This window comes from Pseudoalteromonas sp. SA25 (assembly GCF_011378705.1).
GTDB classification, from domain to species: domain Bacteria; phylum Pseudomonadota; class Gammaproteobacteria; order Enterobacterales; family Alteromonadaceae; genus Pseudoalteromonas; species Pseudoalteromonas arctica.
This window is the reverse complement of record NZ_WTKV01000031.1, coordinates 1-57,671: the sequence shown is the minus strand read 5'-3', so window position 1 is coordinate 57,671 and position 57,671 is coordinate 1. Positions and strand designations below refer to the sequence as shown.

Below are 57,671 nucleotides of genomic sequence, written 5' to 3'. Positions count from 1 at the left end.
CTTGAGATAGTGTCGGGCTGGTACATACCATAGAGCCCTGGGTATGATTTAAAATTCACGCCGCCGTCTTTATCTGAGGCATCAAGTTGTAAGCTTGACCAATCTTTAAAGCCTAAGCCCTTTAGCTCAAGACTGTTGTCTTGTAGGTTAACTATTGCAAGTGCATTGTTTTCTTGAATAGATATATAAGCATATTTGTTATCTTTAGAAATGCTAACGTACTCGGGCTCTAAATCCATAGCTACTGTAGTATTTATTAGATTACCGTTAATAGTACGACCATTTGGGTTTGCAAAAACTACCCCTTGCGCTTCTAGTTCGGTTTGTTTGTTGTTATAGGCTTTAAAATCAATATTTATTGCTGTATCGGCTATTACATTATTTGTTATATCGATAATACTAATAGAACCTTCAGGATCTACGCTGTAGTCGCCACTTGGTTCACCTTCGTTAGCAACCACTGCCTTTGCGCCATCATGGGTGAACGTCACCATGTCTGGTAAAAATCCGACTGTAACATTTTTAATAAATACAGGTGAGTCGCCGCTTATATCGTAAAAAGCAATTTGACCTGCATCACCCGTGCTTTCAGCAGCCATTGCCACTGCAAGTAGATTGTTATTTTCATCAATAGCAATGCTGTTTGCATCGCCTTGGGTAAACTCGTTTAAAAGCAACGTAATAACGGATGTTAAATTTGTGGCGTTTATAACCCCTTCGTTATCTTTAACGAGTGCGGCAGTATCAAAGGTGTCGGCGGGTAAAATATTAACAACAGCGTCATCACCTGAACTGTTAATAGCGTAAATCCATTTTTTAGATGCTTGATATGCAACTATTTCAGCTGCACCTTCTGGGCTTTGTGCATTTAATACACCTCTACCCACAAGGTTAATATTTAATGCTGAATTGGCATTTATACCATTTAACCCATTAGTCCCACCTGTGCCTTGTTCTCCCTGTAATCCTTGAGAGCCGTTTTGACCATCGTCACCATCAAGTGAGCAACCAGTAAGAACAGATATAAGTGACAGCGCAATAATTGATTTTTTAAACATGTAATTTTCCTTAGTATTGTATTTGCTAAATATCAACACACAGGCATGACAAGATTATGGCAGTTTTAATACAGTCCCTCAGCCTAAGTAATTAGCTTATACGCTAGCGGAGTTATTAAAATTAAAGCAGCCGTATAACCAAGAATTTTTACAGTAGGGGAATAATCTCGTTTAATTGCAACCCCTAGCAAAGGTCTAAGTACATCAATACGTGTAATACCCCATGTAATAACACCGCAAAAAGACCAAGTCCCTGTAATAATGATGAATGGTTCAGCAACAGGCCCTAAACTTAAAGGCTGTAGTAAAAAACACAAAATAATCAAAATGCTTTGATGCAATAAATAAAAGGGAAACACCCATACATTGAGCTGTTTTAAATAGTAAGTATTAAAATTTAAAAATCGGTGAGCGAACGCGAGTACAAAAAATACACCTACAACACGTTGAATATTGTAGCTAGCGCTTAAAATAAAATGAGGAAGAGTAAACACCTTCTGATAACTTAATATTATAAGTACAAACAAAACCGCAAAACTCAAAGCTAGTAATACCAAGTTTTTATTTAAGCAGTTCCAAAAGTAAGTGTTTTTGGCAAGTATGTATCCTGCGAGTAGCAGTATTAAGCCGTTAGTCTCTCTGATTGAATCGCCAGTTAAGTAATGGCTTGTAAATAGTACGGCAATAGTGAGCAAGGTAATTAAAAGCCCAAATGACATATCCCCTTTAACAAATGTTTTTAAAGGCGTAAGAAAAGGCAAGCGTGCAAAAAGAGTTAAAACGATAATGATCAGCATAAATTGCCACAACGAGCGCAAATACCATAAGTGATTTACATCCACATTCGGCCACACTCCAGACTGATAATTAATAAAAAGCGTATTGTTCGTCTCTATAAAAGCTAAATAAAATTGCCAATAGCTAATATCAATAACACCGTGCTGTGACATTTCTGCAAACAGCTGTAAAGGCACTATTAGCCATAGTCCCACCAGCAAGGGTAATAGTAAAAAAATAGAACGGTATAAGGTGAAATGTAACCAAGATTTAAAGCTGCTTACTTTATCAATCATAAAACGCAGTGCTACGCCCGAAATAAACCAAATGAGCAACATGCGCCAAGGTGAAAACACCAACATTAAATATTCAACATACTGTGATGTATAATTACTTTTAAAATGAAATCCCCAGTTTTCGCTATACAACATGCCAATGTGATAAAAAATTAGCGACGCAAATGCGATTACCCTAAGCCAATCAAGATAATATTTACGCGAATTAACTAATGAAGGTTGTTGTACTTGAGTGCTCATGCTTTTACTACTTTATGTATGTTATGCGTTATTCATACCTAAAGCTCTCGCTAAAACTATCTATAAGTGCTTATATTACAAGCAATAGTGATAAAAGGTGGTATACAGGGATAAGCGTGCCACGTCAGCAATAAGCATACATTTATGAACCTACAGCACTTTCAACGTTTTCAAAGCATTTACGCATCAGTATTACTGTGTGCTTACGTATTAATTAATAATACAGTAAACGCTACAACCCAAATAATGGAAGCCCAAAGAGAAGGGGCTTTAACTTTTTTAATGTGGGAGCCATTTGTTTGGGAGTATTCAAGTGCCTTGAGTACTTTGCTTATATTCCCTATTTTAATTTGGTTTTTAAGACACTTATCTTTTAATTGGCAAAATATTACGGCCTCATTAGGTATGTACTTTGGTGCCTCTATTATATTTAGCGTGTTACACGTTGGTATTATGGTAGGGGTTCGTAAATTCATATATTTGTTGAATGATGGGTCTTACAACTTTGGACTTAGCTGGTTTGAGCTTATTTATGAATACCAGAAAGACGCTATAAGCTTTGTGTTTTTCATCGTACTTATCAAAGTATATCAATATGTGGTGCAGCAGTTACTAGGTGAAGCCTCTTCAATTGAAGAAAGTGAGCAGCAAACAACATCGACCATAAACCGCCTATTAGTTAAAAAGCTCGGAAAAGAATTCATTATAAAAATAGAGGATGTTGATTGGCTTGAATCGTCGGGTAATTATGTAAACCTACATATAGGCTCACGTATATATCCGTTAAGGGCAACGCTTACAGCATTAAGTAAACAACTTGAAGTGCAGGGGTTTTGTAGAATTCACCGCAGCCATGGCGTAAAACTCGATAAAGTGGAGTCTATTACACCACTCCCCAGTGGCGACAGTGAAATAAAACTAACAACAGGTAAAGTACTTAACTTGTCTAGACGTTATAAAGAGCAATTTAAACTTCAGCTAAAATAAAAAAGGCTACCTAAGTAGCCTCTATTGTTATTTTTTAACTGGGCGTTTCCAACCTGTTAAATTACGCTGTTTAGAGCGTGCAATTGCTAATTGGTCATCTTCAACGGTACTGGTGATCACAGAGCCTGCACCAATTGTTGCAGTTGCACCTATATTTACTGGGGCAACGAGTGATGAATTAGAACCAATAAAGGCATTATCGCCAATAATAGTTTTTGCTTTGTTAACACCATCGTAGTTACAGGTAATAGTGCCCGCGCCAATATTCACTTTTTCGCCAATTTCAGCATCACCTAAATAACTTAAGTGGTTGGCTTTAGAGCCTTTACCTAGTCGGGTTTTTTTCATCTCAACAAAGTTACCAATGTGTGAGTCTTCTTCCATTACAGCGCCTGGGCGAAGGCGAGCATAAGGACCAAGCGTACACTTATCTGCAACTGTGGCATCTTCAATCAGCGTATTAGCTTTAATAATAACGTTATCACCAATACTACAATTTTTAAGGACACAGTTAGGACCTATTTGTACATTATTACCAAGCGTGACCGTGCCTTCAAAAATAACGTTTACGTCGATAAGTACATCTTCACCGGTGGTAACTGTTCCTCGCACATCAATACGCGCAGGGTCAGCAAGTGTTGCGCCATTTAACATTAACTCTTCTGCTTGCCATGCTTGGTAAGCGCGCTCTAAGCCTGCAAGTTGTACGCGGTTATTTGCGCCCTCAACTTCCATTGCATGATCTGGCTGAGCTGAAGTGATTTCTATGCCTTCACTGTGAGCCATTGCAACGATATCTGTTAAGTAGTACTCGCCTTGTGCATTATTGTTAGATAAGTTACCTAACCATGTTTTTAATAGCTTACCGTTAACAGCCATAATGCCTGTATTTACTTCGTTAATAAGTAACTGCTCTGGACTTGAATCTTTTTGCTCAACAATACCAACTAACTTACCACCGGCACGAAGCATTCGACCATAGCCATTTGGGTTTACCAAATTTACCGTTAATACAGCTAAACCATTTTTAGGTGTTGCGGCTAATAAACGCTCTAGTGTTGATTGTTTTGTTAGTGGTACATCACCGTATAAAATTAATACTGTGTCTTCATCATAAACATAAGAGTTGGCTTGCGCTACTGCGTGGCCAGTACCAAGTTGTTCAGCTTGAAGTACCCAATTTACATTGTTATCGGCAAGTTGTTGTTGTAATAGTTCGCCGCCGTGTCCGTAAACTAGGTTTGTAGTCGTTGCACCTAATGCCATCGCATTATCAATAACGTGCTGCACCATTGGTTTACCTGCAACTTTGTGCAAAACTTTAGGTAGAGCAGAGCGCATACGAGTACCTTTACCCGCAGCAAGAATAATAGTTGTTAGAGCCATTAAAACAATTTCCTTTTTTCGTTGTTTTAGCTAAATAAGTCTTATGTTTGATCAGAAGATTACGTAAATCACTTCTTGTGCAAATACTCAGTAGGTTAGTTTATTAGTACTGAATCTTGACTGAAAAAACACACTTAATTGGATAACGTTATTGTAGCGAGGATTGGTGAAGGATATAAGTGAAAATTATCGTTATAGTGCTTTCATTCTTATTAAATTAAAAAGTAAAAAACTCAATAAAGCTTACTTAGGCACTTCTATAGCTTTTACTAGCTTATTATTGTTAATAGTAATAGTGGTAAAGGCTAGAGTACCAAGCTCTTTTGCATAGCTTAGCTGTGTTATCAAACCAACCTTTAATGTGTAAATAAGCTCAGCATTCGCTTTAAAGCCTAAATTCAAATCATATAAATAGATATTAGAGCCATCAGAATGAAAAAGTTTATTATCATTAAGTGCAAATGAATGCTTGTATAGAACAGAGTTTAATTCAAATTCATGGGTTATCAAATTATTCCAACTATCAAAAATCTGTAACTTATTTTGCGCAGAAAGGAATATAAACTTTGAGGTTGAAAGTTGCTCAAACCAAACTGGATTGCTAATTGGTAGCAACATACTTTTTTTGGTAGCCCTATCATATAGGTAAGCCGTGTTACTGGTAGCTGTATCACCCCGCAAAATGTAGCCTATATTTTTGTTATTCAAATACTCTACATTTACAATATTACCATCAACTGTAATAGTATCTTTTAAACTTAACTCAGCAGTGTCGCGGATATCAATTACATTGCTCTTTAATGCTAATAGCTCTTCCCCATCACTTGAAACTTTCATTATTGAAAAATCAATAATGTTTGATTTAATACTCACAGTACCCGTAGCAGTATCTAAAACAGCTAACCTTTTTATTTGTGCATCATTAAGTAAATAATAAATATATCCATTATTAGTGTTCTGAGCGTTGAATGTATTTATATTTTCCGGTGCAATATCTTCTAAATTAAGGGCATCTAAACTGAGTTGATAAATGTGGCGGGTGTACGGGTATTGTGTCGCTAGCATTTCACTTGGGCTCAAAGGTAACGTAGTTGAATAACCTGAAACTCCCTGCATAGATACTTTTTGAAGTAATTTTTGACTAACGAGGGAGTACTGATAAAGAATATTATCAACATTATCGTACCAAAGTAATGAGTTCGATTTTTGATCGTAGTTTAATGACCAGATACGATTTTTGGTCGTATAAAGGTGAGTTTGAGCTCCGCCTTCAGTATCTGCAATGTACAATTCACTAAAACCAAATTGATGGCGCTCGAAAACCACCTTATTTTTATCTTCTATATGAGCCAGAAATTTATCACCGTAAGAATTTAAATTGGGAGAGCTTATTTGATACTCTTCACCCGTTATGAGGTTACGATTCATCAATACAGCAAGCTCATCCCGATTACGGTAACCAAGTTTGGAATATACAAAATTCGTATTATTAACCCCTTCACCAAAAAAAGGTAAATTATTACAATCAAACAAATGCTTTGCTTCACCTATAAAATTACTATCAATAATAAACACTTGGCAGTCTTTCTTGCCACTATTCTGTCTATAAATAATATCACTATTATTATATGACCAACCAACTGGAGTTAATTCATATCCTATTTTAAATAATACCTTTTCTCTGCCTGTAATAAGATCTTTATTGATTAAATAAGACTCTAGCCCTTCATTTTTTGAAACAATAAACGCTAAGTTCTTTTCATTAGGTGAAAGTACAAGAAAACTATGGGTTCCATCTTTCATTGATAAAACCTCTTCTTGGTAGTCTTTGTAAGTTGTTTTTACTTCACGATTTTTGACTGGCCAAATAAAAGAAATTAACAGGATACTAACTAATAAAAGTAGTAGTAACGCCCTTAAGCGAGTTTTATTTATTACAGGTTTTGCTTTTTTTATTACATCTGGTTTATTAAGGTTATCTATGGGGAGGTTTTGGTATTCGCTTTCAATAAATTCAACGCTAGGAACAAAACTATATCCTTTACGATAATGGGTTTTTACTACTAGCTCGCTTTGTTGCGGCGATTTTAATATTTTGCGAAGTTCTGAAATAGCTCGATTAATGGCGTTATCGTCAACATAAGTCTGACACCAAACATCTTCAATTAGATTTTCGCGGGTAATAATCATGTTTTGATTTAAGATAAGGTAACTTAAAATTTTGTACAGTAGTGGCTCTAACTCTTTTTCTACAGTGCCATCACTAATTATTTGCCGCTTTATATTTAAACACCAAGCACCAAATTTGACTTCTACTACTGAATCAGAAAACTCTGCTTGTTTCATTTTTTCACTTACTTTATATCCTTATAGCAGTCTATTCGTTGCTTGATTTTCACAATAAACCACCACACTCCATTAACTGAAGGTTAACAGTTTAGTGTTTCAGTGTCATCTCTTCAGGCACAAAAAAGCCCACTTAAAGTGGGCTTTTTACAAACCGGATAGGCTTACTTGTGACGTAATTGCTGAATTACGCGTAACTGAGCAACTGCTTCTGCCAGTCGCGTAGCCGCTTGCTGATAATCAAACTCAACAGCTGACGAATTCGCCATATGTTCTTCAGCTTCACGTTTAGCCTTTTGTACAGAATCTTCATCTAAATCTTCACCACGAACCGCAGTATCTGCAAGAATCGTGATGTGATTTGGTTGAACTTCTAATGTACCGCCAGCAACATATATCACATCTTCGTGACCAAATTGCTTAACTAAACGTACCATACCAGGTTTAAGGGCAGTTAGTAGTGGAGCATGGCCTAGGTTTACACCCAGCTCGCCTTCACTACCAGATACTTGAATCGATTCAACAAGACCAGAGAACAAACTCTGCTCAGCGCTTACTACGTCAAGATGTACAGTCATAGCTGTCATACTACCCTCCTAGTTACATGCCTTTGGCTTTTTCTTGAGCTTCTTCGATAGAGCCAACCATGTAGAACGCTTGCTCTGGCATATCATCAAATTCACCGTTTAAGATGCCTTTAAAGCCAGAAATTGTATCTTTTAGTGATACGTACTTACCAGACGCGCCTGTAAACACCTCTGCCACGAAGAATGGCTGAGATAGGAAACGTTGGATTTTACGTGCACGAGATACAAGTTGCTTATCTTCGTCAGAAAGCTCGTCCATACCTAGGATTGCAATGATGTCTTTAAGTTCTTTATAACGCTGAAGAACTGTTTGAACGCCACGTGCTGTATCGTAGTGCTCTTGACCAATTACTTGTGGGTCAAGTTGACGTGAAGATGAATCAAGTGGGTCTACCGCTGGGTAGATACCAAGTGACGCGATATCACGTGAAAGTACTACTGTTGCGTCTAAGTGAGCAAAGGTAGTTGCTGGAGATGGATCCGTTAAATCATCCGCAGGTACGTATACCGCTTGGATTGATGTAATTGAACCCGTCTTAGTAGAAGCGATACGCTCTTGAAGCACACCCATTTCTTCAGCAAGTGTAGGCTGGTAACCTACCGCTGATGGCATACGACCAAGTAGTGCAGATACTTCTGTACCAGCAAGAGTATAACGGTAGATGTTATCTACGAAGAAAAGTACATCGCGACCTTCATCACGGAACTTTTCAGCCATAGTAAGACCAGTTAACGCTACGCGTAAACGGTTACCAGGAGGCTCGTTCATCTGACCGTATACAAGCGATACTTTATCAAGTACGTTTGAATCGTTCATCTCATGGTAGAAATCGTTACCCTCACGTGTACGCTCACCAACACCTGCGAATACTGAGTAGCCGCTGTGCTCGATTGCGATGTTACGGATAAGTTCCATCATGTTTACAGTTTTACCAACACCGGCACCACCGAATAAACCAACTTTACCACCTTTAGCAAACGGACATACAAGGTCGATAACCTTGATACCAGTTTCTAAAAGTTCAACTGAACTTGATTGCTCTTCGTATGAAGGTGCTGCACGGTGAATAGACATACGGTCTTCTTCGCCGATTGGACCCGCTTCATCGATTGGCTCACCAAGTACGTTCATGATACGACCAAGTGTTGCTTTACCAACTGGAACTTGAATCGATTCACCTGTATTCATAACTAAAGCACTACGACGTAAACCATCAGTAGTACCCATAGCGATAGTACGCACTACACCGCCACCTAGCTGTTGTTGAACTTCTAGAGTCAAACCAGCTAAATCGCCATCTGTTACTCTTAGTGCGTGGTATACCGCTGGCACGCTATCTTGTGGAAATTCAATATCCACAACGGCGCCGATAATTTGGACGACCTTACCTAAACTCATGTCTATTCCTCTCGTTAATCTTTACCCGAAGCATTAAACTGCTGCTGAGCCAGAACAAATCTCACTAATTTCTTGTGTGATTGCTGCTTGGCGAGCCTTGTTATAAACAAGCTGTAGCTCGTCCATAAGGTCACCTGCGTTATCAGTTGCAGCTTTCATTGCAACCATACGAGCAGCCTGTTCAGAGGCAGCATTTTCTACCACACCTTGGTATGCTTGAGACTCAATAAAGCGTACTAACAAAGACTCTAAAATAGCCTCTGGATTTGGCTCGTATAAGTAATCCCATGTGTGAGCAGATACTTCTTCTTCAGCTTTTGGCAAAGGAAGTAACTGATCTATAATTGGCTCTTGCCTCATGGTATTAACGAATTTGTTATATACCAAGAATAAACGGTCTATTTTGCCTTCAGAAAATGCATCAAGCATAACTTTTACAGGACCAATAACGTCTTGTACTGAAGGTTTATCTCCTAGGCCCGCTTTTTTAGCGAGTAGTTGACCACCAAAACGTTGAAAGAAGCCAGCTGCTTTACTACCTAAAGTAGCAAATTCAGCATCAACACCTTTTTCTTTCCACGCTTTAACATCAAGTGCAACTTTCTTAAACTCGTTTGAGTTTAGACCGCCACACAGACCACGGTCTGTAGAGATAACAATATAACCAACTCGTTTCACTTCACGATCTTTTAAGAACGGGTGAGTAAAATCAAGATTTGCTTGAGCAACACGACCAATTACTTCACGTAATTTGTCAGCGTATGGACGGCTTGAAGCAACGCGTTCTTGCGCCCTTTTCATTTTAGACGCAGCAACCATTTCCATTGCGCTAGTGATCTTTTGAGTATTTTTAATACTCCCGATCTTGCTTTTAATCTCTTTTCCGCTGGCCATGACTCTCTCTCCGAATCAAGGTGTGCTTTAGTTTCCTAAAGCGCACCATTAATAACTAAATTACCAAGTTTGCGTAGACTTGAACTTCGTTAGAAGTTCTTTAAGCTGCGCTTCGATCTCGGCATTTAAGTTACCAGTTTCATTGATTTGAGCCACAAGCTCTGCGTATGTGCTATTTGCATACGAAAGTAAAGCTGCTTCAAAGTCACCGATTTTCGCGATTTCGATGTCTTGAAGGAAGCCTTTTTCAGCAGCAAATAACGACAAAGACATATCAGCAACAGACATTGGCGCGTACTGTTTCTGCTTCATTAGCTCTGTTACACGCTCACCATGCTCAAGTTGAGCACGAGTTGCATCATCAAGGTCAGACGCGAACTGCGAAAACGCAGCTAATTCACGGTACTGAGCTAGGGCTAGACGGATACCGCCACCTAGTTTCTTAACGATTTTAGTTTGTGCAGCACCACCAACACGCGATACCGAGATACCAGCATTTACTGCCGGACGGATACCTGAGTTGAATAAGTCAGTTTCTAAGAAGATCTGACCATCGGTGATAGAGATAACGTTAGTCGGTACGAACGCAGAAACGTCGCCGCCTTGAGTTTCAATGATTGGCAATGCCGTCAATGAACCAGTTTTACCTTTCACTTCACCATTAGTGAACTTTTCAACGTAATCTGCGTTTACACGCGATGCACGCTCTAAAAGACGAGAGTGAAGGTAGAATACGTCACCTGGATATGCTTCACGGCCTGGTGGACGCTTAAGTAGTAATGAAATTTGACGGTAAGCAACTGCTTGCTTAGACAAATCATCATATACGATTAATGCGTTTTCACCACGGTCACGGAAGTATTCACCCATAGTACAGCCCGCGAACGGTGCTAAGTACTGAAGTGCCGCAGATTCAGAAGCAGATGCAACAACTACGATAGTATTTGCTAGTGCACCATGCTCTTCTAATTTACGAACTACGTTTGCAATAGTAGATGCTTTTTGACCAATCGCAACGTACACACACTTAACGCCTGTGTCTTTTTGATTGATGATTGCATCGATTGCTAGTGCAGTTTTACCTGTTTGGCGGTCACCAATGATAAGTTCACGTTGACCACGACCAACTGGAATCATCGCATCAATAGATTTGTAACCAGTTTGAACTGGCTCATCTACAGATTTACGCTCGATTACACCTGGTGCAATTTTTTCTACAGGTTCAAACCCGTCGTTATCTAGAGCGCCTTTACCATCGATTGGAGCACCTAGTGTGTTTACAACACGACCAAGTAAACCAGGACCAACAGGAACTTCTAAAATACGACCAGTTGTATATACTTTTACGCCTTCAGTAAGGTCAGCGTACGGACCCATTACTACTGCACCAATTGAGTCGCGCTCAAGGTTTAGTGCGATAGCATAACGGCTGCCAGGAAGCTCAATCATTTCACCTTGCATACAGTCAGCAAGACCGTGGATGCGGATGATACCGTCAGTAACAGATACAATAGTACCTTCGTTACGAGCTTCACTTACAACTTCGAACTTCTCAATACGTTGTTTGATCAGATCTGAAATTTCAGTGGAATTAAGTTGCATGCTCTTTTTCCCAATTACGATTGTAGTGTTGTAGCTAAGCGGTTTAATTTACCGCGAATAGTACCGTCGATTACAGTGTCGCCAGACCTAATAATAAGTCCACCAACCACTGACGCGTCTTCACTACAATTCAGCTTAACTTTGCGTGCGAAACGTTTTTCAAGTGCCGCTACCAATGACTCTTGTTGCGCAGCAACAAGAGGAGTTGCAGAAATCACATCTACTTCGATTTCTTTATCGTATTCTGCTTTAAATTCAGCAAATAACTGTGCAACTTCAGGTAGAGCTGTCAAACGTCCATTTTCAGCCATCACCTTAACTAGGTTCTGACCTTGTTCGTTGAGCTGCTCAGCACAAAGTTGAATAAATAATTCAGCTTGTGCAGTAGCTGTAGGCATACTCGCTAAAACAGACGATGCTTGCTCATTGCTGGCTACATGGCCTGCAAAGAACAACATATCATTCCAGCTTTCTAGAGTGCCTTTCTCAACGGCAAGTTCAAAAGCCGCTTTAGCGTATGGGCGAGCGATAGTAGTCAAATTAGACATGCTCATACCCTCCTAATTACAGCTCAGCGACAAGTTTTTCAACGATGTCACTATGTGCGGCTTGATTAATTTCACGCTCTAAAATACGTTCTGCGCCAATCACTGCCAGAGTTGCTACTTGCTTACGTAGTTCTTCTGTTATGCGATTACGTTCAGACTCAACTTCAGAGTGCCCTTGAGCAATGATACTTTCACGCTCTTGTTGACCACGAAGTGTTTCTTCGTCAACAATTAGCACTGCACGCTTTTTAGCTTGATCAATGATATCAGCCGCTTGAGCTTTTGCATCTTTAAGCTGTTCAGCAGCTTTCTTTTGCGCAAGTTCTAAGTCTTTTTCGGCTCTATCAGAGGCAGCTAAACCATCTTCGATTTTTTTCTGGCGAGCTTCAATTGCACCGTTTAGTGGTGGCCATACGTATTTCATACAAAATAATACGAACACCGTAAACGCAATCAATTCACCGATAAGAGTGGCGTTTAAATTCACAACCGCTCCTCCTTAAATAGTAAGCTGTTCAAAGAATAAAATTAAAGTACGAACAACAATACCATAGCGATACCAACACCAATCATTGCTACAGCATCGATTAGACCAGCAAGAATAAACATCTTAACTTGTAGCGAAGGTGCAAGCTCAGGTTGACGCGCACATGCTTCAAGGAATTTACCGCCCATGTTACCAAAACCGATTGCTGTGCCGATTGCACCAAAACCGATTAGTAAAGCTACTGCGATGTATTTTAAGCCTGTTAATAATTCTAAAGCTTCCATTTATTTCTCCAAAGTTTCAATTGTAAAGTTAAAAGTAAAAGTAAAATTGTAAATCTAAAAATTAGTGATTATCTGAACTTGCCATGCTTAGGTATACAATTGTAAGCATCATGAATAAGAATGCTTGTAATGTAATAACTAGAATATGGAATACAGCCCAAACAAAGTGCAACGGTAGTTGCATAAAACCGATAGCGCCGATCAAGATGAAAATCAACTCACCAGCATATAAGTTACCAAACAAACGTAGTGCTAATGAAAACGGTTTAGAAACGAGTGCAATCAGTTCAAGTAATAAGTTAAATGGTATCAAAATAATTTGAACAAACATGTTATTTGAGCTGAACGGATGAAGCGTTAACTCTTTAATAAACCCGCCAATACCTTTTATTTTGATTGAAAAGCCAACCATTAGTATAAATACACCCAGCGCTAGCGCTGAAGTCATATTAATGTCAGTCGTTGGTACAATTTTCATGTACACATCGTGTGAATCCATACCAAATGCAGTCTCACCAACGAAACCTGCAAATGCTGGAAGGAAATCAACAGGTATTAAATCCATTAAGTTCATTAAGAACACCCAAACGAAAATCGTTAAGGCTAATGGTGCAATAAGCTTGCTTTTACCATGGAAAGTATCGCGTACGTTGTCACCAACGAATTCTACGATTATTTCAATAAAACACTGAAATTTCCCAGGTACACCTAGTGTTGATTTTTTAGCGGCACTACGAAAGATCCATAAAAATATAAGACCTAAACCGATAGACCATGCAAGGGTATCTATATGCCATGTCCAGAATCCACTGTCCGTACATGCTTTATTGAAGGCGAGACCTGTATCGGTCGAACACATCTTAGCATTGGTCAAATGGTGCTGGATATGGCCAGATAGAGTAACTTCTTCTGCTGCCATGTTATATCCCAAAAGTTAATGTTTAAAAAAAACGGGTGCGAACAATCCAGTAAAGAGCGCCAGTATATAAGTACTAAAAAAGGGTAATAAAATTACCGGGAAATGCTTCAGTACTAGCGCAAACAATACAATTGTTAGCATAAACTTTAATCCGTTGCCGCGTTTCAACGAGGCATACGCTTGATTTGCTCGACTTGCACCCATATATCTGAATGCATAAAGTGCAAATACAAAGTGCGGAAGTACTGCTACAGCTCCACCAGCGAGTGATGAAAGCGAGGCATTGACTCCCGAACTAAAAAAAATAATTACAGCAGCAACTAATGCTACAACACCCTGAAGGCAAATTAACTTTAATACGGCAAGTCGATATGGACTCGCTAACTTATCAGTCACGTTTAGTTAACCTTTATTGCGTTCTAATTGTTAGGGTGTGAAAACTGGCGAAATTATACTTAATCCTGCCAGTTTTGCAACTTGAGTAGATGCTTTGTAACACGAAATAGCTACAAATGTCCCTTTTTAGACATGTAGAAAACTAATGGTGGGTATTGTCGTGATTGATACGATTTAAAATGCCGTCAAGTTCATCTAGGTTAGTATACGAAATAACCAGTTTACCTTTGCCTTTTTTATTGTAGTTAATCTCTACTTTAGCACCTAGATTTTCAGCGAGTTGTTGTTCTAACTGCTTAACATCTGGATCTTTTTCGGTTATTTCTTTAGCAGGTAAAGGTTCTAAAATTGAACGTACGAGCTTTTCAGTTTCTCGAACTGTTAATGCTTTAGCGACAGCTAAACGAGCAGCATCTGACTGCGCTTCACCTTCAAGGGCTAACAGGCAACGAGCATGGCCCATTTCAATATCGCCATGCTCTAACAGAATTTTTACATCACTATTTAAGTTATTTAAACGCAGTAAATTAGTTACAGTCGTACGTGATTTACCCACCGCATCTGCTACTTGCTGATGTGTTAATTCAAATTCTATTAGTAAACGATTAAGTGCAACTGCTTCTTCCATGGCATTTAAATCTTCACGCTGAATATTTTCTATCAGTGCAATCGCAACGGCAGCTTCATCAGGTACATCTTTAATAATACAAGGTACTGTTTCAAGCTTAGCTATTTGCGCTGCGCGCCAACGACGCTCACCAGCAATAATTTCAAAGCTATTGTGTGCAATAGGGCGCACAACAATGGGTTGAATAATACCTTGTGAGCGAATAGAACTAGCAAGCTCTTCTAGCGCCTCTTCAGACATGTCTTTACGAGGTTGGTATTTACCAGAGTGTAAAAACTCTATTGGAAGTTTTTGTAATTCACTATTATTAGCCGCGGCATTTTGCACAGCGTCAGTCACGTTTGATGTGTCTTGTTCCTTGCTTGGGCTTGGTGCAGGCTTTGACGAACTTAAAAGTGCATCGAGTCCTCGGCCTAAACCTCGTTTTTTAGCAGACATGTTATTTTTTTACCTCAAAGTTAGGCGACAACGGACGCTGTTTTTTCTTTTCTGCGTAACATTTCACCAGCGAGTGCTAAATATGCTTTAGCGCCACTTGATGCCCTGTCATAGTACATAGCAGGAGTACCAAAACTAGGTGCTTCAGCTAAACGAACATTACGCGGGATCACCGTACGGTATACTTTATCGCCAAAATGTTGTTTTAATTGTTCTGATACATCATTTGCCAAACGGTTACGCGGGTCGTACATAGTACGAAGTATGCCTTCAATTTGTAAGCTAGGATTCACTAACTTAGCAAGCTGCGTAATCGTATCCATTAATGCGGTTAACCCTTCAAGTGCATAATACTCACACTGCATTGGCACTAAAATAGAATCAGCTGCGGCCATTGCATTAACAGTTAACATATTTAGAGAGGGTGGACAGTCGATAAAAATAAATTCGTACTGGTCCTGAATTTTTTCAAGTGCATTACGTAAACGCACTTCACGGGCAAATAATTCCATCAATTTAACTTCTGCAGCGGTTACATCACCGTTTGCAGCAATCATATGGTATTCACCAGACGTTTCTTTAATGATAACGTCTTCTATAGGTTTATCTTCAATAAGTAGGTCGTAAATAGTTGGCACGTCGCCATATTTATCTACGCCACTCCCCATAGTCGCATTACCTTGCGGATCGAGATCAATTAACAGCACTTTACGTTTCGTTGCAGCCATAGACGCAGCGAGGTTAACAGCGGTTGTAGTTTTACCCACTCCACCTTTTTGATTTGCTAATGCGATGACTTTTGCCACGGTGTCTCTGATCCCTAGTCTTTAGAAAGAATAATTAAATGTCGTTGTGCATCTAAATTAGGTACTTCTAATGCAATTTTTTGCTCAAACTTAACGCCTGCAGGTAGTGACTCTAGCTCTTCGCTAGGGAACACGCCTTTAAGTGCTATAAATTTACCCGAATGATCGATTAAGTGCGAACACCAGTCAACCATATCTTGTAATGAAGCAAAAGCACGACTTAGTACGCCGTCTAATTTAACACTTGGTTGATATTCTTCAACTCTTGACTGAACCGGGGTTACATTATCAAGACCAAGCTCATGTTTAACATGCATTAAAAATCGTACACGTTTACCTAAGCTATCTAATAACACAAAATGTGTATTAGGTAATGCAATTGCTAATACGATACCCGGTAATCCAGGACCCGTTCCAACATCAATATAATGATGACCGGGTAAGTGAGGCGCAACAACTAAGCTATCCATAATATGCTTAATCATCATTTCTTCAGGTAAGCGTACTGAGGTTAAGTTATAAGCCTTATTCCACTTATTCAATAACTCGACGTAACGAACTAGCTGTTGCTGTTGTTTTTCTGTTAGCGCAATATCAGTTTGCGCTAACAATGTAGTTAATTGTTGCTGTAACACTATGTACCCTTACCGTTACGCGGATTTGCGTAATAAGCCTTGCTTCTTCAGATACACTAATAATAGCGAAATCGCCGCTGGGGTGATACCAGAAATACGCGATGCTTGACCAATAGTGTCAGGACGCGACTCAATAAGCTTGGCAACTACCTCATTTGACAAACCAGATACGGTTTTATAATCAAACTCTTTTGGTAAAATTGTTTGCTCATGACGAAGCTGTTTGTTGATCTCATCCTGTTGACGCGCAATATAACCTGCGTACTTAGTATGGATCTCAACTTGTTCAAGTGCCGCTTTGTTTGTAAATTCAGATCCTAATCCTTCTATAGCCATAAGATCGTTATAACGAATCTCTGGGCGACGAAGTAATTCTTCTAAACTTGCTTCACGTGTAAGCGGTGTTTTCAGTAATGCATTTACTTGTTCTACAACGGCGTGATCTTTGTGAATCCACGTATCTTTGATGCGTTGCTTCTCTTTTTCGATTACTTCCATTTTTTCGTTAAATGCCTGCCAGCGTTCGTCATTAACTAAACCTAGCTCACGGCCTTTTTCAGTTAAACGAATATCAGCATTATCTTCACGAAGTAATAAACGGTATTCGGCACGACTGGTAAACATGCGGTATGGTTCTTTTGTACCCAGTGTTGCTAAGTCGTCGATTAATACACCAACGTAAGCTTCATCACGACGTGGTGTCCAAGAATCTTTGCCTTGTACTTTTAGTGCAGCATTCATACCTGCAATTAAGCCTTGTGCACCCGCTTCTTCATAGCCGGTAGTACCGTTAATTTGACCCGCAAAAAATAAACCTTCAATAAATTTAGTTTCTAAAGATTGTTTTAAATCACGTGGATCAAAGTAATCATATTCAATTGCGTAGCCAGGTCGACAAATATGTGCATTTTCAAAACCTGTAATCGATTGCACAATTTCAAGTTGTACATCAAACGGTAAACTAGTCGAAATACCATTTGGGTATAATTCGTATGATGTTAAACCTTCAGGCTCAACAAATATTTGATGTTTATCTTTATCTGCAAAACGAACAATTTTATCTTCAATTGAAGGGCAGTATCGTGGACCAATACCTTCAATAACACCTGAGTACATAGGTGAGCGATGTAAGTTTTTACGAATAACATCATGTGTTTTTTCGTTTGTGTAAGTTATGTAACACGGTATCTGTTGTGGGTGATCTGATTGTTTACCCATAAACGAAAACACAGGAGTTGGTGTATCACCAGGCTGTGCTTCCATTTTTGTAAAATCAACAGTACGTGCATCAATACGTGGAGGTGTACCTGTTTTTAAACGATCAACTCTAAATGGATGTTCACGTAAGCGATCAGCTAAAGCGATTGAAGGAGGATCGCCTGCACGACCGCCTTTATAATTTTCTAAACCAATATGAATTAAGCCGCCTAAAAAAGTACCCACGGTTAAAACAACACTTGGTGCACTAAAACGTAAACCCATTTGAGTTACTACGCCAGTAACACGATCGTTTTCAACAATAAGATCATCACATGATTGTTGAAAAATTTTAAGGTTATCTTGGTTTTGTAATGTTGTTTGAATAGCCGCTTTGTACAAAGCGCGATCTGCTTGTGCTCGAGTAGCACGAACAGCAGGTCCTTTTGAAGAATTTAGTGTACGAAATTGGATCCCGCCTTTATCAATGGCCTGTGCCATTGCACCACCAAGAGCGTCGATCTCTTTTACCAAATGACCTTTGCCAATCCCACCAATTGCTGGGTTGCAAGACATTTGACCAAGGGTATCCATATTGTGAGTCAGTAGCAGGGTATTCATCCCCATACGGGCAGCTGCTAATGCGGCTTCAGTGCCAGCATGTCCACCACCTACTACGATAACGTCAAAATTTTCGTGAAAAATCATTAATGGGATCCTACTTAAATCAAACCGGTAAACTTCAAAAGGGAGCGTATTCTACCTAGAAATTGGCAGAAGATAAATGATTAAACAAAGGGCAAGATCTAAGTATGTGATCTCTAATAATATAAAGGATCTTTTAAAGAGATCTTTTATTACTATTACTACTACTGATCAACTTTTCTGTTGATAAGGTTTAGATCTTCATTTAAAACATGAAATTAGATCAGATCTAAAGGTGTTAATATGATCGGATCATCCAGCAAATAAGCTCTGATCAAAAAGGCACTTTATGCACAGGGTTGAATCAGTTGGATCTTATCCAATGGATAAGCATGCTTTAAAACGCAGTTTATTCAATCTTTATCCACAAAACCTATTAAATTATTAGTAAATTGTGGGTAACTTTATATATAACTTTTTACTTGATCTATCTATTTTATGCCTGTTTGAGCTATCCAAGAGTCTAACCATGTTAATGCAGTGTCTTCTGGTAGTGCTTCATCGAGAATATTAAGCTCTAAACGTTCTGCTACTTTTATAGCGCCTTTTTGAGTTAATAAGGCATCTATATTACGTCCTGCTAGGTTATAAGTGTCATAACTAGTGTCGCCTAAAGCGATTACTGAATATTTTAATTCAGATAAATCATCTGCTTGAGTTACATCTTCAACAAAACTAATAAGATTTTCAGGGTAATCACCTGCACCATAAGTTGATGTGCAGATTAACCAAATGGTATTTTGCTGATCAATATCGCTAAATTCAGGTTGATCATGTAGTTGCGTAGTAATACCAAGGTTATTAAGCGCGTCGCTTAATTGCTCTGCAACATACTCGGCTGATCCCATTTGGCTGCCGACAATAAGATTTACTGAACTCATGAATATTAGTGATCACATTGGTTTTAATTGCCGCCTATGATAACTGAGTGAGGATGACAGTAAAGTTAAGAGTGCTTTTTTGTATAACTATTTTTGCGGTAATTTTACACTCATTCAAAATTGTGTCTTTAAGTTGTTGATAATATAGTGTTTAACAAATTATCTTTAAATGTAATCTTCTGATCAAGTTGTTGATAACAGTGGGGAAAGCTCTGCTTAAACTATTTTTTAGGTTGTTTTATATTCGCTAAGTTATTGATATTACTTGTCAGTAAAAAATTAAATTGTAAATATCTCAATTAAAAATACATGTTGATCATAATGTGGATATAAAGCCTGTTGATAACCTTAAATTTAGATCGAAAATAATTTTTTAAAATGATCTAATAAAGCAGATCTAATGAAATTAATTAAAAATAAGTTCATAAATAGATAAATTACAATTGATCATGAGGTTTTTGCGACTGATTTACCTAGTTTTGGTATTTATTTGAGCTGAAAATTAGGTATTGTGGATAAGTGATCTCGGTATTTTTAATTTTATGCGAATTAAGAGCTGCTATTTTTATTAATTTTGCTGGTGGAGTTAGCAGATCAAAAGTTTTGAATACTTAGCAGTTGAGTTATTTTATTTAAAAATCACAGTGATTATCAAATTATATGTTGTCAAAAGTAAGCTTTTTAGAGTACTAATCAGTGTTTTTTAGCTCTTTAATTGAGCGAATAGCATCATTTATTGCGTGTATCAGGTGTGTTTTAGTGCATTTTTGTGCGCTAAAGTAAGTATAAGGAAGCCATTTATAACTACTTTTTGTATGACATATAACGCTATTAAAGCGTGCGGTTGTTTAAAAATGTATCGATTTTAACCTTAATAATAGGTGTGATTTGTGCTATTAATTCCTCAATAAGCACTCTCAGTATTGTCTACTCTATATAATATGACCTCTCTTAGCACGTAATAAAGATAGTTTTGGATATGATTTTATTGGCAGTAATTTGCAGACATCAGGTGTATAAATACATATTTTACAGCAGAATATTTTACATAAAAAAAGAGCACCTAAGTGCTCTTATAATAAAAATATATCTGTAATAGGGTGTTTATTTACCAATACAAAACGAGCTAAATATTTTGCCAAGTAAGTCGTCTGAGGTAAATTCACCGGTTATTTCATTCAAATACTGCTGTGTTAAACGCAGTTCTTCAGCGAGTATTTCACCAGCAATGTGCATTTCTAACTGTGTTTTACCCGTTTCTAAATGATACGCAGCACTTTCTAATGCATCTAAATGACGACGGCGCGCCATAAAGCCACCTTCTGTTGCGCCTTGAAAGCCTATACAAGCTTTTAAATGCTCGCGAACAAGTTCAATACCGTCAGCATTTTTAGCACTTAAGCTGATGACCGGGTATTGTTGCTCTTGCTCCATTCCGACTATGTCGCCCGATAAATCAGCTTTATTTCTGATGACCGTAACCCCCATACCTTCTGGTAATTTTGCCATAAATTCAGGCCAAATTTTGTGCGGGTCAGTATCTATAGTATCAGTGCCATCAAGCATAAATAAAACGCGATCGGCTTGGTTTATTTCATCCCATGCACGCTCAATACCTATTTGTTCTACTCTGTCTGGGCTTTCGCGTAGGCCTGCTGTATCTATAATATGCAGTGGCATACCATCTATATGTATATGCTCTCGTAGTACGTCGCGAGTGGTACCGGCTATTTCTGTTACGATTGCGGCTTCACGACCGGCTAGAGCGTTAAGCAGGCTTGATTTACCCGCATTAGGGCGACCTGCAATAACAACACGCATACCTTCGCGCATGATGCTGCCCTGCTTGGCTTGGTTGGTTACAGTGTTAAGCTGAGTAATAATCGCGTCTAAGTCGCCTGACACTTTACCATCTGATAAAAAATCAATTTCTTCATCAGGAAAATCTATTGCCGCTTCTACATACATACGTAGGTGAATTACTTTTTCTACGAGTGTTTCTATGTGCTTAGAAAATTCACCTTGGAGAGACTGTAGGGCGCTTTTAGCGGCTTGCTCGCTAGTGGCATTAATTAAGTCGGCGATGGCTTCTGCTTGTGTTAAATCAAGCTTGTCATTCATAAATGCGCGCTCAGAAAACTCACCAGGCTTTGCTAAACGAACGCCCTCTATTTTACTAATTTCTTTAAGTAACATATCCAGTACTACAGGACCGCCGTGGCCTTGTAATTCAAGTACGTCTTCACCAGTAAATGAGTTAGGACCTGCAAAGTAAATGGCAATACCTTGATCAAGTTGCTCGCCAGCAAGGCTTTTAAATGGCACATAATCGGCGTAGCGAACTTTAGGTATTTTACCTACTACTTTTTCGGCGACACTTTTAGCAAGGCTACCTGAAACGCGAATAATACCAACACCACCACGTCCAGGTGCTGTTGCTTGTGCTGCAATTGTATCTTGATTGATCATGCTATTAATTTGCCAACGATGAGTAACTTTATGCCCGTATTGTAACCTATCGATTTATTTGTAGCGAATAGCTGTGGTGAAAAACAGGCAATAAAAAAGGCGACCGAAGTCGCCTTTATATAAGTAGGAGCTTAGTTAGCCTCTTACTTTAATTCCTTTCTTTTCCATGCCACGGTAGATGATTAACATCTGGACAATAGAAATAAGGTTAGACACTAACCAGTAAAGAACTAAACCAGATGGGAACCATAAGAAGAATACAGAGAAGATAACCGGCATAAAGGTCATCATTTTTTGCTGCATTGGATCAGTAACCGTCATAGGTTGTAGCTTTTGCGTTACAAACATACTCGCACCAAATAATATTGGCAATACGTAGTACGGGTCTTTCGCAGAAAGGTCAGTTAACCAAAAAATGAATTCAGCATGGCGAAGTTCAGTAGACTCTAAGAATACGTAGAACAAGGCTAAGAAAATTGGCATTTGTAGCAAAATAGGGAAACAGCCACCCATTGGGTTAACTTTTTCTTTTTTGTACATTTCCATAGTTGCTTGGCCGAACTTTTGACGGTCATCACCAAACTTTTCTTTAAGGGCTGCCATTTTAGGCTGTAGGGCACGCATTTTTGCCATTGAAGTGTATTGCGCTTTAGTAAGTGGGTACATTAACGATTTAACGATAATAGTGATGGCAATAATTGCTACACCCCAGTTACCTAAAATGCTGTGTAGCCATTTTAGCAATACAAATAAAGGTTGCGAGATAAAAAATAACCAACCGTAATCTACGGTTAGGTCTAGGTCTGGGTGAATAGCTTCAAGAATATCTGACTCTTTCGGGCCCATATAATAAGTAGCAGTTAGTATTTGCTCACTACCAGCTTGAATATTTACAGCGGGATCTTTAGCACCAATAATAGCGGCATTACTTTTTGTAATTAAGCTATAAAGTGTATTTGATTGATCCTGCATTGGAACCCAAGCACTTACAAAGTAATGTTGAATAAAGGCAACGTAACCACCTTGTGTGCTTTTATTTAGGTTTTTATCAGCCATATCTGAAAAACTATACTTTTCGTATTTTTCTTCATCAGTACCGTATGCAGCACCTAAATAGTTTTGATCAACCATGCTACCTTTTTCTTGTACGGTACGCTTAATTTGCGTGTATAGCTGTACTTGAAGAGGTGCGCTGGTAGTGTTGTTAATTTTGTATTCTAAGCCTACGTCATACTGACCTTTTTTGAATACATACGTTTTAGTAAAACTAACACCATTACTATCAGTAAACTGAAGTGGAACGCGAAGCTCATCACCCGTTAAGGTATATGATTTTTGTTCGGTACTATAAGTAGGGCGACCATTAGCTGATCCGTCGGGGCCATTTAAACCAATTAAGCCACTTTGTGAAAAGTATTGTTTGCCACCATCAAGCTGACCAAGAAGCATATAAGGCGTGTCACTGCCTTTTGTCTCTTCGTATTGAAGAAGGTCTGTTTCAACAATGTCACCGCCTTTGGTGTCAATTTTAACTTTAAAAACGTCAGTTGTAATTTCAATAACTGAACGCTTAGCTAAAGTTGCTGAAGCAGGTAACTCTGAATCTGACGATGAAGGAATATAATCATCCGACTCTGGTGAATTTGCTTGTAGTGTTTGTGTTGTGGCACTTGGATCGACTTTAGGCTTGTTGTAATCATTATCCCATTCTTGGAACAATAAAAACGACACTAGCATTAGGCCAATTAATAAAAACGTGCGTTGCGATTCCATAACAGCTCTTATTTCTCGTGTTGGTGGTTAATATGGGTTAATTTTTCAGGAACGGGGTCGTTTCCGCCTGAATGTAAAGGATGGCATTTTAATATGCGTTTTAAAGCTAACCAACTACCTTTTACCGATCCATGCAATTTAATTGCTTGAATAGCATAACTAGAACAGGTTGGATTAAAACGACAATGCGGACCTAACAGCGGGCTAATCCACTTTTGATAACCGCGGATAAATAACACTAAACAAAAAGTTGGTAAAGCAACAAGTGGTTTAAGTAACCTCATGATGTTTATGCCCCTACTTAAGTTTAGTGAGATAGATATCATGTATTTAAAGACTCAATTAGAAAATTTAAATGCATGATTAAAAGGTGAGCTAAAGATACATTAATTAACCCTGCAATTCTATTGCAATTAGGTTTGTTTGTTAGATTTAGCTGATTTGTTTGGGCGTTTCTTAAAAGGTGGCGGTTTAGGTGCACCTGGTTTACAGCGTTCGTTAATTTTTCGCCATAATTTAGTAAGTTGTTTGGTTATTTCTTCATTAGACTGCTCATCAATACCATTTTTAACCATAAGCACAATATCAATATTATCGATGCAGTGTTGATTTAAACGAAAACTTTCGCGAGCGAGACGTTTAATACGGTTTCGTTGGCATGCCTTTTTTACGCGTTTTTTAGCAACAGTAAGACCTAACCGAGGTTTTTCTTGGTCATTTGGTTTAGCTAATAGAGTAAAGAAAGGAGTTGCAGCCCGAGCGGGTTCATTAAATATGCGAGAGTAATGCGAGGGAGTTAACAGACGTAACTCCCTGCCAAAGCTAAAGTCTTCCACTTATAAATTAAGCAGAAAGAACTTTGCGGCCTTTAGCGCGGCGACGTGCTAATACTTTACGGCCATTTACAGTTGCCATGCGAGCACGGAAGCCGTGTGCACGTTTGCGTTTTAAAACGCTAGGTTGAAAAGTTCTTTTCATAACAATCTCATCCGATCGGTTAAAGTTAAAACATCCTATACAGGTCGCGATCCTGGCATAGGTGCCATTGCGAGCGCGAGATATTATAGAGTAAGTAATGTAAAGTCAATCATAATTACGTTGAGGGTATATAACCCACCTACTACTATATAAGAGATCATATAAGGCGATCTGTTAGGATCATCATAAATAAGAAGTTTTCCACAGCCCCTGTATAAAAAGTGAATAAAAGCGGGGGAAAAGTAAATTGGATCGTAAATTTGGTTCGCGATCTTGGTGTTATTTTGTTATGATCTCCTCTCAGGATCTAAAATAAAAACTGTTTTAAATCAGATTGTTAATGATTTTATACATCGATATCAACAATTTTATAAAAATCAATCTTTTACTTGTGGATAAAGTGTCTTCATAATACGCGGTCTTGGGTCGCTTATTGGACCATTTGAACGCAATAAATGTATGATTTATAATCATTAATGATGTGCGGGAATAAAAATTATATCTCTGGGAGTTTAACTGTGTATCTGTCGGTTTGGCAAAGTTGTTTATATGTATTGCAAGATGAGCTGCCTTCGCAGCAATTCAGTATGTGGGTAAGACCGCTACAAGCAGAAAGTACCGAAGATACCTTGACGATTTATGCACCTAATCGCTTTGTGCTTGATTGGGTGAGAGAAAAGTACCTAAATAGAATTAACGAATTACTAGTAGAGATTTGTGGTGTTGAAGCACCAAAACTACGTTTTGATGTAGGTAGTAAACCTTTATTAAATGCACAAGCTGCACCGGTTATAGAAACTCAATCGGCACCAAGTGCACACGCTTCAGCAAAACAACAGCCTCGCGAGCAAAAGCCAGTTGTTGAACCTGCACCTAAGTCAGGTTACAAATCTAACATTAAAGAAAACTATACTTTTGATAGCTTTGTTGAAGGTAAATCAAACCAATTAGCAAAAGCTGCGGCCACACAGGTTGCCGACAATCCTGGCTCTGCTTTTAACCCTGTATTTATATACGGTGGTACTGGTTTAGGTAAAACTCACTTATTACATGCAGTAGGTAATGGCATTATGGCAAATAAGCCAGATGCTAAAATTGTTTACATGCATTCAGAACGCTTTGTTCAAGACATGGTAAAGGCACTTCAAAATAATGCGATAGAAGAATTTAAGCGTTATTACCGTAGTGTTGATGCATTAATGATTGATGATATTCAATTTTTTGCTAACAAAGAGCGTTCACAAGAAGAATTTTTTCATACCTTTAATGCATTGCTTGAAGGCAACCAACAAATTATTTTAACCTCTGACCGTTACCCTAAAGAGATTGAAGGCGTTGAAGACAGGCTAAAATCACGTTTTGGTTGGGGATTAACAATTGCGATTGAGCCACCAGAGCTTGAAACACGCGTTGCTATTTTAATGAAAAAAGCCCAGCAAAGTAAGATTAACTTACCACACGAAGTTGCTTTTTTTATTGCCAAAAAATTACGTTCAAATGTTCGTGAGCTAGAGGGGGCACTTAACCGTGTAATCGCTAATGCGAACTTTACCGGTCGTCCTATTTCAATCGATTTTGTAAAAGAAGCGCTACGCGATTTACTTGCCTTGCAAGATAAACTGGTTACCATAGACAATATTCAGCGCACTGTTGCTGAGTACTATCGAATTCGTATATCAGACCTGTTATCTAAGCGCCGCAGCCGCTCTATAGCGAGGCCGCGCCAAGTAGCTATGGCGTTATCTAAAGAATTAACTAATCACAGCTTACCTGAGATTGGTGACGCATTTGGTGGACGCGATCATACGACCGTATTACATGCATGTCGTAAGATAAAATCACTACGTGACGAAAGCCACGAAATTAAAGAAGATTACCAAAACTTAATAAGAACATTGTCATCTTAGGGCTGACTTTATTATGCAAATAACAATATCAAGACAACAATTTTTAAAGCCATTGGTGCAAGTGTCGGGCGCAATAGAGCGCAAACACACGTTGCCAATTTTATCTAACGTTTTGTTAGTGGTAGAAAACGGACAACTTTCAATGACGGGTACTGACCTTGAAATTGAACTAGTTTCTGGCGTATTTGTAGGTGATGATATTGCCGATACAAAACTAACGTTACCCGCTAAAAAGTTACTCGATATTTGTAAAAGTCTACCAGATGGTTCAGACATTACTTTAAGCTTGCAAGAGCATCAATTACTTTTGACCAGTGGTAAAAGCCGTTTTTCATTAACGACTTTATCGGCTGATGATTTTCCTAACTTAGAAGAGTGGGATGGAGAGGTTGAATTTCAACTAACTCGTTTAGAGCTTCGTAAGTTACTCGAAAGCACGCATTTTTCGATGGCAAATCAAGACGTACGTTATTACTTAAATGGTATGTCGTTTGAAGTAGATAATACCGACATAAAAACAGTAGCAACAGATGGTCACCGTTTAGCTATAGCGCAAAAGCAATTAACGCAATCGCTTAATACTCAACGTCAATTAATTATACCTCGCAAAGGTGTGCAAGAAATTATGCGCCTTATGGTAGCTGACGATGAATTGGTAACAATTCAGTTTGGTGCTAACCATATCCGTATTATTGATATTGAGTTTACATTTACAAGTAAACTGGTTGATGGGCGTTTTCCAGATTACCGTCGTGTATTACCACGTGGTGGCGACAAAGTAATTACAGCTAACCGAGAATGGTTACGTAATGCGTTCCAACGAGTGTCTATTTTATCTAATGAAAAGTTTCGTGGCGTACGCTTAAACTTATCAAATGGTTTATTAAAAATTACGGCCAACAACCCAGAGCAAGAACAAGCTGAAGAAGTTGTTGAAGTAAGTTACGAAGGTGCCGACCTAGAAATAGGGTTTAACGTGTCTTACGTATTAGACGTACTAAACACATTAAAAACAGAAGACGTACTATTTACATTAGCCGACTCAAACAGCAGTGCATTAATTGAAGGTGCAGGCGATGAAGAAGCAATGTACGTTGTTATGCCTATGCGTTTATAAGACTACAAATACATAATGAGCTTAAGTCATTTGAGCCTCAAATATTTTCGTAATATTGAGGCGCTGACGCTAGAACCAGTTAACGGCGTTAATATAATATATGGTGAAAATGGCAGCGGAAAAACCAGCCTTTTAGAGGCTATCTATTACCTTTCTCACGGCAAATCTTTTCGTACTCCAAAACACAAAAGTATTATCGCGCATCAGCAAGAGCAGTTTGTAATTCACGGGCGCAAAACAATACACGACTTATCTATTCCAATTGGTATTAGTAAAACCCAAACGGGTGAAACTAATTTAAAAATTCAAGGTAAGGCGAGCCGTAAAATATCCGAACTAGCTCAACTCATGCCAGTGCAAATTATTACACCAGAGAGTTATTCTTTATTTTTTGGTGGGCCTAAAGAGCGCAGAAAGTTTTTAGATTTAGGTTTGTTCCACGTGGAACATGAGTTCTTTTTTTTATGGCAATCGTTCAATAAAGTACTTAAACAACGTAATGCATTGTTAAAAACTAAGCCCAAGAATTATTTTGACCAAATTAAGTTTTGGGACAAAGAATTTGTTAGACTGGCTGAAGAAATAAATAAATTAAGATTGGCGTATATAAGTAGGTTTAAGCAGCAGTTTTTTGATAAAATGTGTGCAGAATTAACGCTTGTACGTGATTTAGAAATGACCTTTAACGCAGGCTGGAAAGAGACCGAATCTCTTGCAGATGCGTTAGAGCAAAACTTTGAGCGAGATGCTCGCCAAGGATTTACAAGTAAAGGCCCTCATAAGGCCGATTTTAGTTTTAGTGTCGCTGGCAACAGTGTGGAGAATACATTCTCACGCGGTCAATTGAAGTTACTATTATATGCGTTAAAAGTTACGCAAAATAGCTTAATTGAGTCAGAGACAGATAAGCAATCTATATTGCTAATAGATGATCTACCTTCAGAGTTAGGCGAAGATACAAAAGAGAAAGTGGGACAATTACTTGCTCACTGCAGTTCTCAAATTTTTATCTCTTCAATTTTGTCTGAAAGTATTTCTGCTGTGGTGGAACCCATGCAACGAGAACTACAAATGTTCCACGTGAAACATGGCAACCTAATAACAAGATAAGTGGGATTAACCATGTCTGAGAATTATGACTCGTCGAGTATTAAAGTACTTAAAGGATTAGACGCAGTAAGAAAGCGTCCTGGAATGTATATTGGGGACACCGATGATGGCACAGGCTTACACCACATGGTGTTTGAGGTCGTTGATAACTCGATCGATGAAGCCTTAGCAGGTCATTGTGATGATATTTATGTAACGATTCACTTAGACGGTTCTGTCTCAGTACGAGATAACGGTCGTGGTATTCCAACTTCTATCCATGAAGAAGAAGGCGTATCAGCAGCCGAAGTTATTATGACGGTACTTCATGCCGGTGGTAAGTTTGATGATAACTCTTATAAAGTATCAGGTGGCTTACACGGTGTTGGTGTTTCTGTTGTAAATGCACTTTCAGAAAAGCTAAAACTTACAGTTCGCCGTGAAGGTAAACTTCATGAGCAGTTTTACACTATGGGTGTTCCAGATGCACCTTTAGCTGTTATTGGTGAATCGGACACGACTGGTACAGAACTACGTTTTTGGCCAAGTGGTGAAACATTCACAAACTTAGATTTTCATTACGAAATTTTAGCCAAGCGTTTACGCGAGCTTTCATTCCTAAATTCAGGTGTGAGCATCATTTTAAATGATGAACGTGAAGAAAATAAATCTGACCACTTTAAATACGAAGGCGGTATTCAAGCTTTCGTTGAATACTTAAACCGTAATAAAACACCTATACATAAAGGTGTATTCCATTTTACTCACGAACGTGAAGAAGATGGTATTAGCGTTGAAGTATCAATGCAGTGGAATGATGCATACCAAGAAAATATTTACTGTTTCACAAATAATATTCCACAACGTGATGGTGGTACTCACTTAGCCGGTTTTAGATCAGCGCTAACACGTACACTTAATAACTACATGGAAAAAGAAGGCTTTAACAAAAAAGCTAAAACAACCAGCAATGCTACCGGTGATGATGCCCGTGAAGGCTTAACGGCTGTTGTTAGTGTTAAAGTTCCTGATCCTAAGTTCTCATCGCAAACTAAAGACAAGCTCGTTTCAAGTGAAGTTAAGTCTGCAGTTGAACAAGCAATGGCTGAAAAATTCACTGAGTTTTTATTAGAAAACCCAACTGATGCCAAAATTGTTGTAGGTAAGATTATTGATGCCTCACGTGCTCGTGAAGCGGCGCGTAAAGCCCGTGAAATGACACGTCGTAAAGGTGCAATGGACTTAGCAGGCTTACCTGGTAAGCTAGCTGATTGCCAAGAAAAAGATCCTGCCCAATCTGAACTATATATAGTGGAAGGGGACTCTGCTGGCGGATCAGCCAAGCAGGGACGTAACCGTAAAAACCAAGCTATTCTTCCGCTTAAAGGTAAAATCTTAAACGTAGAAAAAGCACGTTTTGATAAAATGTTATCTTCACAAGAAGTAGCAACACTAATTACTGCATTAGGGTGTGGTATTGGTCGTGACGAATATAACCCTGAGAAATTACGTTACCACCGTATCATCATCATGACCGATGCGGACGTGGATGGTTCTCACATTCGTACGTTACTATTAACATTCTTCTATCGCCAAATGCCTGAAATTGTAGAACGCGGCTATATTTACATTGCTCAACCACCACTTTATAAAGTGAAAAAAGGTAAGCAAGAGCGTTATATTAAAGATGACCCTGCATTAGTTGAATACCTAACATCGCTTGCTCTTAATGGTGCAGCGTTGTATGCAAGTACAGATGCACCTGCTCTTGAAGGTGAAGCACTAGAAGAAATCGTTCACGATTATCAAAACACAGTTAAAGTAATTGAGCGTTTAAAGCGTAAATACCCTAACACGGTAATGGAACGCTTAATTTATCAAACAGAATTGAAAACTGATGACCTTTCAGATGAAGCTAAAGTAATTGCTTGGACTAAAGTGTTGGTTGACGACCTGATTGCACGTGATGAAGATGCGACTATTTTCCATGCTGGTACAGAGCATGATGCTGAGCGTAATATGTATTACCCGGTTGTGAATATTCGTCAGCACGGTGTAGATAAAGCACACGTACTTCATTATGACTTTATTGCGTCACGTGACTACCAACGCATTGCTGTGACTGGTACTAACATCGCAAACATCCTTAGCGAAGGTGCATATATTCAACGTGGTGAGAAAACAAAACCTGTTGATAACTTTGTGGATGCTTTGGAATGGTTGATCACAGAATCGAAGCGCGGGATCTATATTCAACGCTATAAAGGACTGGGCGAAATGAACCCAAGCCAGCTTTGGGAGACCACAATGGATCCTAGTGCTCGCCGTATGTTACAAGTAACGATCGAAGATGCTGTTGGCGCGGATCAATTATTTGCGACCTTAATGGGTGACCAAGTAGAGCCTCGTCGTGAGTTTATTGAAAAGAACGCACTACGTGTAGTTAACTTAGACGTGTAAAAAATATTGCTTACATAGAAAAAGGAGCCTAATGGCTCCTTTTTTATTTTCTTCAATTACACAAACTGCTTAAAACCTGAGTGTACACACGGTATACTAAGGGTAATTTTCACGCTACTTCTTAGATAGTAAAAAGCCAAATATGCAAAAATATGACGTAAAAACCTTTCAAGGTTTGATCCTGGCTTTACAGGATTATTGGGCGCAGCAAGGCTGTGTCATTATTCAACCACTTGATATGGAAGTGGGCGCAGGGACATTTCACCCGCAAACTTTTTTAAAGTCTATTGGTCCAGAGCCAATGGCGAGTGCATACGTGCAACCGTGTCGTCGTCCTACCGATGGTCGCTACGGTGAAAATCCAAATCGCTTACAACACTACTACCAATTTCAGGTAGTTTTAAAGCCATCGCCAGATAACATCCAAGAGCTTTATTTAGGCTCTTTAGCGGCTATGGGTATCGATACACTAACTCACGAAGTTCGCTTTGTAGAAGACAACTGGGAATCACCTACGTTAGGTGCGTGGGGCCTAGGTTGGGAAATTTGGTTAAACGGCATGGAAGTAACGCAGTTTACCTACTTCCAACAAGTTGGTGGTATTGAGTGTTCACCAGTAACGGGTGAGATCACTTACGGCCTAGAGCGTTTAGCAATGTACATTCAAGGCGTAGATAGTATTTACGACTTAGTATGGGCAGACGGTCCACTAGGGCGCGTAACCTACGGCGACGTGTTCCATCAAAATGAAGTAGAGCAGTCTACTTACAATTTTGAACACGCAAACGTAGAAGACTTATTTGCTCAGTTTGATAAATGTGAAGCAGAGAGCCAAAAGTTAATTGAAGCAAACTTACCACTACCGGCTTACGAGCAAGTAATGAAAGCATCGCACGCATTTAACTTACTAGACGCACGCCACGCAATTTCGGTAACCGAACGTCAACGTTATATTTTACGCGTTCGTGCGTTATCAAAAGCGTGTGCACAAAGTTACTATGACAAACGCGAAGCGCTTGGTTTCCCGCTGTGTAAGGATAAGTAAGTATGTCAGCACAAAATTTATTAGTAGAAATTGGCACAGAAGAGTTGCCACCAAAAGCGCTGCGTAAATTAGCAGAAGCTTTTGCTGCAAACTTAACTGCAGAGCTTGAAACACTAGAGTTAGCACATCAAGGCGTAAGCTGGTATGCATCGCCTCGTCGTTTAGGTTTACAAGTAAAAGCGCTTGAAGCTAAGCAACAAGACAAAGAAGTTGAAAAACGCGGTCCAGCAACTAAAGCTGCATTTGACGGTGACGGTAACCCAACAAAAGCAGCAATGGGTTGGGCACGTGGTTGTGGTATTGAAGTAAAAGATGCACAAACACTCGAAACAGACAAAGGCGCATGGTTATTGCACATTGCTAAAGTAGCAGGGCAAGAAACTAAAACGCTAATGACAGGTGCAATTACTAAAGCGTTGGCTAAATTACCAATTCCTAAACCAATGCGTTGGGGCGCGAATAAAACACAATTTATTCGTCCTGTGCATACGGTAACTATTTTGTTTGGTGATGAGTTACTTGAAGGTGAGATCCTTGGTAAGAAAATAACTAACCAGCTTCAGGGTCATCGTTTTCACCACCCAGAAAAAATTAGTATAAACCATGCAGATGACGTTTTTGACGTACTTAAATCTGCCTACGTTATTGCTGATTACGAACAACGTAAAGCGCAAATTCGTACACAAATAGAAGAAGCTGCAAAAGCAGTTAACGCTATTGTTGCTATGGATGAAGATTTACTAGAAGAAGTAACATCACTTGTAGAGTGGCCAGTTACTTTAACGGCAACATTTGAAGAAGCATTTTTAGATGTACCAGCCGAAGCGTTAATCTATACCATGAAAGACGATCAAAAATACTTCCCGTTATTAGATCAAAACGGCAAACTTTTAAATAAATTTTTGTTTGTATCTAACATAGAAAGTAAAGATCCAAGTGTGGTTATTTCTGGTAACGAAAAAGTAGTGCGCCCGCGTTTAGCCGATGCACAGTTCTTCTTTGAAACAGATAAAAAGAAAACTCTAGAAAGCCGATTAGAATCGCTTGATAGCGTATTGTTCCAAAAGCAACTTGGTACGCTTAAAGATAAGTCTCAGCGTATTAGTGAGCTTGCAGGTTACATTGCTGAGCAATTAGGTGCTGATAAAGTACTAGCACAGCGTGCAGGCTTATTAAGTAAAACTGACCTAATGACTGAAATGGTAATGGAATTTACCGACGTGCAAGGTGTAATGGGAATGCATTACGCTCGCCACGATGGTGAAGCCGAAGATGTAGCCGTAGCGCAAAACGAGCAGTACATGCCACGCTTTGCAGGCGACAACTTACCTACAAACTTAATTAGCTGTGCAGTAGCTATTGCTGATAAGTTTGATACGCTGGTGGGTATTTTTGGTATAGGCCAGGCACCTAAAGGTGACAAAGACCCATTTGCTCTTCGTCGTGCTGCTATTGGTGCACTTCGCATTATGGTAGAAAAAGAACTACCACTTGATATTTTAGACCTAGTAGCTAAATCGCAAACATTGTTTGGCGACAAGTTAACTAACTTAAATGTATCAACTGACGTATTTGAATTTATGCTAGGGCGCTTCCGTGCTTGGTATCAAGACGAAGGTATTGAAGTAGACGTAATTCAAGCAGTGCTTGCACGTCGTCCGACTAAACCTGTTGATTTTGATCGCCGTGTTAAAGCCGTAAGCCACTTCCGTACATTAGACGCAGCAGAAGCGCTTGCAGCAGCTAATAAGCGTGTAGGTAACATTCTGGCTAAAAACGACATTACCAGCCAAGGTAGTGTTGATGAGAGCTTATTAAGCGACGACGCTGAAAAAGTATTGGCATCACAAGTAGCAAAATTTGCCACTGACCTTGCACCACTTTACGCAGATGGAAACTACCAAGAGGCATTAAGCCAATTGGCAGGTATTCGCGAAAGTGTTGATAACTTTTTTGACAACGTAATGGTTATGGCCGACGATGAAGCTGTTAAGCAAAATCGTCTTGCGCTGCTAAGCCAGTTAAGCGGATTGTTTTTAGGTATTGCGGATATTTCTGTTTTACAAAAATAACACCGATTAGCAATTTTAAAAGCCAGCGTTTTGCTGGCTTTTTAGTTTTCACTGTATGCAAAGGAAACCCCATTGATGATTTCTATGAAACGAATTTTAACCTTAGCAATTGCTGGTTTGCTTACTGCCTGTACAAGCCAAATTTCGATTAACGATGTATTGCCACAGCAAGAGCTTGACCGCACAATTTACTTACGTGGCGACTTTACATTGTGGGATGCAGAACCCCAGTATCAGTTTGCGCCAGTTGGTCCAGCGCTTTATCAAGCACAAGTGAAATTTTCGACGCCTGGTAAAGTGTACGAATTTAAAATAGCTGATGTCGATTTTAGTGAAGGCTACAACTGTGGTTACAGCGACGCACAACCAGCAGGGCAAAGCCTAATACTCGGCCAACCAGCTATCGCAGACTGTAATACTATTTATAACTACTTTAGTTATACACCAGCAATAAAAGGCACGTACATAGTAAGTATTGATTACAGTGACTACGATGAGCCGAAAGTGACGATAACAAAGAAGTAATTTTTATGTAGGTTGGGTTGAGTGAAACGAAACCCAACATGTGTGGCGAATAAAACTATTTTGGTGGTTATTAAATACGTTGGTTGGGTTTCGTAAAACTCAACCCAACCTACGCTATTTCAAAGCCCTTTCTTCACCACATACCTATACGGTGCTTCTGCTGCATCTTTCGCCACCAGCGTGTGATCCATAAACGTACAAAAACTCGGAATGTCGCGAGTTGTTGACGGGTCATCAGCAGTTATTAATAACGTTTCACCATCACTCATTTTACGAATAGCAGCACGTACCATCATTACTGGCTCTGGGCAGCGAAGGCCTATGGCATCTAATTGGTGATCGGGATTATCAAAGCTCATAATAAATTGGCCTGTTTAATTAAAGTGATTGCTGTGTACGCGAGTGCTTAGGTATAGCAATTAATAAGTTTGGGAGTTTAACGCAATTTTAAGTGTAATTTAACTATTTTACTTATCTTAATATGCCCATATTATTTGAAACTTTATTACTGCAAAAGACTTTATTTAATAATACGCCCGATCACATAATTACGCTGTTACATGCTTGTTTGATAAAGGGTCGTTTTCACTTAATTAAAGCTAATAAAAAAGGCGAACTGAATAAAATCAGTCCGCCTTTTTAATCACCAAGATGGTTTTACATGTTTAAAACTAATTAGTCTTGAACACGTTCAAATACAGTGGCAATGCCTTGGCCTAAACCAATACACATAGTTGCTAAACCGTATCGTACATTTTTATCTTCCATTAAGTGAATAAGCGATGTGCTAATACGCGAACCCGAACAACCCAGTGGGTGACCAAGTGCGATTGCGCCGCCATTTAAATTCACTTTTTCGTCAACAACATCCATTAACCCTAAATCTTTCATTACAGGTAATGATTGTGCTGCAAAGGCTTCGTTAAGCTCTACTACGCCTAAGTCATCAATTGTAATACCGGCTTGAGCAAGTGCTTTTTTACTTGCTGGTACTGGGCCGTAACCCATAATTGATGGATCGCAACCAGCGACTGCCATTGCTTTAATGCGCGCACGAATTGGTAAGCCAAGTTCTTTTGCTTTCTCTTCGCTCATTACTAACATTGCAGATGCGCCGTCAGAAAGTGCAGAAGACGTACCGGCTGTTACCGTACCCGATGCAGGATTAAATACAGGGCGAAGCTTTGATAGGCCTTCTACTGTTGTTTCTGGGCGAATTACTTCGTCGTCTTCAACTAATATAAGCGAACCATCTGCTGCGTGACCTTCCATTGCTAAAATTTCGCGACGAAAACGGCCTTCAACAGTTGCCGCTTGTGCACGTTGATGTGAGCGGTAAGCAAATTCATCTTGTTGCTCACGGCTAATGCCATGAAGCGTAGCAAGGTATTCTGCTGTTAAACCCATTGAGCCCGATGCTTGTGCAATCGTTGTTGCAAGGCCTGGGTGAAAGTCGTTGCCGTGAGTCATAGGTACGTGACCCATGTGCTCAACACCACCAATTAGGTAAGTGTCGCCAGCGCCTGTCATTATTGCGCGTGCAGCGTCATGCAATGCTTGCATTGACGATCCACATAAACGGTTAACCGTTACAGCAGGTACGCTGTGTGGGATACCGGCAAGTAATGCTGCGTTACGTGCTACGTTAAAGCCTTGCTCTAATGTTTGCTGTACACAACCCCAATAAATATCGTCAATTGATGCTGGATCAACTGCTGGGTTGCGATCAAGTAAGCCTTTCATTAAATGTGCGCTTAAGTCTTCAGCACGTTTATGTTTGAATACACCACTTTTAGAGCGACCCATTGGTGTGCGGATACAATCTACAATTACTGGATTATTCATGATATTAACCTTCCACCTTATAGAAAACACGACCTTCTTCGGCCCACTTGCGAGTTTGCTCAGATACTTGGTAAATCGCACCTAGGTGAGCGTATTTGTCTGCTGCTGCAACAAAGTTAGCTAAACCAGTTTGATCTAAGTAACGGAACGCGCCGCCTCTAAATGGAGGGAAACCAACACCGTAAACTAATGCCATATCTGCTTCTTGCGGCGAGGCAACAATGCCTTCTTGCAAACACAGTAGCACTTCGTTAATCATTGGAATCATACAACGGTCGATGATTTCTTGTTTATCAAATTCTTTTGGTGCGTCTGTAATTGGGCTTAGTAGCTCAACTGCTGTCTCGTCATGAGACTTTTTAAGACGACCGCGACGATCTGTTTCGTATTTGTAAAAACCGGCTTTGTTCTTTTGACCAAAACGTTTTTCGTTGGCAAAAATAGTCACAGGGTCTTTATCAGCACGCGCCATACGCTCAGGGAAACCGTCAGCCATTACGCCAGTACAATGGAATGCTGTATCAATACCTACAACATCAAGTAAGTAAGCCGGACCCATAGGCCAGCCAAATACGTTTTCCATTACTTTATCTACTTTTGCAAAGTTAGCGCCTTCAACCACTAATTTGCTAAAACCTGCAAAGTAAGGGAATAAAACACGGTTTACAAAAAAGCCTGGGCAATCGTTAACAACAATTGGCGATTTACCTAATTTAAGTGCGTAATCAACTACTGCATTAATTGTTTTATCTGAGGTTTTTGCGCCACGGATAATTTCTACTAATGGCATTTTTGGCACGGGGTTGAAAAAGTGCATACCACAGAAGTTTTCTGGCTTATCTAGCGCTTGTGCTAGTAAATCAATACAAATAGTTGATGTGTTTGAAGTAAGTACCGTACCTTCTGGCATGGTCTTTTCAAGATCAGCGAGTACTGCTTGCTTAACTTTAGGGTTTTCTACAACGGCTTCAACAATAATGTTGGCACTTTGTAGGTCTGACGCGTTAAGTGTTGGCTTAATTTTGCTAAGTGTTGCCAACATTTTTTCCATTGGCATGTGGCCACGCTTAACTTTTGCGCCTAATAACTTAGACGCTTCACCCATACCTAAATCAAGCGCATCTTGTTGGATGTCTTTCATTATAATAGGTGTGCCTTTATAAGCAGACTGGTATGCAATACCGCCACCCATAATACCAGCCCCTAATACAGCGGCTTGTTTAATTTCTACATCGCTTTGTTTAGCAAATTTACGTGCTTTACCTTTAATGTATTGGTCAGCTAGGAATATACCTGTCTGTGCAGCTGCTTCTGGTGTACGTGCTAATTTAGCAAAGTTAGCGTTTTCGATTGCCATTGCTTCATCGCGAGTACAGTTTGCCGCTGCTTTAATAGTACGTACAGCCATAACCGGTGCAGGATAGTGGCCTTTGGTTTTACCCATTACCATACCTTCTGCCATAGCAAAGCTCATGCCTTGCTCAACACGGTTTAATTTAAGTGGCTGTAGTTTTACGTTACGTTTTGCTTGCCAATCTAGCTTGCCAGCAATCGCCAGTTCAAGTGTTGATACACTTGACTCTAAAAGTTTGTCAGCACTAACTACCGCGTCAAACGCACCTACTTTAAGGGCATCTGCTGCGCGGTTTTCTGCGCCTGAGGTAATCCACATCATCGCGTTATCGGCGCCAATGATACGTGGTAAGCGCACTGTGCCACCAAAACCAGGCATTATGCCAAGTTTAACTTCTGGTAAGCCCATTTTAGCTGTTTCGCTTGCCACGCGATAATCGGTAGCAAGTGCCCACTCACAACCACCGCCAAGTGCCATACCGTTTATAGCGCTTAGAGTTGGGAATGGTAAATCTTCGATTGCATCAAAAACGTCGGTTGCGTTTTTGATCCACACTACTAATTCTTCTTCAGGTTTAGTAAATGTAGGTAAAAATTCGAAGATATCGGCACCAATAATAAAGTGGTCTTTATCACTGGTAAAAATCATGCCTTTGATATCAGTATTGGCAGCTAATTCTTTTAATGCTGCTGCGCAATCTGAAAGAGTTTTTTGAGATAATGTGTTTACAGAACCTGCAACACAAAACTTAAACTCGGCGATGTTTTCCTTTAGGAAGCTAACTTCAAAGGAATCGCTTTTATATAACATTATTATTCTCCCTAGTTGACGAACTAAGACTGGTACGATGAGTTTGCATTTCAATCAGTGTGCTTGCTTTAAATTAAAAATGCAACGAAAAATTTAACTCGGTTACAATCGACTGGTTAAAATATAGCTGGTTTGGTGCTAAGGTGGTTGAAAAGTTTTTATTCACTACTTTAATTTTTATTAAAGGACATTATGAAAAAATATTTACTAAGTGTTGCGGCAGCTGCATTCATTTTCCCTCTTCACTCTGCCGAGGCAAGTATCGATAACGATGCCTTTTTAGATGCCGAAAAAAAAGTAAGGTACGGAAGTTACCAAGACTTTAAACAAGCGGTTAGTAACCTAAATCATCCGTTAAAACCGTATGTTGAAAAAACATATTGGCAACGTCACCCGAGTATTAAGCATCAGGCAGAGATAGAAGACTATTTAAATATATATCAGCATACACCGCTTGAGTGGCCTGTGCGCAAAGCGTGGTTGGAGTATTTAAAAGAGAACAACGAAAAAGCGGCGTATATACGCAACTACCGTGAAACTTCTAATACTGGGCTTACCTGTACTTATTTAGATTTTCAGCTCGACTTGGGTGCGCCTGAAAAGGCGATTCTAAATCAGGTGACCGACTTATGGGCCGTTGGTAAATCGCAACCTAATGGCTGTGATAGTTTGTTTTCTACGTGGCGTAAAAAAGGCTACATGAAAGAAGAAACGGTTTGGAAGCGTGTAACACTTGCTGCACAAGGCGGGACGCAAAGCTTATTACCTTACTTAAAAACTTTATTGCCAAGTAAGGATCGTTACTTAGCTGATTTATATCTAAAAGTGCGAAAAGATCCAAGCACGGCAGCTGGATTATATCGATATAAAAATAAGTCGGCTAAAGAAGGCCAAATAGCAATTTATGGTGTTAAACGTTTGGTTTGGCGCGATAAAGAGCTTGCTTTAAAAGCATGGGAAAAACTAGAAAAAATATTTAAGTATAGTGATGAAGATAAAGCTGACGTGTATTACACCTTTGCATTGTCACTTGCTTCAAGCGGGCATAAGCAAGCGAGCTTTTGGCTAAATAAAGTGCCGAAAGAGCGATTAGACAGCAAGCTTATTCAATGGCAACTGGGCAATATGCTCAAAACCCAAGATTGGGAAGGGATTGCTGCGTTTTTTACAGGAAAAGAGGATTTAAGCCTTGGCCAGCAATATTGGTTAGCTTATAGCTATGCTAAACGTGGCGAGCAACAAAAAGCAGACGATATTTGGAAAAAAGTAGCGGCTAATCGTGATTATTACGGCTTTTTAGCAGCAGCACGTTTAGGTTTGCCCGTTGATTTAAATAATCAACCTTTAGTAGTCGATAAGGTGCTTGTAGATAAAGTAAGTAATGCACCTGGCTTTAAGCGTGCAAAAGCACTTTATGATATTGAGCGCTTTACGTCGGCGCGCCGTGAGTGGAATTATTTAACGGATACGTCTAGCAATGAAGAAAAGCTAGCAGCATCACAACTATCTACCGATTTAGGTTGGCACGACAGTACTATTTTTACTTTAGCAAAAATTAAAGCGTGGGATAACGTAGAGCAACGTTTTCCGTTTGCGTTTCAAGATGTTTTTGAGCGCTACAGTAAACGTAGCAAGATAGATGTTGCCTGGAGTATTGCTATTGCAAGGCGCGAAAGCTCTTTTGCGCCAGATGCACGCTCGCATGCTAATGCACGTGGTTTAATGCAGTTATTACCTAGTACTGCTGAGTATGTAAATAAAGGCAGTGTGACAAGTAGTCGTTTATATCAACCTAAAACAAATATTAGGCTAGGTACTAGTTACTTACAGTACTTAAAAAAGAAAAACCATGGCAATGAGGTGCTGGCTACGGCTTCTTATAATGCGGGTTATCACCGTATAAAGCGTTGGTTACCTGATGACGCTATTCCGGCTGAGTTATGGGTAGAGCTTATTCCGTATCGCGAAACCCGCGATTACGTAAAAAATGTATTTGCGTACAGGCAGGTTTACCATACAAGAATGGGCCGAGAAGGTAATGTATTAGCGCCGCTACTCGAAATGAAAATGGGCGGTTGAATATATGATACCAATCGACCAATAACTTAACACGATAGGTATAGGTATTAATAAGGGGGATGTTTACATGTTAAATATCCCCCTTTTTTGAGCGCTTAGTGTTTAAGTGGTAGACTCAGAGCAAGTTAAATTTAACAGATGGATTAACAATGGGTAAATTAGCCGTTTTATACGCCGAACATATTGCAACACTGCAACAGCGTACTCGTACAATTTGTAATAGCGAAGGGTTAGAAGGATTAGTAATTCATTCAGGCCAAGCTAAGCGCCAGTTTTTAGATGATATGTATTATCCATTTAAAGTTAATCCACAGTTTAAAGCGTGGTTACCGGTTATTGATAATCCTCATTGCTGGATTGTGGTAAATGGCAGCGACAAACCAAAACTAATATTTTATCGTCCAGTAGATTTTTGGCATAAAGTACCAGAAGAGCCTCGTGACTTTTGGGCTGAGTACTTTGATATAGAGCTATTACTTCAGCCTGATCAAGTTGAAAAGTTATTACCATACGACAAAGCTAAATACGCTTACATGGGCGAATATATTGAAGTAGCGCAAGCACTTGGTTTTAGTATTATGAACCCTGAGCCTGTACTTAACTATTTTCATTACCACCGCGCTTATAAAACGCAGTACGAACTTGAATGTTTACGCAACGCTAACCGCATTGCAGTAGATGGGCATAAAGCTGCACGCGACACATTCTTTAATGGTGGTAGCGAGTTCGATATTCAGCAAGCGTACTTAATGGCAACACGTCAAAGCGAAAATGAAATGCCGTACGGCAACATTGTTGCGCTTAACGAAAACTGCGCTATTTTGCACTACACGCACTTTGATCCAAAAGCGCCACACACTCATAACTCATTTTTAATTGATGCTGGTGCAAACTTTAATGGTTATGCTGCTGATATTACTCGTACGTATGATTTTAAAAAGCAGGGTGAGTTTGCTGAGCTTGTACAAGCGATGACGGTTCAACAAATCGAGTTAGGTAAAGGTTTAAAGCCGGGTATGCTTTATGGTGATTTACACGTTGAATGCCATAACCGTATCGCACAAATACTCAGTGACTTTAAAATTGTTAACCTACCCGCTGAGGAAATTGTTGAGCGTAAAATTACCTCTACTTTCTTCCCACATGGGCTAGGGCATCATCTTGGTTTACAAGTACACGATATGGGCGGTTTTATGAGTGACGAAAAGGGCACACATCAACCATCGCCTGAAGGGCATCCGTTCTTACGTTGTACTCGCCTGATTGAAAAAAACCAAGTATTTACTATTGAGCCAGGTTTATATTTTATTGATTCACTACTTAGCGATTTAGCACAAACCGATAATAAGCAATTTATTAATTGGGAAAAGGTTGAGTCATTTAAACCATTTGGCGGTATTCGTATTGAAGATAACATTATTGTTCACGAAGATAGCTTAGAAAATATGACTCGAGATTTAGCGCTCGATTAATTCTAGTTAACACTAATTAGTTTATACACGTTAAAATACGTACATTATTTAAAGGGGCCTTTTGGCCCCCTTTTTACAAGTTTAAAATATGTCTGAATATAAATATCCCGCTGCTGACGTTTTTCATCAAGAAGAAATTAAAAAAAGTACGTTTATAGTTCACATTGCACATACCCCCGATTTAAATTCAGCTAAAGCATTTATTAAAAGCATTGAAGAAAAGTATAGCGATGCGCGTCATAACTGCTGGGCACATGTGGCAGGCAACCCCGGTGGCAGCCATGTTTATGGTTTTTCGGACGATGGTGAACCAAATGGCACTGCAGGAAAACCTATGTTAAATGTGCTGGTGGGTTCAGGCCTTGGCGAAATCACAGCTGTAGTCACACGTTACTTTGGCGGAATAAAATTAGGCACGGGCGGATTAGTACGTGCTTATGGTGGCTCATTAAATAATGCATTAGTAAAATTGCAAACGGTACTTAAAGTTCCCAGTGTTGAAATTACAGGGAGTAGCGAGTACAGCATGCAAGGTGCGATTGAGCAGTTATTAAAAACAAAGTATCAAGTGCTTAATATTGATAAGCAATTTACTGCTAATATTGAATGGGTGATTACAATAGATAGCCGCGAAGCTCAGCAAGCAATCAAAGATATTTTTGATTTAAGTCACGGCGCAGTTGAGTTAACTATTAAAGAGTAATAACCTACACAAATTGCATGTAATGCATACTGACCCTATTTAATTTGGCTGATACTACTCAGCCTGAATTTACTAATAATAAAAGCGACAAGCTAAATGCAATTTCGTACCATCATAAAAATTCTTGGCCAACTTGTTGCGCTGTTTAGTATTACCATGGTGCCTCCGGCACTGGTGTCTTTAATATATAAAGACGGTGGTGGTGTTCCTTTTGTTTTAGCATTTATCTTTAGTGTTGTTATTGGCATGATGGCTTATTACCCAAACCGCCATGAAAACGGTGACTTAAAAGCACGTGAAGGCTTTTTAATTGTTGTTTTGTTTTGGTTGGTACTTGGGGCGTTTGCGTCATTGCCGCTTATATTTTTACAAGAACCTAATTTATCGCTCGCCGATGCGGTGTTTGAAGCATTCTCTGGCTTAACAACCACCGGCGCTACAGTACTTACCGGTATTGAGTATTTACCCAAATCGGTATTGTTTTATCGCCAGCAACTCCAGTGGTTTGGTGGTATGGGTATAATCGTACTCGCTGTTGCTATACTCCCCATGCTAGGTGTTGGTGGTATGCAGTTATATCGCGCTGAAATACCTGGGCCTGTAAAAGATTCCAAAATGACCCCGCGAATTGCCGATACAGCAAAGCACCTTTGGTATATTTATGTGTCGCTGACTATTGCTTGTATGCTGGCTTATTGGGCAGCAGGTATGGAGTGGTTTGATGCTATATGTCATGCATTCTCAACGGTGGCGATAGGTGGTTTTTCTACTTATGATGCTTCCATGGGGCACTTTGACAGCCCTGTAATTAACTTTATTTGTGTGTTCTTTTTAATTATTGCCGCTGTTAACTTCTCCCTGCACTACGCTGCAGTGGCGAGTCGAAACGTACAAGTTTATATTCGAGACCCTGAGTTTAAGGTGTTTTTGTGTATTCAATTAGCGCTGGTGGTTATTTGTTTTACCGTACTTTCCTCTAACGAAATATTTGCTAATGGCGATGAAACCCTCGATCAGGCGTTATTTCAGGCTGTTTCTATGAGTACAACAGCAGGCTTTGCTACTGATAACTTTTCAACATGGCCTTTGTTTTTACCTATTTTACTTATATTTTCGAGCTTTATTGGTGGCTGTGCAGGCTCTACTGGTGGTGGTATGAAAGTAGTGCGCGTGTTCTTACTGTACTTGCAGGGTGTGCGTGAGCTTAATCGTTTGGTGCACCCACGGGCTATATATTCAATCAAGCTGGGTCGAAAGGCGTTGCCAGACAAAGTAGTAGAAGCCGTGTGGGGATTTTTCTCTGCATATGCGTTGGTGTTTATTATTATTATGTTAGCGCTTATGGGCACGGGTATGGATAACATAACTGCGTTCTCAGCCACTGCGGCTTGTTTAAATAACTTAGGTCCAGGTCTGGGAGATGTAGCATCGCATTATGGCGCTATAACCGATGGTGCTAAATGGTTGCTTACCATTGCAATGGTGTTTGGTCGTTTAGAAATATTTACTTTATTAGTGTTATTTACGCCTACTTTTTGGCGTGGATAAACGAGCGGCTTAAGTTTTAAATTACGAACTATTGGGAAAGGGATATGCCAACAAATTTAGAAAAGCTAAAGCATATAAGTGTAGGCAGCTTAGTCGACCTAGAAATATTAACACCTACAAGCAGTAAGCGTGTTAAAACTGAATTAGTTGGTTTACTCGATAAACAGTTTATTATTTTAAATTATCCCAATGCAAAGCGTTTACCTGCGGCGAGTGACTATTTAAGTGATGGCGTAATGGTTGTTGTAAGAGCGCTTATTGAAGGTAGTGGTGGGCAAGTTATTGCGTTTCGCCAGCAAATTATGTCGGTAGCCTCTCATCCCGCTAAACTCGTGTTTATAAACTTTCCAAAGCAAGTGCAGTTATTTGCGCTACGCTCACAAACACGCATACCTACCTTATTACCTGCAAAGCTAAAACTAAGTGACGATAGGGTACTTGAAGGCCTTATTAAAGACATTTCACTCACTGGTGTAATGTTTGATATTAGAGGCGATCAGCAAGTTGAAAGTATTAAAGATATGCAATGCACTGTCGTACTTAATAGCAGTGATAAAGATTTTGAAGGTGAAATTTGCAGTGTTAAAGAGCATGCCGCAGGCGTGCACTGTGGAATTAAGCTACTAGCAAGCGAGGATGAAATGAAAGCCTTTATGAAAGAGCATTTTATAGACCCTTCTGCGCTTGAGCCTACCGTTGAATAAATAGGTTTTCGCTTATTTGCAACAAAAAGGCATTTTATGTCAGTATTTATAAAATGTTTTTTCTCTCTTTCATAATTAAAATTATTATTTAAATAAAACAATTGATTACGTATTGTTTTTTACAGCTTGTTTTTTGTTATTAAAGCTACCTCGTTAAAATTTATCTCAATTATTATTTTAAATCCCTCCTTTTAAAACCGTACATTTAAAAATGTATCTTTTTATATAAACATAACTATATGTTTTTAATGACTTTAATATCATCTCTTTAAAACGTGTTGCTAAAGGGCAACAATAACTATTCTAAAAACGCCTTCTTGTTGTACGTTTTATATTTAACTTATTGAAAATTAATAGCTTTTAAATGTTGGCATCTAAGTTGTAATAGTCTAAGTGTACTGAACGAAATCGTGATTCAAAGTGAAATACTTAATCGCACACACATAAATTTGAAGGATACATATTATGAAAAGTATTAATAAAACTTTAGCACTTATCGCTATTGCATCTTCTTCAGCCGCTTTTGCTGCAACAGATTTTGACACACTGGATGTAGACGGCAGTGGCACAATTAGCCAAGCAGAAGCATCAGTAGATGCAAAGCTAATGAGCATGTTTTCTGAGCTTGATACTGACCAAAATGGTGAGTTATCAAAAGAAGAATTTTCAGAAGCTTAATTAAAAAGTATTTATCCTGAGTTGCCAAAGACACCTAAGTAGGCAAGGGAGCTTACGAAAGAGGATAACAATGAAGTGAAAAATTACGTTTTAAGTTAAACGAAGCAATTTTTTTGATAGAACATTGAAGGATTAAGTTATGAAACATTTAAATAAAGCATTAGCACTTATAGTACTAGCATCTTCTTCCGCTGCATTTGCAGCATCAGATTTTGACAGCCTTGATATCGATGGTAGCGGCACAATTAGCCCAAGCGAAGCGGCAGTCGATACAGATTTAATGGCTGAATTTATTGAGCTAGATACCGACGGTAGCGGCGAGCTTTCTAAAGAAGAATTCGCTAACTACTAATTAATCTTTTCAGATTAAACATTTTTCACAGTCAGGGATCTTTGAAAAGGACTTCCCATATTACTAGGAATATTATTATGAAAACATTCAATACAACACTTGCAGTTATCGTTTTAGCATCTTCATCAGCAGCATATGCCGCAGTAGATTTTGCCTCTTTTGATGCAGATGGTAACGGTGCTATTACAATGGAAGAAGCAAAGGTTAACCCTCAGCTTGTAAAGATTTTTGATGATTTGGATACTGATGGTAATGGTGAAATCTCTAAAGAAGAGTTTTCAAAAGTACAGTAATCAATATTTAAGCATACTCCATTAAAGCCGCCTTAGTCAGCGGCTTTTTTGTGTATTAAATTAACTAATTAGAGTAACTAGTTAAAGGAATATAGCACTTACTTGGAATAGTTTTTCTACAACGGTAATGTGTTTTTTGTCGATTAAAAACATGATGACATGATCGCCCGACATAATAATTGTATCATCGTGAGCTATCAACACATCGTCATTACGTACTATTGCCCCAATGGTTGTACCTGCAGGAAGTTTTATGTCGGCAATCGCGCGCCCAACAACTTTAGATGTGTTTTCATCACCATGAGCAACCGCTTCAATGGCTTCTGCTGCGCCTTTACGCAGTGAATACACGTTAACAATATCACCACGGCGTACGTGCGTTAATAACGCTGATATAGTTGCTTGTTGTGGCGATATGGCAATATCTATTTCGCCGCCTTGTACCAAATCAACGTAAGCTCCACGTTGAATAAGTACCATGGTTTTTTGTGCGCCCATACGTTTTGCAAGCATGGCCGACATAATGTTTGCTTCATCGTCGTTGGTTACGGCAATAAATACATCGACTTGTTCAATATGCTCTTCTGAGAGCAGTTCTTGATCAGATGCGTCACCACAAAAAACGACCGTGTTATCGAGCATTTCTGAGAGTTGCTCGGCACGTTCTTTACTGCGTTCAATTAGTTTAACGGTGTGGTTTTTTTCAAGTGAGCGGGCAAGGCCTGCCCCAATGTTACCGCCACCAGCTATCATAATTTTTTTGTACGAACGCTCAAGTTTTTGTAGCTCGTTCATTACTGCGCGTATATGTTTTGTAGCGGCAATAAAGAATACTTCGTCATCGGCTTCAATAACGGTGGTACCCAGTGGTTTGATTGCTTTACCTTGACGATAAATAGCGGCAACACGAGTTTCTACATTAGGAATATGTTCTTTAAGTGCAGATAACGCATAACCTACTAATAAACCCCCATAGTAAGCTTTTACGGCTACTAACGAGAGCATGCCATCAGCAAACTGCAATACTTGCAGAGCACCAGGGTAGTCAATTAGACGGCGAATATACTTAGTGACCAGTGCTTCGGGAGCAATGTAATGATCGATTGGTAAATCATCGTTTTGAAATAGTTTTTCGCGGTATTTTAAATATTGCTCTGAGCGAATGCGGGCAATTTTAGTGGGCGTTTTAAAAATACTGTACGCCACTTGGCATGCAACCATGTTCACTTCATCTGAACTGGTTACCGCTATAATCATATCGGCATCTTCAGCGCCTGCACGGCGTAATACATCAGGGTGCGCGCTGTGGCCCATAACCCCTTGTAAGTCGTACTTATCTTGAAGTTCACGTAATCGGTTACCGTCTATATCAACAACGGTAATTTCGTTTTGTTCGCCAACTAAGTTTTCAGCAAGCGTAGCACCAACTTGCCCGGCACCGAGTATAATTATTTTCATTATTTACCCGTGGTATTGATCATAATTTAATTAAAAAAATAGCCATTTAATGTTTCATAAATGGCTAACTATTTAGTGTACGGCTATTAGGCTTTTTTAACTAGCTTAGCGTAATAAAATCCATCACTTTCACCGGGCAGTAACTGCAAACCTGGAGTTGTTACGGTATCATTTTCGTGTAGAGGTATATGTTCTACATCATCGTTATTAGCTAAAAACTTAGCAACTTGCTGTTGGTTTTCTTGTGGAAGAACCGAACACGTAGCATATACCAATGTGCCACCTGGTTTTAACAGTGGCCAAATGCTATCAAGAATATCGTTTTGTAACTTAGCTAAGTCTTCGATATCTGATGCGCGACGTAACCATTTTATATCAGGGTGACGGCGAATTACGCCAGTGGCTGAACAAGGCACATCAAGCAAAATACGATCAAATAATTTTTCGTCCCACCAGGTATGTGGTTGCGATGCATCGCCGCATTGTAGGTCTGCACCTAAGCCAATACGAGTTAAGTTTTGCTTAACACGTTCAAGGCGAGTTGAGTCGCTATCAAGTGCAAGTACATCAGCATCAGCAAGCTCTAATATATGACATGTTTTTCCGCCAGGGGCGGCACAGGCATCTAAAATATAGTCATCTGCTTTAGGTTCTAAAAAGCGGGCTGCCAACTGTGCTGCAGCATCTTGTACTGAACATGCACCTGTATCAAACTCAGGCAACGAAAATACATCACGTGGTTTGGCAAGCTTAATCCCATCAATAAAGTCAGGGTTTAAGGTGTGTTCAATATCGTTAGCGCTAAGCATTTCGCTGTATTCTTGCGTGCTAAATTGTGCTTGGTTTACACGAAGCCACATAGGTGCTTGTTGCTGGTTTTCTTCAAGTAGTGCTTCCCAGCTATCTGGGTAGGCTGTTTGCACCTGTTTAATAAACCAATTTGGATGGTTGTATAAACATACCGGAATAAGCTTCGCTTTTTCTTCAAGCTCTGCTTGTTGGCGCTGAAAACTACGTAAAATGGCGTTTATCAGCCCTTTTAATCCTAAAGCGCGCAGTTGAGCCAGTGCGTTTACAGTTTCTGAAATTGCAGCATGTGGTGGTACGCGCATATGCTGCAGTTGATAAATACCTACGTATAATAAAAACTGAAATATTCTACGTTTACCTTTTAATGGCTGCTCTACTAAGTGTTGGCAGTAATTTTCAAGGCTCGGTAAGTAGCGTAAAACGCCATAACAAATTTGCTGTAGCAACGCTTTATCTTTAGGCGGCAAGCCTTGGCTTGCAAATGGAAGTTCTTGATTAAGCGATGCGCCTTTATCAACTACGTTATATAAAGTTTCAGCGGCCAGCGCTCGTACGTTTGGAACATTACTCATTGTTTTCGCCTAATATTGTGCCAGGGGTAACCCAGTCACTACGACCATTTAAAAAGTCGTTAATTGCCATTGGTTTTTTACCTTGCGGCTGTAATTGCGTAATACATAAAGCGTGTTCGCCACACGCCACTACTACGCCATTCTTATCGCTTGATAAAATTTGCCCAGGATCACCTGATTGCAGCACAACCTGCGCTTGATAAATCTTTACTGTTTGCCCACCCATTTGGGTAAAGCACACTGGCCATGGATTAAAAGAGCGAATGTTTCGCTCAATTTGCAGTGCACTCATTGACCAATCGATATTAGCTTCCTCTTTAGAAAGCTTTTTAGCGTAGTTAGCAAGTTCATCATTTTGAGGTTCAGGGGTGAGCTCGCCATTAGCTAATTTATTAATGGTTTCAATTAACGCGTCTGGACCTAGCTCAGCAAGCTTTGTATATAAACTAGCGCTAGTTTCTGTCGTGCTAATAGGGCAGCGACTGATATGTAGCATATCGCCGGTATCTAGCCCTTCATCCATTTGCATTATTGTTACGCCGGTTTGTTCATCACCTGCCCAAATTGCGCGTTGAATAGGTGCAGCGCCGCGCCAGCGCGGTAATATAGAGCCATGCACATTTAAACAACCCAAACGTGGGGCTTCTAATATAGCTTTAGGTAAAATTAAGCCATACGCTACAACAATCATAATGTCGGCATTTAAGCTTGTTAGCTCTGCTAGTGCTTCATCATTTTTTAATGACTGTGGCTGAAAAACCGGTAAGTTGTGCTCAAGCCCTAGCGCTTTCACTTCACTGGCTTTTAATTTTTTACCACGACCTGCAGGGCGATCTGGCTGGCTATATACACCCACTATTTGGTGTTCGCTTTGTATCAGCGCTTGTAAATGACGTGCTGCAAAGTCCGGCGTACCGGCAAATATAATGCGTAATGGTTGAGTCACTGAGTTTTCCTAAGGTACTTATTACTAATCTGCAAATTTAGCTTCTTTTTCAAGCTTTTTACGAATACGTTGGCGCTTTAATGGAGATAAGTAGTCAATGAACAGCTTACCTTGAAGGTGATCTAGTTCGTGTTGAATACAAATAGCCAGTAATTCATCTGCATCTAGTACAAACTCTTCACCGTTTTCGTTAAGTGCAGCGACTGTTACTGTTTCAGCGCGGTCTACTTTTGCATACGAGTTAGGTACTGATAAACAGCCTTCTTCGCTAACGGTAGAGCCGTCTTTTTTAATGATTTGTGGATTAATTAATACCAGTGGCTCGTCGCGCTCTTCTGATACATCAATAACAACGATTCGTTGATGAATATCTACTTGCGTGGCTGCAAGTCCAATGCCATTTTCATCGTACATTGTCTCTAGCATGTCTTTTACAATTTGGCGTACTGTGTCGTCAACTTGTGCAACATCTTTTGCTATAGTACGTAAACGTTCATCTGGAAATCTTAAAACTTCTAACCTAGCCATAGTTACCTTTTTCACTTGTGCTTAATTTAGGGTATTGTATGCTCTTATTTTAGCCATTCGCGTTCACCTTTAACAGGTTTTGGGCAATAATAATGAAAAAACAATACAAGGAAGCTCAATGAAATCTCCATTACTTGCAATCATGCTTACGTTAAGTGCTGCGTTTCCCGCAATTGCTGACGTGCTTAAAATAAAAAAAGATGCACCAAAACAGTATGTTGTAAAAAAAGGCGATACACTTTGGGATATTTCTGGCATCTATTTAGATGAGCCTTGGCTATGGCCTGAACTTTGGCAAATGAATCCACAAATTGACAACCCGCACCTAATTTACCCCGGTGATGCATTAGCGCTGATATACGATGCAGATGGAAACCCACGTTTAGTGATTAATAAAGGATATAGAAAGCTATCTCCTCAGGGTCGTATTACACCAAAAGGGCGTAATGCTATTACTACTTTGCCGCTTGAAATGATCAAACCGTATATCAGTTACGAGCAAGCAATGAATAGTGACGATATTAAAGGCAAACCTTATATTTTAGGTGCTAACGAAAATACTAAAACACAAACGTTAGGCCATATTTTATATGTTAAAGGCGACTTACAAGTACATAAGGCATATGCCATTTACCATAAAGGTGATCCTTACACTGATTTAACCGGTGAAGTGTTAGCAACGCGTGCATCTTACGTGGGTATCGCACGTGCGTTTAGAGCGGGTGATGAACACAATGGTGTGCCTTCGTCATTACGTGTTGAGTCTGTTAAACGAGAAATTCAGCAAGGCGATTTTTTAATGCCGGCAATGGAAGGTCAAATGCTTCCTGCGTACTTTAATATTCACCGTCCTTCTGAGCCCGTAACAGGGAATATTATTGCTTCCCCACGACAAGTTAGAGAATTCAGCACAATGGATGTTGTAGTGCTAAACTTAGGCAGTGAACAAAACATAGAAGCGGGTCATGTATTAGATCTAGAACGTCAATCGCCAACGGTTATTGATGGTCCTCGTGGCCCTCGTTACCCAGAAGATTCTAGTAAATACGAGAAGCTTTTATCTGATGTGAGCCAATTATTTGGTGATGAGTCTGACGAAGAGAGCACAACGTGGACTATGCCTAAAGAAAAAGTTGGCGAGCTAATTGTCTTTAAAGTGTATGACAAAATAAGTTATGCATTAATAACTAAAAACCAGCACCCAATTCGCATTGGAGATATTGCAGTTATTCATTAATAAGTAGCGAGTCGGTGCTCTAGGAGAGAGCATGGATCAGTCATCTGGCAAGCTAGCCCACTGGCTTGCCTTTTATATGTGTAAAGGGTTGGGTATCAAAACCCTTTTAGCACTATCTACAAATTATTCCCTTGGGTCGTTATTCGACTTACCTCATGACAAGCTTTTACAGCTTGGATTAACCGCTAATCAGGCGAGTAATTTACTCAACACCAATTGGCAACAAGTCAGCCATTATGAGCAACTAATTACGCTGCACAACATTACGGTTGTCTGTATTTTTGATGCGCTTTATCCAGAAGATCTCCGACAGATTGCCAGTGCGCCTTTATTACTATTTTGTAGGGGAGATGTCTCGTTATTATCTACTCCACAAATTGCAATTGTAGGGAGTCGTAATGCCACACCTACCGGGCTTGAAATAGCATCAGAATTTGCATACGAGTTAACTTTAGCGGGTATTACAGTTACCTCAGGTATGGCACGGGGAATAGATGGAGCAGCACATAAGGGCTCTCTTGCTGGTACGGGTAAAACCATAGCGGTGCTTGGTACTGGGGTTGATATTTACTACCCTAAACGCCATAAACTATTAACAGACCAAGTTTTAGAAAGCGGCCTGTTGGTGAGTGAGTTTTTACCAGGGGCAGCTGCTCATGCGCATAACTTTCCGCGCCGAAATCGTATTATTTCTGGGTTATCGTTGGGAGTGCTTATTGTTGAGGCTGAAATTAAAAGCGGTTCGTTAATTACAGTACGTTATGCGCTTGAACAAAATAAAGAGGTATTTGCAGTACCGGGTTCTATTAAAAACCCGTTAGCGCAGGCAAGTCACTTTTTAATAAAGCAAGGTGCTAAGCTGGTAGAAAACGTGGCTGACATTCTTGATGAGGTGAGTTTTACTTACGACAATAATGTATGTAACAAAGAGCAGCCTATTCAGGCAAATTCTCAATGCGAGGTTTTAAATAGTATTGGCTTTGAAGTCACCAGCGTAGACGACATTGTACGTCGCGCACAGTGGCCAATAGACAAAGTGCTCGCTAGGTTACTCGATTTAGAATTAGACGATCAGATTGAGCGAGTGTTAGATGGTTATATTAAGTTGAGCGCAGGAAGGTAATATGTTTGATATTCTTTTATATCTTTTTGAAAATTACATTCACAGCGAAGCGGATATATTTGCAGAGCAAAATGAGTTAACCGATGAGCTACTGCGCGCGGGCTTTAATAAGCCTGAGATATTTAAAGCACTCGATTGGTTAGAGCAACTCGCCGATTTACAACACAGTGACGAGTCTCCTTATCTTATTACTAACCCTAAAGATGCTGTGCGTATATTTACCGATAGTGAATGCCAAAGGCTCAGTGCTGAGTGTCGTGGCTTTTTAATGTTTATTGAGCAAATAGGCGTAATTAACAATGTAACTCGTGAGATGGTAATGGACTGTTTAGCCTCACTAGATAAACCAACCATAAGCCTAGAAGATTTAAAATGGATTGTACTTATGATTTTGTTTAATGTTCCTGGCTCTGAAGAGGCATATGAGCAAATGGAAGATTTGATTTTTGATGAACCCAGCGAACTTCTTCATTAGAGATAATTATCTTAATTGTACTCAAATTACTTAAACGGATAAGCACGGCATTGCTTGTATCTTTAAGTGGTTTGGGTATATTAGGCGAAAATTCATTAACCTATTAGGATCACCATGAGTAAAATCGACCATTCGCTTTTCTCGGCGAACAAGCACGCCCTCGAAAAAGAATACGAGATATGCCCACAGTGTGGTTCAGAGTTAGTGATCCGCAATAGTAAATCAGGCCCTTTTTTAGGATGCGCAAGTTATCCCAAATGCGATTTTATTAGGCCGTTGGCACATCACGATAGTAACGAAATTAAAGTTCTTGAAGATTCAGCATGCCCTGAGTGTAGCAAACCGCTGGTGGTTAAAAATGGCCGCTACGGTATGTTTATTGGGTGTACGGGATATCCAGAGTGCCATTACATTGCTAACGAAAATGAAGAAAAACAAAGCGAAGACACTTTGCCAAGTTGCCCTAAATGCAAAAAAGGTCATTTAGTCGCGCGCAGTAATAAATTTGGTAAAGTATTTTATTCTTGTGATTGCTATCCAAGTTGTAAATACACACTTAATAATAAACCGGTTGAACACCCGTGTCCTGAATGTAACTGGCCCATAGTCATAGAGAGAAATATGGCAAACGGCATATTATTGCAATGCCCACAAAAAAGCTGCATGCATAAGCTCACAGCAACTGAATAACGTTTAATTATATCTGGAGACTACTTTGTCAGACCTTTCAAATACGCCCACTGCAATAACATGCTTAACGCAAGGCGAAGTTATTTTATACCCAACAGAAGCTGTATATGGTTTAGGTTGTGATCCAGATAATCAACAAGCCGTTGAGGCACTATTAGCTATTAAGCAGCGCCCGGTTGAAAAAGGACTTATTTTAATTGCTGATAACTACGGACAATTATTAAAATACGTAGATGATGCAAAAATACCAATGGATAAACGAGCTGATATTTTTTCGAGTTGGCCTGCTGCAATTACATGGGTTATGCCTGCATCTAAAAATACGCCTAAATGGCTCACAGGGCAGTTTGATACCATTGCAGTAAGAGTAACAAACCATCCAACAGTAAAACGTTTGTGCCAAGAGTTTGGTAAGCCACTAGTATCAACCAGTGCAAACTTAACCGGTCAAGAAACGGTAATTAGTATTGAGCAAGCTAAAGCGCAATTTGCAGAACAAGTTGGCTTTTACGTTGATGAGGCGTTAGGTGGTAATACTCAACCAAGCACAATAAAAGATGCCATGACTGGAAAAATATTTAGAGGTTAATATGCAAAGCGAATTATTAGATCAAGTAAAAGCATACTTTATGGCTTTGCAAGACATTATTTGCAAAGGTTTGGAGGCTGCAGATGGCAGTGCTAAATTTATAGAAGATAACTGGCAGCGAGCAGAAGGTGGTGGTGGTCGCACACGTGTAACCACAAATGGTACTGTAATAGAGCAAGGCGGAGTTAATTACTCACACGTATTTGGCGCTTCAATGCCTGGCTCGGCAACAGCACACAGACCAGAGCTTGCAGGGCGCAGCTTTCATGCGTGTGGTGTGTCGTTAGTTATTCACCCTAAAAACCCTCATGTACCAACAAGTCATGCCAATGTGCGCTTTTTTATAGCCGAAAAAGAAGGCGAAGAGCCAATATGGTGGTTTGGTGGCGGATTTGATCTCACTCCTTTTTATCCAGTATTAGAAGACGTACAGCATTGGCATCAAGTTGCTCACGACATTTGTGCGCCATTTGGTAGTGAAGTTTATCCAAAATATAAAACATGGTGCGACGAGTATTTTTATTTAAAGCACAGAGACGAGACGCGCGGAGTAGGCGGTTTGTTTTTTGACGATTTAAACGAACTTGGTTTTGAAAAGAGTTTTGCGTTTATGCAATCGGTGGGTAATGGATTTTTAGATGCCTATTTACCTATTATTGAACGTCGCAAAAATGACGAATACACAGAGCAACAACGTGATTTTCAGCTTTATCGTCGCGGACGTTATGTAGAGTTTAATTTAGTATGGGATAGAGGCACTTTATTTGGATTACAAAGTGGCGGGCGCACTGAGTCTATATTAATGTCTATGCCACCACTTGCACGCTGGGAATATAACTATAAACCAGAGCCAAGTAGCCCAGAAGCTAACCTATATCAGTATTACTTACGCCCGCAAGAGTGGTTAACTAGTCAACCAAGTGAGTTGATAGCCAGAGAGTGTCAACTATAACAATTACACAGTAATCAAAAAGGCGCTAATTAGCTGTCTCTTGATCACAAGTCTGACTCAAGAGATTTTGCTAAATCGTAGCCTTCCAGGATGGCTTGTAACTTAAGCCATCCTTGCCATAACACTTTCACAGATGCACGCCCTGTGCGCTTGGTATCTTTCCAGCCTCCTAACTTTGCCAGTTCCTGATACGCCCATGACATATTTGGAGCAGTTTCAGGCAATGGTGTTTTTATTCTCTTTAACCACAATAACTTCCATGCTTTGGGAGATAACAGTTGTTCACAACTTGGAGAATCAGGCTGCTCATTGGTGAACTTTAGTTGCAATATTCGCGTCGCAATAAAGCCATTAATCGTCACCAATCTTTCCATGTTATCTTGGCTTTGAAGGCGTAAACTTTCGATATCCGTACCATCACTTTTCCAGACTTTATGGTATTCCTCTACAAGCCAACGGTGCTCATAGTAGGTGATGATAGCTAAAGCGTCTTCTTTGCTGGTGACTGGTTCACTGGTTAATAGGTGCCAGCTTAAGCCGTTCTCAGCGTTTCCTCGCTCTGCACAGCCGACATAGTAAACTGGGAGGGAGTGTCCTTTCTTATTGTAAGGCGCTTTGAGTGTCACTGGCGCATAGGTGATATCCAGTGTTGCGCTTCGGGCTTTTCTTCCTCCTTTTTGTGCAATGTGGATGTGTTTGGTGCCTGCACTCATCAGCTCGCTTGCAAACGCATAGAGCTTATCCTCACCTTCTTCAATATGACGACTTTGCATCGAGCGTACGACGAATCGTTGCTGCTCGCTCAGTTTATACTGCAAGTATTCGTAGATGTCCGCTTCGCGGTCACACACCGATATCACGTTCGCCATTTGTCCTTGCAGCCGCTCTGCCATCGCTCGTGACGCTGACTCCCACTTGTAACTTTCTTTTTCTTCGTAAGAAGTCGTCGCGTGTTTTTCTCTTTTTCCAATCGTGTTGATATCACGACTCCAGCGAGACTGTTCAATTAATCCCACAACTTGCTTTGTGTCTGGCGCAAACAGTAATACGCTATGAGCTAACAAGCCTCGTTGTTTTGCTCCTCGTCCGACATGACCCAAATCATCTCGAATGGAGGAATGTTTATAAATTAGTGTGGTCGTGTCTTCTAATGCGAGTAATAAGTTATGACTTTTTGCTTGTTCAACCGTGGCTTTAAAGCCTGACTCTGCTATAGCCGTTGCGTCAATATTCTCGTTGCGAATAAAGCGGTAGGCACCTTCCATATCGGCGGGGGATTGAGTGATGTTCACAAGTGGTTTTCCTGGTTCATTTGCAAGCGTTGATGCTAACTTTACCAGACGCGCTGTTCTTCTTGGATCACCTAAGTCCGATTTACCGAATTGTTGTTTTGCCCAATGAGTATGTTCGTTAATCATAATGTGCCCTCAAACAAGATTTGAAGATCTGATCATGACATTGAGATTTAGTTCAAAAAAATCCCCGCTAATTTCTTAGCAGGGATTTGTGTATAAGAGACAGC

General features: G+C 39.7%; 53 protein-coding genes (1 of these 53 running past the window's edge). 22 read left to right on the top strand and 31 right to left on the bottom strand.

Annotated features, from left to right (window positions below; genetic code table 11):
• A protein-coding gene (locus GQR45_RS19580; RefSeq protein WP_165726816.1) for a choice-of-anchor I family protein crosses the window boundary here: on the bottom strand, positions 1-1,058 show its 5' portion. It extends 736 nt beyond the left edge of the window; the window shows 1,058 of its 1,794 coding nt (coding positions 1-1,058); its start codon is at positions 1,056-1,058; its stop codon lies beyond the left edge, outside the window.
• An 83-nt stretch (positions 1,059-1,141) separates the two neighbouring features.
• Positions 1,142-2,371 (bottom strand): acyltransferase family protein, encoded by a 1,230-nt coding sequence (locus GQR45_RS19575; protein ID WP_101163103.1) that lies wholly within the window; start codon positions 2,369-2,371, stop codon positions 1,142-1,144.
• A 144-nt stretch (positions 2,372-2,515) separates the two neighbouring features.
• Between GQR45_RS19575 and GQR45_RS19570 the strand changes: the two genes are divergently transcribed.
• The gene (locus tag GQR45_RS19570) at positions 2,516-3,358 is read left to right on the top strand and encodes a LytTR family DNA-binding domain-containing protein (protein ID WP_007585965.1); all 843 of its coding nucleotides are present in this window, start codon (positions 2,516-2,518) and stop codon (positions 3,356-3,358) included.
• Between the two features lie 27 nt (positions 3,359-3,385).
• On the opposite strand, the gene glmU is transcribed toward GQR45_RS19570, so the two are convergent.
• The 21 genes from glmU to rpmH form a co-directional block, all read right to left on the bottom strand.
• Positions 3,386-4,744: a bifunctional UDP-N-acetylglucosamine diphosphorylase/glucosamine-1-phosphate N-acetyltransferase GlmU gene (gene glmU / locus GQR45_RS19565; protein ID WP_165726815.1), complete on the bottom strand. Its 1,359-nt coding sequence runs from the start codon at positions 4,742-4,744 to the stop codon at positions 3,386-3,388.
• A gap of 243 nt (positions 4,745-4,987) precedes the next feature.
• Positions 4,988-7,090 (bottom strand): winged helix-turn-helix domain-containing protein, encoded by a 2,103-nt coding sequence (locus GQR45_RS19560; protein WP_165726814.1) that lies wholly within the window; start codon positions 7,088-7,090, stop codon positions 4,988-4,990.
• A 164-nt stretch (positions 7,091-7,254) separates the two neighbouring features.
• Positions 7,255-7,677: a F0F1 ATP synthase subunit epsilon gene (locus GQR45_RS19555; protein ID WP_007377666.1), complete on the bottom strand. Its 423-nt coding sequence runs from the start codon at positions 7,675-7,677 to the stop codon at positions 7,255-7,257.
• Positions 7,678-7,690: 13 nt separating this feature from the next.
• Positions 7,691-9,076 (bottom strand): F0F1 ATP synthase subunit beta, encoded by a 1,386-nt coding sequence (gene atpD, locus GQR45_RS19550; RefSeq protein WP_007585971.1) that lies wholly within the window; start codon positions 9,074-9,076, stop codon positions 7,691-7,693.
• Positions 9,077-9,109: 33 nt separating this feature from the next.
• On the bottom strand, positions 9,110-9,970 hold the full coding sequence (gene atpG, locus GQR45_RS19545; protein ID WP_007585974.1) for a F0F1 ATP synthase subunit gamma: 861 nt from the start codon (positions 9,968-9,970) through the stop codon (positions 9,110-9,112).
• Between the two features lie 60 nt (positions 9,971-10,030).
• Positions 10,031-11,572 carry a F0F1 ATP synthase subunit alpha gene (gene atpA / locus GQR45_RS19540; protein WP_007585976.1) on the bottom strand — a complete coding sequence of 514 codons (1,542 nt, stop codon included), beginning with the start codon at positions 11,570-11,572 and terminating at the stop codon, positions 10,031-10,033.
• A 14-nt stretch (positions 11,573-11,586) separates the two neighbouring features.
• Positions 11,587-12,120, bottom strand: coding sequence for a F0F1 ATP synthase subunit delta (gene atpH, locus GQR45_RS19535; protein WP_007585978.1), 534 nt, complete (start codon positions 12,118-12,120; stop codon positions 11,587-11,589).
• A gap of 16 nt (positions 12,121-12,136) precedes the next feature.
• Positions 12,137-12,607, bottom strand: a complete 471-nt coding sequence (gene atpF, locus GQR45_RS19530) for a F0F1 ATP synthase subunit B (protein ID WP_004335264.1) — start codon at positions 12,605-12,607, stop codon at positions 12,137-12,139.
• A 41-nt stretch (positions 12,608-12,648) separates the two neighbouring features.
• Entirely contained in the window at positions 12,649-12,891 is a 243-nt protein-coding gene (gene atpE / locus GQR45_RS19525; protein WP_007585980.1) for a F0F1 ATP synthase subunit C, read from the bottom strand.
• A gap of 61 nt (positions 12,892-12,952) precedes the next feature.
• Complete coding sequence (gene atpB / locus GQR45_RS19520; RefSeq protein WP_004335244.1) at positions 12,953-13,810, bottom strand: F0F1 ATP synthase subunit A; 858 nt, start codon at positions 13,808-13,810, stop codon at positions 12,953-12,955.
• A gap of 15 nt (positions 13,811-13,825) precedes the next feature.
• A complete protein-coding gene (locus GQR45_RS19515; protein WP_007585983.1) occupies positions 13,826-14,206 on the bottom strand; it encodes an ATP synthase subunit I in 381 nt (126 codons plus the stop codon).
• A gap of 142 nt (positions 14,207-14,348) precedes the next feature.
• Positions 14,349-15,272, bottom strand: a complete 924-nt coding sequence (locus GQR45_RS19510; RefSeq protein ID WP_165726813.1) for a ParB/RepB/Spo0J family partition protein — start codon at positions 15,270-15,272, stop codon at positions 14,349-14,351.
• 20 nt (positions 15,273-15,292) lie between these two features.
• A complete protein-coding gene (locus GQR45_RS19505; protein WP_004335235.1) occupies positions 15,293-16,078 on the bottom strand; it encodes a ParA family protein in 786 nt (261 codons plus the stop codon).
• A 14-nt stretch (positions 16,079-16,092) separates the two neighbouring features.
• Positions 16,093-16,713, bottom strand: coding sequence for a 16S rRNA (guanine(527)-N(7))-methyltransferase RsmG (gene rsmG / locus GQR45_RS19500; protein WP_007585988.1), 621 nt, complete (start codon positions 16,711-16,713; stop codon positions 16,093-16,095).
• Positions 16,714-16,728: 15 nt separating this feature from the next.
• Positions 16,729-18,618, bottom strand: coding sequence for a tRNA uridine-5-carboxymethylaminomethyl(34) synthesis enzyme MnmG (gene mnmG / locus GQR45_RS19495; protein ID WP_010555145.1), 1,890 nt, complete (start codon positions 18,616-18,618; stop codon positions 16,729-16,731).
• A gap of 428 nt (positions 18,619-19,046) precedes the next feature.
• Positions 19,047-19,496 carry an FMN-binding protein MioC gene (gene mioC, locus GQR45_RS19490; protein ID WP_024591277.1) on the bottom strand — a complete coding sequence of 150 codons (450 nt, stop codon included), beginning with the start codon at positions 19,494-19,496 and terminating at the stop codon, positions 19,047-19,049.
• A gap of 1,104 nt (positions 19,497-20,600) precedes the next feature.
• Complete coding sequence (mnmE, locus tag GQR45_RS19485) at positions 20,601-21,965, bottom strand: tRNA uridine-5-carboxymethylaminomethyl(34) synthesis GTPase MnmE (RefSeq protein WP_007584209.1); 1,365 nt, start codon at positions 21,963-21,965, stop codon at positions 20,601-20,603.
• Between the two features lie 135 nt (positions 21,966-22,100).
• Positions 22,101-23,738 (bottom strand): membrane protein insertase YidC, encoded by a 1,638-nt coding sequence (gene yidC / locus GQR45_RS19480; RefSeq protein WP_024591278.1) that lies wholly within the window; start codon positions 23,736-23,738, stop codon positions 22,101-22,103.
• A gap of 8 nt (positions 23,739-23,746) precedes the next feature.
• On the bottom strand, positions 23,747-24,022 hold the full coding sequence (yidD, locus tag GQR45_RS19475) for a membrane protein insertion efficiency factor YidD (RefSeq protein ID WP_101216553.1): 276 nt from the start codon (positions 24,020-24,022) through the stop codon (positions 23,747-23,749).
• 129 nt (positions 24,023-24,151) lie between these two features.
• The gene (gene rnpA / locus GQR45_RS19470; protein WP_165726812.1) at positions 24,152-24,574 is read right to left on the bottom strand and encodes a ribonuclease P protein component; all 423 of its coding nucleotides are present in this window, start codon (positions 24,572-24,574) and stop codon (positions 24,152-24,154) included.
• A 7-nt stretch (positions 24,575-24,581) separates the two neighbouring features.
• Positions 24,582-24,716 (bottom strand): 50S ribosomal protein L34, encoded by a 135-nt coding sequence (gene rpmH / locus GQR45_RS19465; RefSeq protein WP_004335215.1) that lies wholly within the window; start codon positions 24,714-24,716, stop codon positions 24,582-24,584.
• Between the two features lie 518 nt (positions 24,717-25,234).
• On the opposite strand from rpmH, the gene dnaA reads away from it, so the two are divergent.
• From dnaA to GQR45_RS19430, 7 genes are all read left to right on the top strand, one after another.
• A complete protein-coding gene (gene dnaA / locus GQR45_RS19460) occupies positions 25,235-26,623 on the top strand; it encodes a chromosomal replication initiator protein DnaA (protein ID WP_010555148.1) in 1,389 nt (462 codons plus the stop codon).
• Positions 26,624-26,636: 13 nt separating this feature from the next.
• Positions 26,637-27,740 carry a DNA polymerase III subunit beta gene (gene dnaN, locus GQR45_RS19455; protein ID WP_010555149.1) on the top strand — a complete coding sequence of 368 codons (1,104 nt, stop codon included), beginning with the start codon at positions 26,637-26,639 and terminating at the stop codon, positions 27,738-27,740.
• Between the two features lie 15 nt (positions 27,741-27,755).
• Positions 27,756-28,850 (top strand): DNA replication/repair protein RecF, encoded by a 1,095-nt coding sequence (recF, locus tag GQR45_RS19450; RefSeq protein WP_008138030.1) that lies wholly within the window; start codon positions 27,756-27,758, stop codon positions 28,848-28,850.
• Positions 28,851-28,862: 12 nt separating this feature from the next.
• Positions 28,863-31,289 carry a DNA topoisomerase (ATP-hydrolyzing) subunit B gene (gene gyrB / locus GQR45_RS19445; RefSeq protein ID WP_008172005.1) on the top strand — a complete coding sequence of 809 codons (2,427 nt, stop codon included), beginning with the start codon at positions 28,863-28,865 and terminating at the stop codon, positions 31,287-31,289.
• Between the two features lie 142 nt (positions 31,290-31,431).
• On the top strand, positions 31,432-32,334 hold the full coding sequence (glyQ, locus tag GQR45_RS19440; RefSeq protein WP_007584197.1) for a glycine--tRNA ligase subunit alpha: 903 nt from the start codon (positions 31,432-31,434) through the stop codon (positions 32,332-32,334).
• Positions 32,335-32,336: 2 nt separating this feature from the next.
• Positions 32,337-34,406 carry a glycine--tRNA ligase subunit beta gene (glyS, locus tag GQR45_RS19435; RefSeq protein ID WP_165722846.1) on the top strand — a complete coding sequence of 690 codons (2,070 nt, stop codon included), beginning with the start codon at positions 32,337-32,339 and terminating at the stop codon, positions 34,404-34,406.
• 75 nt (positions 34,407-34,481) lie between these two features.
• Positions 34,482-34,931 carry a hypothetical protein gene (locus GQR45_RS19430; RefSeq protein ID WP_165726811.1) on the top strand — a complete coding sequence of 150 codons (450 nt, stop codon included), beginning with the start codon at positions 34,482-34,484 and terminating at the stop codon, positions 34,929-34,931.
• A 119-nt stretch (positions 34,932-35,050) separates the two neighbouring features.
• Here GQR45_RS19430 and tusA read toward each other — a convergent pair whose 3' ends face one another.
• The 3 genes from tusA to fadB all read right to left on the bottom strand — a co-directional run bounded on the left by tusA (position 35,051) and on the right by fadB (position 38,940).
• The gene (gene tusA / locus GQR45_RS19425) at positions 35,051-35,290 is read right to left on the bottom strand and encodes a sulfurtransferase TusA (protein ID WP_138584853.1); all 240 of its coding nucleotides are present in this window, start codon (positions 35,288-35,290) and stop codon (positions 35,051-35,053) included.
• A 316-nt stretch (positions 35,291-35,606) separates the two neighbouring features.
• The gene (gene fadA, locus GQR45_RS19420) at positions 35,607-36,776 is read right to left on the bottom strand and encodes an acetyl-CoA C-acyltransferase FadA (protein WP_007584192.1); all 1,170 of its coding nucleotides are present in this window, start codon (positions 36,774-36,776) and stop codon (positions 35,607-35,609) included.
• Positions 36,777-36,780: 4 nt separating this feature from the next.
• Positions 36,781-38,940 carry a fatty acid oxidation complex subunit alpha FadB gene (gene fadB, locus GQR45_RS19415; RefSeq protein WP_007584190.1) on the bottom strand — a complete coding sequence of 720 codons (2,160 nt, stop codon included), beginning with the start codon at positions 38,938-38,940 and terminating at the stop codon, positions 36,781-36,783.
• A gap of 192 nt (positions 38,941-39,132) precedes the next feature.
• Here fadB and GQR45_RS19410 point away from each other — a divergent pair, with 192 nt between their 5' ends.
• The 8 genes from GQR45_RS19410 to GQR45_RS19375 all read left to right on the top strand — a co-directional run bounded on the left by GQR45_RS19410 (position 39,133) and on the right by GQR45_RS19375 (position 46,769).
• A complete protein-coding gene (locus GQR45_RS19410) occupies positions 39,133-41,019 on the top strand; it encodes a transglycosylase SLT domain-containing protein (protein WP_165726810.1) in 1,887 nt (628 codons plus the stop codon).
• Between the two features lie 149 nt (positions 41,020-41,168).
• Entirely contained in the window at positions 41,169-42,491 is a 1,323-nt protein-coding gene (gene pepQ, locus GQR45_RS19405) for a Xaa-Pro dipeptidase (RefSeq protein WP_165726809.1), read from the top strand.
• 88 nt (positions 42,492-42,579) lie between these two features.
• A complete protein-coding gene (locus tag GQR45_RS19400; protein ID WP_007377640.1) occupies positions 42,580-43,194 on the top strand; it encodes a YigZ family protein in 615 nt (204 codons plus the stop codon).
• 96 nt (positions 43,195-43,290) lie between these two features.
• Positions 43,291-44,742: a TrkH family potassium uptake protein gene (locus GQR45_RS19395; RefSeq protein WP_121953916.1), complete on the top strand. Its 1,452-nt coding sequence runs from the start codon at positions 43,291-43,293 to the stop codon at positions 44,740-44,742.
• 44 nt (positions 44,743-44,786) lie between these two features.
• Positions 44,787-45,446, top strand: a complete 660-nt coding sequence (locus GQR45_RS19390) for a flagellar brake protein (RefSeq protein WP_165726808.1) — start codon at positions 44,787-44,789, stop codon at positions 45,444-45,446.
• Positions 45,447-45,911: 465 nt separating this feature from the next.
• Positions 45,912-46,124, top strand: a complete 213-nt coding sequence (locus GQR45_RS19385) for an EF-hand domain-containing protein (RefSeq protein ID WP_004335175.1) — start codon at positions 45,912-45,914, stop codon at positions 46,122-46,124.
• A gap of 139 nt (positions 46,125-46,263) precedes the next feature.
• Positions 46,264-46,476, top strand: a complete 213-nt coding sequence (locus GQR45_RS19380) for a calmodulin (RefSeq protein WP_004335174.1) — start codon at positions 46,264-46,266, stop codon at positions 46,474-46,476.
• A 77-nt stretch (positions 46,477-46,553) separates the two neighbouring features.
• On the top strand, positions 46,554-46,769 hold the full coding sequence (locus GQR45_RS19375; RefSeq protein WP_165726807.1) for a calmodulin: 216 nt from the start codon (positions 46,554-46,556) through the stop codon (positions 46,767-46,769).
• A gap of 81 nt (positions 46,770-46,850) precedes the next feature.
• Here GQR45_RS19375 and trkA read toward each other — a convergent pair whose 3' ends face one another.
• From trkA to def, 4 genes are all read right to left on the bottom strand, one after another.
• Positions 46,851-48,227 carry a Trk system potassium transporter TrkA gene (trkA, locus tag GQR45_RS19370; RefSeq protein ID WP_004335170.1) on the bottom strand — a complete coding sequence of 459 codons (1,377 nt, stop codon included), beginning with the start codon at positions 48,225-48,227 and terminating at the stop codon, positions 46,851-46,853.
• Between the two features lie 86 nt (positions 48,228-48,313).
• Positions 48,314-49,609, bottom strand: coding sequence for a 16S rRNA (cytosine(967)-C(5))-methyltransferase RsmB (rsmB, locus tag GQR45_RS19365; protein ID WP_165726806.1), 1,296 nt, complete (start codon positions 49,607-49,609; stop codon positions 48,314-48,316).
• On the bottom strand, positions 49,602-50,555 hold the full coding sequence (fmt, locus tag GQR45_RS19360) for a methionyl-tRNA formyltransferase (protein WP_165726805.1): 954 nt from the start codon (positions 50,553-50,555) through the stop codon (positions 49,602-49,604). The genes rsmB and fmt overlap by 8 nt, the downstream gene beginning before the upstream one ends.
• A 24-nt stretch (positions 50,556-50,579) precedes the next feature.
• Positions 50,580-51,083, bottom strand: a complete 504-nt coding sequence (gene def, locus GQR45_RS19355) for a peptide deformylase (protein ID WP_007584168.1) — start codon at positions 51,081-51,083, stop codon at positions 50,580-50,582.
• Positions 51,084-51,201: 118 nt separating this feature from the next.
• Here def and GQR45_RS19350 point away from each other — a divergent pair, with 118 nt between their 5' ends.
• The 6 genes from GQR45_RS19350 to hemF all read left to right on the top strand — a co-directional run bounded on the left by GQR45_RS19350 (position 51,202) and on the right by hemF (position 56,149).
• Entirely contained in the window at positions 51,202-52,320 is a 1,119-nt protein-coding gene (locus GQR45_RS19350; RefSeq protein WP_010555159.1) for a LysM peptidoglycan-binding domain-containing protein, read from the top strand.
• Positions 52,321-52,351: 31 nt separating this feature from the next.
• Positions 52,352-53,443: a DNA-processing protein DprA gene (dprA, locus tag GQR45_RS19345; RefSeq protein WP_101162963.1), complete on the top strand. Its 1,092-nt coding sequence runs from the start codon at positions 52,352-52,354 to the stop codon at positions 53,441-53,443.
• Position 53,444: 1 nt separating this feature from the next.
• Positions 53,445-53,918, top strand: coding sequence for a DUF494 family protein (locus GQR45_RS19340; protein ID WP_010555161.1), 474 nt, complete (start codon positions 53,445-53,447; stop codon positions 53,916-53,918).
• A 114-nt stretch (positions 53,919-54,032) separates the two neighbouring features.
• Complete coding sequence (locus GQR45_RS19335; protein WP_165726804.1) at positions 54,033-54,608, top strand: topoisomerase DNA-binding C4 zinc finger domain-containing protein; 576 nt, start codon at positions 54,033-54,035, stop codon at positions 54,606-54,608.
• 25 nt (positions 54,609-54,633) lie between these two features.
• Positions 54,634-55,197 (top strand): L-threonylcarbamoyladenylate synthase, encoded by a 564-nt coding sequence (locus tag GQR45_RS19330; RefSeq protein ID WP_010555163.1) that lies wholly within the window; start codon positions 54,634-54,636, stop codon positions 55,195-55,197.
• A gap of 1 nt (position 55,198) precedes the next feature.
• Complete coding sequence (hemF, locus tag GQR45_RS19325) at positions 55,199-56,149, top strand: oxygen-dependent coproporphyrinogen oxidase (protein ID WP_165726803.1); 951 nt, start codon at positions 55,199-55,201, stop codon at positions 56,147-56,149.
• 44 nt (positions 56,150-56,193) lie between these two features.
• On the opposite strand, the gene GQR45_RS19320 is transcribed toward hemF, so the two are convergent.
• The gene (locus tag GQR45_RS19320; RefSeq protein ID WP_096058041.1) at positions 56,194-57,567 is read right to left on the bottom strand and encodes an IS4 family transposase; all 1,374 of its coding nucleotides are present in this window, start codon (positions 57,565-57,567) and stop codon (positions 56,194-56,196) included.
• Positions 57,568-57,671 lie beyond the last annotated feature (104 nt).

What these genes read in the sequence shown, in the direction of transcription:
- atpG (WP_007585974.1), bottom strand. Translation starts at nt 9,970, where the DNA reads ATGGCCAGCGGAAAAGAGATTAAAAGCAAGATCGGGAGTATTAAAAAT.
- GQR45_RS19350 (WP_010555159.1), top strand. Translation starts at nt 51,202, where the DNA reads ATGAAATCTCCATTACTTGCAATCATGCTTACGTTAAGTGCTGCGTTT.
- glmU (WP_165726815.1), bottom strand. Translation starts at nt 4,744, where the DNA reads ATGGCTCTAACAACTATTATTCTTGCTGCGGGTAAAGGTACTCGTATG.
- GQR45_RS19400 (WP_007377640.1), top strand. Translation starts at nt 42,580, where the DNA reads ATGTCTGAATATAAATATCCCGCTGCTGACGTTTTTCATCAAGAAGAA.
- dprA (WP_101162963.1), top strand. Translation starts at nt 52,352, where the DNA reads ATGGATCAGTCATCTGGCAAGCTAGCCCACTGGCTTGCCTTTTATATG.
- mnmG (WP_010555145.1), bottom strand. Translation starts at nt 18,618, where the DNA reads ATGATTTTTCACGAAAATTTTGACGTTATCGTAGTAGGTGGTGGACAT.
- atpB (WP_004335244.1), bottom strand. Translation starts at nt 13,810, where the DNA reads ATGGCAGCAGAAGAAGTTACTCTATCTGGCCATATCCAGCACCATTTG.
- atpD (WP_007585971.1), bottom strand. Translation starts at nt 9,076, where the DNA reads ATGAGTTTAGGTAAGGTCGTCCAAATTATCGGCGCCGTTGTGGATATT.
- rpmH (WP_004335215.1), bottom strand. Translation starts at nt 24,716, where the DNA reads ATGAAAAGAACTTTTCAACCTAGCGTTTTAAAACGCAAACGTGCACAC.
- fadA (WP_007584192.1), bottom strand. Translation starts at nt 36,776, where the DNA reads ATGAATAATCCAGTAATTGTAGATTGTATCCGCACACCAATGGGTCGC.
- GQR45_RS19555 (WP_007377666.1), bottom strand. Translation starts at nt 7,677, where the DNA reads ATGACAGCTATGACTGTACATCTTGACGTAGTAAGCGCTGAGCAGAGT.
- GQR45_RS19320 (WP_096058041.1), bottom strand. Translation starts at nt 57,567, where the DNA reads ATGATTAACGAACATACTCATTGGGCAAAACAACAATTCGGTAAATCG.
- GQR45_RS19335 (WP_165726804.1), top strand. Translation starts at nt 54,033, where the DNA reads ATGAGTAAAATCGACCATTCGCTTTTCTCGGCGAACAAGCACGCCCTC.
- recF (WP_008138030.1), top strand. Translation starts at nt 27,756, where the DNA reads ATGAGCTTAAGTCATTTGAGCCTCAAATATTTTCGTAATATTGAGGCG.
- GQR45_RS19375 (WP_165726807.1), top strand. Translation starts at nt 46,554, where the DNA reads ATGAAAACATTCAATACAACACTTGCAGTTATCGTTTTAGCATCTTCA.
- GQR45_RS19570 (WP_007585965.1), top strand. Translation starts at nt 2,516, where the DNA reads ATGAACCTACAGCACTTTCAACGTTTTCAAAGCATTTACGCATCAGTA.
- yidC (WP_024591278.1), bottom strand. Translation starts at nt 23,738, where the DNA reads ATGGAATCGCAACGCACGTTTTTATTAATTGGCCTAATGCTAGTGTCG.
- GQR45_RS19385 (WP_004335175.1), top strand. Translation starts at nt 45,912, where the DNA reads ATGAAAAGTATTAATAAAACTTTAGCACTTATCGCTATTGCATCTTCT.
- hemF (WP_165726803.1), top strand. Translation starts at nt 55,199, where the DNA reads ATGCAAAGCGAATTATTAGATCAAGTAAAAGCATACTTTATGGCTTTG.
- atpH (WP_007585978.1), bottom strand. Translation starts at nt 12,120, where the DNA reads ATGTCTAATTTGACTACTATCGCTCGCCCATACGCTAAAGCGGCTTTT.
- GQR45_RS19560 (WP_165726814.1), bottom strand. Translation starts at nt 7,090, where the DNA reads ATGAAACAAGCAGAGTTTTCTGATTCAGTAGTAGAAGTCAAATTTGGT.
- trkA (WP_004335170.1), bottom strand. Translation starts at nt 48,227, where the DNA reads ATGAAAATAATTATACTCGGTGCCGGGCAAGTTGGTGCTACGCTTGCT.
- glyS (WP_165722846.1), top strand. Translation starts at nt 32,337, where the DNA reads ATGTCAGCACAAAATTTATTAGTAGAAATTGGCACAGAAGAGTTGCCA.
- gyrB (WP_008172005.1), top strand. Translation starts at nt 28,863, where the DNA reads ATGTCTGAGAATTATGACTCGTCGAGTATTAAAGTACTTAAAGGATTA.
- GQR45_RS19395 (WP_121953916.1), top strand. Translation starts at nt 43,291, where the DNA reads ATGCAATTTCGTACCATCATAAAAATTCTTGGCCAACTTGTTGCGCTG.
- mnmE (WP_007584209.1), bottom strand. Translation starts at nt 21,965, where the DNA reads ATGATCAATCAAGATACAATTGCAGCACAAGCAACAGCACCTGGACGT.
- GQR45_RS19575 (WP_101163103.1), bottom strand. Translation starts at nt 2,371, where the DNA reads ATGAGCACTCAAGTACAACAACCTTCATTAGTTAATTCGCGTAAATAT.
- GQR45_RS19510 (WP_165726813.1), bottom strand. Translation starts at nt 15,272, where the DNA reads ATGTCTGCTAAAAAACGAGGTTTAGGCCGAGGACTCGATGCACTTTTA.
- rsmB (WP_165726806.1), bottom strand. Translation starts at nt 49,609, where the DNA reads ATGAGTAATGTTCCAAACGTACGAGCGCTGGCCGCTGAAACTTTATAT.
- GQR45_RS19390 (WP_165726808.1), top strand. Translation starts at nt 44,787, where the DNA reads ATGCCAACAAATTTAGAAAAGCTAAAGCATATAAGTGTAGGCAGCTTA.
- tusA (WP_138584853.1), bottom strand. Translation starts at nt 35,290, where the DNA reads ATGAGCTTTGATAATCCCGATCACCAATTAGATGCCATAGGCCTTCGC.
- yidD (WP_101216553.1), bottom strand. Translation starts at nt 24,022, where the DNA reads ATGAGGTTACTTAAACCACTTGTTGCTTTACCAACTTTTTGTTTAGTG.
- atpA (WP_007585976.1), bottom strand. Translation starts at nt 11,572, where the DNA reads ATGCAACTTAATTCCACTGAAATTTCAGATCTGATCAAACAACGTATT.
- def (WP_007584168.1), bottom strand. Translation starts at nt 51,083, where the DNA reads ATGGCTAGGTTAGAAGTTTTAAGATTTCCAGATGAACGTTTACGTACT.
- dnaN (WP_010555149.1), top strand. Translation starts at nt 26,637, where the DNA reads ATGCAAATAACAATATCAAGACAACAATTTTTAAAGCCATTGGTGCAA.
- atpE (WP_007585980.1), bottom strand. Translation starts at nt 12,891, where the DNA reads ATGGAAGCTTTAGAATTATTAACAGGCTTAAAATACATCGCAGTAGCT.
- GQR45_RS19380 (WP_004335174.1), top strand. Translation starts at nt 46,264, where the DNA reads ATGAAACATTTAAATAAAGCATTAGCACTTATAGTACTAGCATCTTCT.
- GQR45_RS19410 (WP_165726810.1), top strand. Translation starts at nt 39,133, where the DNA reads ATGAAAAAATATTTACTAAGTGTTGCGGCAGCTGCATTCATTTTCCCT.
- GQR45_RS19340 (WP_010555161.1), top strand. Translation starts at nt 53,445, where the DNA reads ATGTTTGATATTCTTTTATATCTTTTTGAAAATTACATTCACAGCGAA.
- glyQ (WP_007584197.1), top strand. Translation starts at nt 31,432, where the DNA reads ATGCAAAAATATGACGTAAAAACCTTTCAAGGTTTGATCCTGGCTTTA.
- mioC (WP_024591277.1), bottom strand. Translation starts at nt 19,496, where the DNA reads ATGAGTTCAGTAAATCTTATTGTCGGCAGCCAAATGGGATCAGCCGAG.
- fadB (WP_007584190.1), bottom strand. Translation starts at nt 38,940, where the DNA reads ATGTTATATAAAAGCGATTCCTTTGAAGTTAGCTTCCTAAAGGAAAAC.
- GQR45_RS19430 (WP_165726811.1), top strand. Translation starts at nt 34,482, where the DNA reads ATGATTTCTATGAAACGAATTTTAACCTTAGCAATTGCTGGTTTGCTT.
- pepQ (WP_165726809.1), top strand. Translation starts at nt 41,169, where the DNA reads ATGGGTAAATTAGCCGTTTTATACGCCGAACATATTGCAACACTGCAA.